We start from the raw sequence: 57,671 nt of genomic DNA on the forward strand, positions 1-57,671 counted from the left end.
GTGCTGCTCGATGCCGGGGAGAGCATCAAAGGCCCTTGCTGAGTACCTCGGGCACTCGGACCCCGGCTTCACGCTCCGCACGTACACACACCTGATGCCGAACAGCCAGGACCGTGCGCGCAAGGCCATCGACGCCGCGTTCGGCACGGCCCCAGAGGGCGACGACGGGGACGAGGGCGGGGCTCGGATCGCAGCCTGAACGTCGACCACGAACAAGGCCGTCGGCCGTGCCTTCCGAGAGCGGAAGAACACGGCCGACGGCCCAGAGACGGCCCAGGAAAGCGGAAAACCCCTCTGACCTGCGGCGTTCTTAAATGTCGAAGTACAGCTCCGAAACACTCCTCACCTGGGGGTACGGAGTCGGTCGCTCATTATCGGTGCACGACGGGTGCACCTACGACAGATGGTGGGGTTGGATCGCTCCCTGCCACTTTCGGCAGCATGGCGCCGTCTTCCATGTCACCCCGGCAATAGAGAGAAGTTCTGAGGAGTTGTCAGTATCTGCGGCCCAATGCCTCGCGCAGATCGTTCGTGAACGATTGCCAGGACGCGAGCTGCTTGACTGGACCTTCGCGGTCCAGCATCTGCACGAGCCGCGCACGGTTCGCCGAGAAGCGAGTCTGGAGTTTCTGCAGACCGCGCCCCCTTTCCTCGCTGGCCGTGGCGATCGCTTTTTTGAGTAGCGCCTTGGGATCCGCCACCGATTCCGCTCTAGCTGGCTTCGGGAGGCCGAGCGCCATCTTGCCGTTGGGGTTGCCTGCCACTTCGCGGATCGCTGCTTGGTCGAGCAACAGCCATGCCTCCAGCATCCGCACAGGGATCACGGGCACGTGCGCGAGCCCGGGAGTTACTGCGGCCACCGCTTCCGCGATTTCTCTGCGGCGATGGTCCGGGAGTTCGCGATCCGAGTCTCGGTGGATGACGACGAGGTCGTATGTGTGCCCACCATCGCTGAGCTGCTGAGCGGCGCGCAGCTTGCTCTCGACCGAGTGACCGGGCTTGTTCGGTAGCCGGTTCAGGTCGGGGACCGTCACAAGGATTTGCCTGCCCATGGTTCCTGCGATCCCCTCGATGTGAAAGCGCAGGCCCGTGTCACTGGATCCCTCACAAAGGTAGAGAGCACGAATGGTCACGACGAGTTCTCCTCGAGAGCCAGCCGAGCCTCAGGTGGGGCCGTTAGGTACGCAAGGATGTCGGCCTTCGTGCCGTAGCCCTTTCCGGCGCCGCTGGCGCGCCACGTATCGGCCAGAGGGCGCAGCCGCAGACCGCGCGCGACCTTGCGGTCAGCCCCCGGGACAGTGGTGGTGTCCGCGATCAGCAGGTCAGCTGGATCGACGAGCTGCACGACGCCCGGCGAGTGCGTGTTGATCAGGACTTGCCGGAAAGGGTTGTCCTTGTCCACTGGCAGGGAGGGGTCTACCGCCAGGTCGCGCACCAGGGCCACCATCGCGGAGAGGTTGGCCGGGTGGATGCCGTTCTCCGGCTCTTCCATGCAGAGCAGTCCATGCACCTCTGGGTCTTCCAGCAGGACGCACAGGGCGAGGAAGCGCAGCGTTCCCTCTGACAGGCTGCGGGCCGGCAACATCATGCCGTCGATCTCGTGGAGCTTGATGGTCAACAGCTCACGCGTGTCGTCGGCCTCCACATGCAGCGTCTTGACATGCAGTCCGGACAGGTCGGATAGACGCCCTGCAACTCGCGAGTAGACCCGCGCAGGATCATTCGGAGACTTCTCTCGCGCGATCCGGTCCAGACTCCGTGGCAGATGAAGGCCGTCGGGCTGCATCTCACTAGGGTCGGTAAAGCGGTCGGAGGTACGCAGCGCGGAGGGTTCCAGGGCCAGCCGGCGCCAGGACTGCATCTCCCGCCTGGCAGCGAGGATGGTCGGGTCGTCGTTCCGGTTGATGGTGGAAAGCATGGTCTGCGGGGCCCGGCTTGCGGGTGCTGGACGGGGCTGGCCCCTGCGGCTGCCGTCGGCATGGATGCTGACGACGGCGTCGCCCGTCTCGAGAGACGTGGAGATGTAGGGGGCGTTCGAGCGGCGAGCGCGGACGACGGCCTTGCGGAAGTCCGCGGCGCGGTGCGGAAAGCGCAGATGCGACGGAGCCTCGCTGGGTCTGATCCGGCTGAGATCCTCGTAGCGCAATGTCAGCCTGCCGCCCCGCTCTCCGAGCTGCGGTGGTTGGTATCCAAGATGGAGCTCATAGCGGAGAAACGTGGACGTCGGTTCGGCCAGCCTGCCGAAGTCGTCTTCCACCTCGCCAGGGACGATCATCTCCGCAGCGAACGTCATCTCGTGCTCGCCGTCCGTGTAACCGTTCCAGAACAGGTCCCGCGCGTCACCGTGCAACGTGCCATGGGTCCCGCGTACGGTCTGTGCCGCTTCGATCATGGAGAGGTCGGCGAGCAGGCTCAGGAACTGGATGGCATCGAAGACATTCGACTTTCCCGTGCCGTTCTCTCCCGCGATGCAGGTGAAGGGACCGAGCTCGACCCTGAGATCCAGAAGGTTCTTGAATCCACTGACTTCGAGTCGCGTCAGCATGTGCCCCCTCGTTGGTCCGGCCTCGACTCGCCCTTGCAGCGTGTGGTGTCCGGCTGTATCCAGGCCGGTGCACACAGGAATGATAGAGCGTCAGACTTTGGCCGAGTGCATGCATTCGGCGGTGACCGTTCCGGGGAGACGGGGCGGCCGCCCGAGAGCTGGCAGGATGTATCGAACGAGACAGTGGAACGTGGATGTCGACGACGTACGGAGGAGAGGTCGCCGCTGTGCCTCCGACTGACGGAACTGACACGGGGACATCCTTGCTGAACAGGGCCGCGCTCGTCACGGGCGTACGCAAACAGGTCAAGGCATTGGAGGCGGACCTCCGCGAGCGCAGTGAGAACGTCGATAGGTACCGCGACACGCTTCGGAGCACGTACGAACGCGCGTGGGCATCCGGTCGCACAGCCGCCACGTATGGTTCCTGGCGGGACGAGCGCGTCACCCAGGCCGCGGTTGCATGGGTGCTTGGCACGGTGTTCGTACGCTTCTGTGAGGACAACGGCCTCGTTGACCGACCGTTCATCGCAGGGCTTGGGCTGGAAGTGACGGAGGCGGAGGAGCGGCAGTCCGTCTACTGCGCCGAGCATCCTGGGACCAACGACCAGGACTGGCTGGTGGAGGCGTTCACACACTTGGCACTGTCCCACGTAGCGATGGCCCAGATCTTCGACAGGGCGCGAAACTCTCTGTGGGAACTGACCCCGTCTCCGCAAGTCTCAGCCGATCTGATCGCGTTCTGGAGGCGGCGGGGTGAAGACGGGTCCCTTCGGCTCAACTTTACTGATCCGGAACTCGATACCGACTTCCTCGGGGACCTTTATGAAGACGTCAGCGAGACATCACGCAAATCCTATGCGCTGGTCCGGACGCCTGATTTCATCGTGGAATTTCTCCTGGGGCTCACCGTAGACCCGGCCATCACGGAATTCGGCCCCCGGGGTTTCCGTGGGATCGATCCCGCTTGCGGATCGGGAACGTTTCCGTTGGGTCTCTTCGCGCGGCTTTTGGATGCCTGGCGGGCGATGGAGCCCGGAACCTCGGATGACAAGCTGATTCGCCGGACCCTGGACTCCGTTCATGGCTGTGACGTCAACCCCTTCGCCGTGGACATCACACGGTTCAGGCTACTGATGGCCGTCGCGCGGGCAACCGGCTGCAGCGCGCTGCGCGAGCTGCCGGGACACGCGATCAACGTGGCTGTGGGCGACGCTCTGCTGGACGGGCGTGGTGCGCCTGGCGGGGCGTCGTTGTGGCTTTTCCCAGGGGAGGAAGATTCCGCTGTTGGAATGGTCGAGGACGTCAACGAGTTCTCTGGGGTGGATCTCCTAGGTCGAAACTCTTACCATGCGGTGATTTCGGAGCCGCCCTTCACTTCCGTGCGTGATAGGGTGAAAAGCTCGACATACCGGAACGCCTATGAAGTTGCTTCCGGAATGGCCCCGCTCTCGGTTCTCTTCACGGAGCGCATGTTTCAGCTGGCAGTGAGGAAGGGTGATAGATCGCCTGGAGGCTACGTAGGTCAGTACACGTCCAGTTCCTTCACGAAGCGGGAATTCGGAAAAAAGCTGATCGATAACTTCTTTCCAGGAATTGCGCTGACCCACGTCATCGACACCTCTGGCGTCTACGTACCGGGCCACGGGACCCCAACTCTGATCCTGGTCGGCCGGAACGACCCGACCATGCGTGACACCCCTGTCCGGTCGGTCCTCGGTGAGCGTGGTGAGCCAGCGCATCCGGCGCATCCGGCGCTGGGGATCGTATGGAAGTCGATCCTCGACCAGATCGACCGGCCCGGCAGCACCTCGGAGTGGGTGAGCGTCCAGGATGAACCTCGGCAGCGGTTTTTGCGCTTCCCGTGGACGATGACGGGGGGCGGGGGTGCGGGCGTCATGGACCTTCTCTCGGAGGCCCCTCGGAGGTTGGCCGACCTCCTCGCCGGCAGGGTGGGCGTTGACTCGAATCTGGGACAGCGGGATGTCTTTGCCCTGGGGCGACCTTGGTTCCTTCGCCACCCGGACTCGGCCCGGCTGGCGCGGGGCATGGTCACCGGCGAGACGGTGGGTGACTGGCGTGCGGGCGTATCGACGGAAGTATTGGCCCCCTATGACGAGGACGACAAACTGCTCCCCTTGGACCTCAGTAGTTCGTGGGGACGGCACCTCTGGACGATGCGACAGGTTCTTCGGGCGGCGCCTGGCGCACAAGAATCATCCGGGACCGGGACCTGGTGGGCGTGGAGGCACTGGTCTCGCGGTGCACATGGGCAGCCAGCGCTCACGTTTGCGTCCGTGGCCACGCACAATCGCTTCGCCCTGGAGCGTGGCGGACGGGTGCTCAACAGGTCCGCGCCCGTACTTCGACTGCCGCCTGACGCAGACGAGGACGATTACCTTGCGTTGCTAGGGTTGCTCAATTCGTCAACGGCTGGCTTCTGGCTCAAGCAAACTGGCTCCGTCATCGGGGCCGGCGGACCTGGTGTTTCTCCGCCTGGCGAAGACTGGGCACGGGTCTACCGCTTTTCCCCGGCCGCCCTCTCGCGGCTCCCGCTGCCGACGGGTGCTCCGCTCGTCCGCGCGCGGAACCTGCAGGCCTTGGCCGAGCAGCTTGACGCCCACGAGCCGAGCACCGTCTGTGCGCAGGAACATCCGCCCGCCCAGAACTCCTTGGATGCGGCCAGGGTCACCCAAGAAGAGACACACCGCCAGATGATTGCCCTTCAGGAGGAACTGGATTGGGAGGTCTACGGCGCCTACGGGCTGCTGTCCGGTGATGAGCAGGCACGCCTGACCACCCCCCGCGACGTTATGCCACCTCCGCTGCGGCTGGGCGAGCGTGCCTTTGAAATCGTGCTGGCACGTAAGATCGCCGTCGGCGAGGCTTCGGAGTCGTGGTTCGTGAGGCATAGGACGACACCGATCACCGAGATTCCACAGCATTGGCCGACTCCTTACAAGGAGGTCGTGCAGGCCAGAATCGACGCGCTTGAGTCTTACAGCGCGATCGCCATCGTCGAGAGTCCGGAGTATAAGCGGGGATGGCTGTCGGAGCCATGGGAGCAGCGGGAGGAGCAAGCGCTGCGCACCTGGTTGCTCGACCGCTGCGAAGACGAAAGCCTCTGGTTTGAGCGCAAGATGGGGTTCAGGCACCCGCGTCCCCGGACCATTGACCAACTTGCACAGGATCTAGGTGCCGATGCCGCGGTCTGTTCCGTTACCGCGCTTTATGCGTCGCGCCACCTCAATATGCAGGACGCATCCCTTCGGCATGTGCTGACGGCGATTCTGCGCGATGAGCATGTGCCGTACGTGTCGGCGCTGAGGTACAAGGAGTCGGGGCTGCGCAAACGTGCTCAGTGGGAACAGGTGTGGCAACTGCAACGCAGTGAGGACAGGACAGGAGAAGCGCTGGGTATCCCCGTCCCGCCAAAATTCAGCGCTGCCGATTTCCGGCAAACCTCGTACTGGTCGCTCCGAGGCAATCTGGACATTCCCCGAGAACGCTTTGTCTCCTACCCAGATCCCGCTGCCGAGGGGGGCAGCCTCCTGATCGGTTGGTCTGGTTGGAGTGACACAGACCGTGTTCTCGTACTTCTGGATCTGCTTGGCGCGCTCCAGCGGCAGCCGCAGCCAAATGTGTATCAGGTCGCCCCCTTGCTCGCTGGCGTCCAAGAACTGATCCCTTGGATTCGCCAATGGGAGGCGCTGGCAGAGTCAGGACAGGGCTTCGGCCACGCTGACGCTCATCAACGCGAGCTCGACCACCTACGCACGGCATTTGGGCTCAGCCCCAATGACTTGAGCTCTTGGCGCCTGAGGAAAGTCACGTCGAGAAGGGATTGATCAGTACCCAGCAGTGTTCAGGTGCACCACGGCTCGGCCTGCTAGTGGAAGAGGCCGTAGGGCGAGCCAACCCTGTACGCCCACCTACGCGCCACATCAACGGCATCGGCGTGCTCGACCAGATCGATTTGTGCCAGATCGACGGGGACCTGCACCTCGATGTCCGGAGCCGGGCGGCTCGCTGGAGAGACCAAAACGAGCGTTCGCCCCCCTGCGTCGGGGTGGAGGGAACGCTCGTTGTAGCCCGCCTTGGCCTATCGAGTTCGAGCTGTACTTCCTAGATGTCGAAGTACAGCTGGACGAACCTTCTGACCTGGGTATACGGCTTTAGCCGGACGGTTCGGTGCACAACGGGTGCACGAGGGGGCCATCCTGTCAGAAGGGTCGGCCGGGGCGGCGAGGGCTGTAGCCGAGCTTCGCAGCCGGGCCGCCGTCATTTGAGGATAGTGCAGAGGATCAACGCAGCTCCGAGTGCAACGGCACTTACAAATCGTTCAGGTGGCAGCACGTTTGATTCCTAGATCTTGCTAGGACGGCGTTTACGGATCCCGGTGATGCGATCCTTCGCTACGCAACCTTTGAGTAGGCGAATCTTCCTTTTATCATGCGCGCGAAGTAACGACCGTGACTAGAGGCGGTCATGAGACCCTCGTAGATTTTTTCTGGGACGGAAGAGTATCTATATACGCCTGACTTAAATTCGATTTCCAGCAGCAGATTGTCAGGGTCGTACCCAACTGACCTGAGATTAGAGGATACGACAGTTCTTCTTTCCATCACTGCCCTTCCCTGGCCATCAGTTTTACATTCTCGATGATCTGCTTAATCACAACAGGCGCTTCTCCCGCTGCTTCAAATGAAGCCCTGGCGTACGTTTGCGAATTCTTTTCGCTGTACCCCAAGTCAGATTCAATCAATGCCTGTACTTTTTCACCCCACTCCGGCCATTCGTCGCGTAGAGTCTCTTCGAGACGATCTGCGAAGACCGCGTAGTCGCTCTCTGCGTGGGTGTGGGGCAGATCTGGCACAGCTCGACGGCCTAGGTACATGAAAAGCCTATGATTCTCCGCGCGCTCCTTTAGTTCTGCGTCGCGAATGTCTTTATCTTTTTTCCCTTTCTGTTCCATCCTGAAGCCAACGCCTGCGTCGGCATCGAAGACGACAAAGCAGGGAATGCCGAGTAGGGTCAGGATGGCGTGGCTCAAGTAGATTGCTGTTTTATTTCCAGCTTCTGCGACGTGAATGCCCTCCACGGCCAATGGTGAACCATCACGTGTAGCGCAGCCTTCGAGAACGGCCTTGTCGGTGTCTCCTTCTACGAGCACGACGGCCGAAGCGAAGAGAGCTTCGGCCAGACGGTGCAAGATTGCTGCCCCGATCTGCTTTTTCACCCTATCTTCGGGCACGAAACCTGAAAGTGATTCGATCACGTCAGCTACACCTACATGAGCGATCGAAATGCCTCTTCGGCTATTTCCGTTACTGATTCGACTGATTCGACGGACTTCATGGAAGTGATGAGGGTCCACGAAAATGGGATTGTGCGTAGCGTAAGCCACTTGAGCCATCTGGCCAGGGTCTTCTGCAATTGTTCGCAGGACTTGTGCGAAGGCGCGAGCTTGTACAGGGTGTTGGTAGAGCTCGGGCTCCTCAATGGCCAGACACAAAGCATTAGAACGCGATCCGTCACCGCTGCGATCCGACAGCAGTTTCAATGCCGCAATGATCATCGCGCGTTGAAAGCCATGCCCTTGCCGCTCAACGCTGGTTTCCACTGGACCGTCGACGATGCTTACCTTGAAAGATGCCTTGACTGGCTTGTAAGGGGCATCGATAGGGGATACTGCAACATTTCTACCGGCCGAGAATACTTCAACAGCTTTCGTAAGCTCTTTTGAGATGAGCTCCAATTGTGGTGCAAAGTTCTTTGTTGAGATGCGAGCCCGTTCCACATTGAGCCGAGCGTCGAGATCAGCTAGTTCAGAGTCCGCTACTTTTCTATCAACTGCACGTTCGATGATCCGCCCAAAAATTGCCGACCGTGTGTCGGTCGACTCCTCAAGCGCCCTCAAGTCTGCACTGACCAAAATGAACTCGAAGAGACTTGCCAGTTTTCCTTTTCCGGCAAACCCGAAGAAGTTAGTAGCCTGCATATCTGACTCTACGAGCTTTTCCGGATGATTCCTTTCCCAGACGGTCATCGCCGTCTCCACTGCGGCCTCGCTGCCGGCGGATGGAAGTTCGAGTGCGGGTTGTGCCTCGCGAAGAGAATTGTATGCGCGCCGCTTGTTGGTTGCGGTCGACTGGCTACGCACCTCCTCGAAGGGAGGAAAGGTCTTTCCCTTGCCGGTGATCTTGTCATCACCGTTCTCCCAAGTCCGCCAGATGGTCACGGTGTCTACGCCCGCGGGTGCGTAGTGACCTAGTTCCTCTCGATCGGTCGGACTGAGTGAGTCAAACTCCACTTCGACCCGGATTTTGCCCGACGTCGCGTCGACACACAGATCGTCGGTACTGAGGGACGTTGCCTTTTCGCCATTGAAGAACCAGTCGAGAGCGCGGAGAATAGTAGACTTTCCAACCCCATTAGGGCCGATGATCGAAGTCACATCATTAAAGTGCACTTCGGCCGACTGTAGGCAGCGGAAATTTTCGATCCGCGCACGGAGCATCCTCATGCCTCATGATGAGCGGTCCCCCTGAGCACAGACAACCCGTTTCTGCTTATAGGTAGCTTTGGTAAGTTTAATCCGATTCTCCACCTCAGTTCTATCAAACATCAGTTCCAACAGGGGTGTCGGAAAGTCACTCGTTCCAGAGGTAGCGCCTCTCCCGGTGAAGCCCCTGCCGAGGGGTGAAGATGGCACTCCTCGGCTGTCGGTCCCTGGGTCTGTCGGGCGTACGTGCGAGACGGACGGGGATGCCGGCGGCTATGCGGTTCGTTGCGATGCTGGCAAGGGGCAGGCGAGCGCCAGGCATCGACTAGATCTAGCCGTCGTGTGCGGTCTGCCGGTTGCCTGAATGGGGCCTCTGCCACACTCCACAGCTGATGTACCAGGCAACGAATCGGGGGGTATGCACACCATGGCGCAGACGAGGAAGGGCTACTACCGGGCAGCGCACTACGTGAAGCCGTCGACGGTATCCAGAAGAGCCAAGAAGCCAGCGTTCTGGGTCGTGGTGGTGGGTGTGCTCTTGCTGATCGCTGCTTGGAATTCCCTCTTCGGCGACGACGGCGACAAGCCGAAGCCGGAACCTCAGAGGACGGTCCAGTCAGTCACGGAGTCGCCGTCGCGTTAGCTGTCGGAGAGCCCGTCCCCAAGCGGTTGGGGTGCGGGTGTCCTGGCTCCGGGTCCCCTTCTCCTCGGAATCAGGGGCCGCTGTAGTCGGGGGAGCGGATCGCAGCTGCTCCCAGCGCAGTTGCCAATCATTCAGCTGCTCGTCCGGCATCCCGCAGGCGGCCAGATAGACGCTGGTTGTGCGCCATGTTCTGGGCAGATCCTTGCGGTTGAGGAGGGTACTGACCGTTCCGGTCGAGATCTGGCCGCCGGAACGGTGGCTGATTGCTGAGTGGGTGAGGCCACTGGTGACGCGTACTTGCCCCAATGCGTTGATGAACCCTTCAACGCTGTGGATGGCTGCCGGATCTGGCCATGCGCGGAGGTCGGCGGAGCCCGCTCGGTGGCTGGTGGACACTGGTGCTCGGCTGAAGGCAGGGTTCCAGCCCAGTGCGAGCTGGCCGTTGCTGTTACGTTCTCGTCCTTGAGGGACGGGATGCCCCTTCGAAGAGAGGGATTTCCTCAGCTGCAAGAAGACAGTGTCCAGGTCGAGCTGTTCGGGGCCTCCGGCAATACCAGCGGTGAGGATCGTGAGAAGCTCACCGGTGAATGCGGTGTGGGGCTCCCCGGGCGGGGCGAGTGCCTGACGGGTCTCCGAGGCTGCGGCGAGGAGGTAGGTCCCCTCGACATCGGCTTGGGCGGCCAGATCCGAGGGCCCCATTGTTCCCAGGGCCAGGCCCGCGTAGCAGCAGTCGAGTATGACGACAGTCCGCTCCGCTCTTCCCTCCAACAACGCGCCCCGCAACCAGCTGTATTGAAGCCCCGTCTCCACCCGCTGCTGCCTGGATTGGGGTAGTCCCAGATAGAGCTCGCCCTCTGGTGTGACCAGCCCATGCCCCGCGTAGTACACCAGCAGCGTGTCCCTGGCTGCATCTCCAGCGTCACGCAGGGCGTTCATCACGGCAATCGCATTCGTCGGCTCGGAGAGCACGTGGCAGTCGTCTCGGCTGAGATTCCAGGACGTGGGCCCAGTGAGTACCTCGGCCAAGGAGTTGAGGTTGTTGGAGACGGCCGGCAGGTCTTCGAGGAAGGTGTATGTGCTCGTCCCGACCAGGACCGCCTTTGTAGCGCCAGCGTCCGGAAACACGCTCAACTCGCCGAGCCTCTCTGATCGTCTCCCCGGTCCTCCCGAAGTAGCTGGGTGATCCGCTCGATCTGTTCATCGCTGCAGTCCGTCAAGGCGTCGATGAGATCGTTATGCCGGACCGTGACGCGCGAGGCTCGCGGCCGTGTCTGCTTCCAAGCAGCAAGCGCCAGAGTGAAGTTCGCGGCGTTCCACCCGTTCTCGGTGATCAACTGCAGAACGTCGGCGACTGCCCCCATCTCGCCCTCGCGCGGGGGCTGCTCGCGCATCTCCAGGGTCGCGGTCCGACGGATGTCAGGATCCTGACGAAGCCAGGCGAGCAGCGAACGGAGTTCGTCGTTCGACGGCTCGACGCGAACCTCAACGCGCATGTGATCTCCCTGTTGCTGTTCTCCGGTTCTTGGCGGCCTTAACCATGGTCGGGGATGAGCAGGCGCTGGGGGGCTGTCTTCGCCGAACCTCCCTGAGGGAATGTGAATGAGACGCAGATGGGACTACGCAGCGACTCGATATCGTCGGCCGATCGCCTTGCGGGCCTTCTCGACCGCACCCGTTACGCGATGGACGTAGCGACGGAGGGTGAACGCAGGATCCTCGTGGCCGAGGAGGTCGGCGAGGGTATAGACGTCAACGCCCTCGTTGATCGCCTCCGAGGCGAAGAGATGCCGCAGGGCATGCATCATCTTGTCGCGGCACTCCTCCCACTTGCGGCCCTTGCCAACGGGCTTGTCGTTGAGGGCCGTTATCGCGCCGATCGCCTCCAGAGCGCCCTTCCAGAGGTAGTTGAAGTAGTTCTTGTTCAGCGGCTTGCGCTCCCGTGTCGTGAACACCAGGCGCACGGTGACCGGCTCACCGTCCTTGGTCATCCACGGCAGGGTGACCTCTACCGGCGGGTGCTTGCGCATGTGTTCGCTGAGCAGCAAGGCCAGCGGATCGCCGACCGGCACGAAGCGGTCCTTGGGGTCCTCGTCCGTGCCGCCCTTCGGTGGGGCGAAGACCAGCGTGCCGCGGTCGTGGGTGATCTGGCGGCGGATGTGGACGACCTTGTCCTTCTGCAGCCAGTTGACGTCCTCGGGACTGAACCCGAAGATCTCGCCCTGGCGCATGCCCAGCCCCCGGCCGCAGTCGACCGTGGCCTGGTAGCGCTCGGGCAGGTGGGGCCGCAGGGCATCTGTCTGCTCCCACGACAGGGGTACGTCCTTCGCCGCCTTCTTTGATCGCCGAGGCTTCACGCGCTTTACCGACCCCGTCTCGCAAGGGTTCTTGGCGATCAGGTCGTCGTCCACGGCCATGGCCAGGATCGACGACAGGTGCGTGAAGACCAGCCCGACCGTCGTCTCGTCCAGCACCTGCAGCCGCCGCTTGATCCAGGTCTGCACGGTGGACGCCTTGATCTGGCGCAGCTTGAGCGAGCCCATCGGCCCGACGATGTGGTTGCGGACGCGGGACTCGTACTGAGCGTAGGTCCGAGGGTTGTCGAAGGTCTGGTTCGCCAGCCACTGCTCGGCCACCGCCTTGAGCTGGGCCTCGCCCTTCCTTGGGTCGATGTAGGTGCCGTCGTCGACGCTGCCCTGCATCTTGGTGAGGTGCTGCCGGGCGTCCTCGTGCCGGTCGAAGCTCTCGCTCTGCTGCTGCCCCTCGGGATCCCGCCAGCGAGCCATACAGCGTTTGCCGCGACCGTGTTCGCCCGAGGGGACCTTGTTGTGGGCCGTGCACTTCTCCTCGCCGACCTGCGGCCGCTTCTTGTGCCAGCGGTCGTACGGCTCAGCCACGCGGTGCCGCCTCGGAGGTCGTGAGCAGAGAGATCGGGGAGACGCCGAGTGCGGAGGCGATGGCGACGAGGTCGTCGACATCGCAGTGGCGTCGAGCGCGTTCGGTGCGGCTGAGGGCGATGTTGGTCATGGGGCGGCCGAGAGCAGTGCAGCGCTCAGCGAGGCCGCGCTGGGAGAGGCCACGCAGCAGACGCAAGCGCTCGATATTGCGCGCGGCCTGGATTCCGGCGGGACCTATTTCTATGGATCGTGTTGCCATGACAGATAGCTGTAACTCGCATTCGGCAGCCATGGCAAGGGGTTACTCAAGAAGTCGTGAAAGCTCGGTGGCGTCAAGAATTCGGTCAGTTCGGTGAAGCTGGATTCTCGTGCTATGGTCCCGCGCCGCTGTTCCTGCGAGCGCTCAGCGTGCTCGCTGACCTGCGGAAGCGTTGGTCGCGGAATGGTGATTCGGCTGGAATCGGGTGAGATGGGTGGTCCGGCGGAAAGCGGGCAGATCGCTTGGTTCGCGGGGTGATTTCGGCAACCGGGGATTCGGGTCTACCGTTTTGTTCTCACTCGGTGAAGCGCCGTTTGGGGCGGCCGTGGAATTTCCGCACAATGCCGCTGGACGCCGCTGGTAAACCTGTGGCTGTCTTGTCCATCCGCCACTTCTCTGAAGGAGCCCGTATGCCCCGAACCCCTCGCCATGAAGCCGCCGGTGGCGCCGGTCCGATCCCGCTGGCCACGCCGGAGGAGGTCGCGGTCTACCTCGGCGTGCCGGTGAAGACGCTCTACCAGTGGCGTCATCGCCGTATCGGCCCGACCGTGCACAAGGTCGGTCGGCATCTGCGTTACCGGTGGCGGGAGGTGGACGCGTGGCTGGACGCGCAGACCTCGTACGACCTCACCGTCTGACCCCGCACCTGACGGGGACAACGAAGCGGCCCCCGGCGAGCCACCGCCGAGGGCCGAGGATTCCCCAACTGATCGCCCATACCTGAAGGAACGAGCTGATGAGGGTGGGTCTTGCCGGACCTGTCCTCACCGGAGAGGAACGTCTATGGAGGACTCTACGTCCCCCACTACCGCGAACACATCCCCCAAGGCTGTCTGGCCCGAGGTCGCCGTCCCCGGCGGGGGAATCCCCGGGGCCCGTGGGGACCAAGGGGACGCACGGACTGGGGACGCCGTCCCCGGACAAATGGCCATTGCGGTCAGTGGGGACCAGCACGGTCCCCAAAGCGAAACCGGCGTGCGGGGACCGGAACTTGGGGACGGGACGTCCGCAGGGCCGTTTGGGGACCGGTCCCCAAACGCTGACCGGATATCGGCATTCGCCGCTGACCTGCAGGTCAGCGCGTTGGGGATCGAAGCCGGGGACGGTGTTGGGGATGCATCACAGCGTCTTGGGGACCGGATTTCCGGTCCCCAACGGTCACTGGGGACCGACGAGAAGGTGGGGACGGGCAGCCGATTGGGGACCGAGCCGGGCGGCGCTTTGGGGACCGGGGACGACGGAGTGGTGGTGACCGGTGAGGGAGCGCTGCTGCTGGACGAGTTGCGGTCAGCGATCGGCAAGTACGTGGTGCTGCCCGATGAGGAGGCGCTGACCGCGGTCACCCTGTGGGTGGCGGCCACGCATATCCAGACCGCTCTGCAGCACGCGCCCCGCTTGGCGGTGATGAGCCCGACCAAGGGCTGCGGCAAGTCCCGTGTGCTGGACGTGCTCTATGAGACCGTCCACGACCCGATGATGACGGTGAACACCTCTCCGGCGGTCATCTTCCGCACCATAGGCAAGATCCCGCCCACCTTGCTGGTCGACGAGGCCGACACCATCTTCAGCCCCAAGGCAGCAGGGGACAGCGAGATCCTGCGCGGCCTGCTGAACGCTGGACACCAGCGCAACCGGCCGGCCTGGCGGATCTCGGGACCGGAACACAAGCCCACCCCGTTCCCGACCTTCGCGATGGCCGCCATCGCGGGGATCGGTGACCTGCCGGACACGATCACCGACCGGTCGGTCGTCCTGCGGATGCAGAAGCGCAAGCCCGGCGAGAAGGTCGCCCCGTTCCGGACGCGATACGCAGCGCCTGAACTCAACGCTCTGCGTGACCGGTTGGCATCTTGGCTTGGGCCGCTACGCGGCACGGCTGCCCGCATGGTTCCGGCGATGCCGGTGGAGGACCGGGCAGCGGACACTTGGGAGCCGCTGGTCATCATCGCCGACCTGGCCGGCGGTCACTGGTCGGCCCAGGCCCGCGCCGCCTGCCTGGCCATGACCCGGCACGAGGCGGTGCAGGACGAACAGACCAGTCTGAAGACGCGACTGCTACGAGACATCCACCGCATCTTCGAGCGGGCGAAGAACCCCGAGGCCCTGCCCACCCTGGACCTGGTGGCCGCTCTGATCCAGGACGCGGACGCTCCGTGGGCGGATCACGGCGCGAAGGGGCTGAACGCCTACCACCTGGGCAATCTGCTGCGGGACTTCGGCATCGGCCCGGTCAACTACCGCTTCGACCAAGGCAAGCAGGCCAAGGCGTATCTGCGTAACCGGTTCCTGGACGCCTGGGCTCGCCACTGCCCCGACCTGACCCAGGCGGAGACTCCGCCCGAGCCCGCATACGGCACTTCCCCTGACCGCCCGACGCAACGCAAGCCGTCTACCGCACCGGCGGGTTCGCTTCCTGTCGGCCTGCCCGGAGGCACTGCCGGGCCGAAGCGGATGCCCTGACCGCACCGGGTCCGTATCACTGCGTCGCATCCGTCCCCGCGCAGGTCAGCGCGGGGACGGACTCTCTCACCGGGACGGACGTATCCGTACCTGGCCAGCCGTCCGTACCTGTGCTGACCAGGCACGCGACGCATGCAACGGATGCGACACCGTCCCGCCTCTGCCACTGGAGCACCACGATGTCCAACACCGAAAACCACCGCACTCCTCGCCGTCGGGGATGGCTCGGCCTCGGCCCACGAACAGCAGCAAGCTGGAGCGTTCGAGCCCCCAAAGGGGCTTCGTCCGCGCTTGCCCCCGCCCCTGGGGTGGCGGGGGAGGAGGCCGGGCGCCAGCGGGCACCCGAGCCGGGGGAGCAGGTGGCCGAGCTCCGCGCCACGCCTGTCGCCGACGCCCCCATCGTCCACGATGAGTCGCCTGCCGACCCCGCTGCTCCGCCGCCCGAGCCAACCACTATCTCCCCGCTGTCCGTTGAACTTCCCTCGTGGCGCGAGCCCGACGCCCCGTCGCTGCCCGCGCGCATGAACCGCAAGCGCACCACCGAGAAGCGCGACCAGGAGAAAAAGATCCGCTTCACCCCGACCGCGGTCCGCATCATCGACGAGGCGGCCAAGGCACGCCATCAGAGGTTCGCCGGATTCGTCGGCGACGCCGCCCTCGCGGTAGCGCTCGGCAAGACGACCATGGCCGGAAGCCCGGAGGACGATCCGGTCCGCCCACTGGTGGAGGCCGTCGAGGCCCACACCAAGGCGCTGAGCCGGATCGGCAGGAATCTCAACCAGATCACCAGGGCCATCCACAGCGGTACCGTCCCCGACCAGGCAGAGGACGTACTCGACCGTGTCGGCCAGGCCGCCGACCGCAGCTACCAGCTGATGGACGAGCTCGTGGCAGGAGGCCGCAGCCATGGTGCCTGACGTCTCCACCGGCTCCGACACCCAAGGGCTGATCAACTACCTCTTCGGGAAGGGCCGTCGCGACGAGCACACCGACCCGCACATCGTGGCCGCATGGGACATGGCCGGAGTCCCCGACCCCGGCCGTGACCCCACCGCCACCTACAGCCAGCTGGCCAAGCGCCTCGACCACCACGTTGACCTGCGCACCCGCGAGCTGGGTGGGAAGAAGCCGCCGAAACACGTGTGGCACTGCCCGGTACGCACCGCGCCGGGCGACCGCTACCTGACCGATGCCGAGTGGGCCGAGGTCGCCCGCCGCGTCGTCGCCGTCACCGGCATCGCCCCCGAAGGCGACGAGAAGGCGTGCCGCTGGATCGCGGTGCGCCACGCCGACGACCACATCCACATCCTCGCTACCACCGTCCGGGCCGACGGCCGGCGCCCGCGCACGAACCGCGACGGCTGGCGAGCGCAGCAGGAGTGCCGGAGGATCGAGGCCGAGTTCGGGCTGCGCCGGCTCAAGTCCGGTGACCTGACCGCACCGAAGACACCCACCGGGGCGGAACGTGCCAAGGCCGAGCGACTGGGCCAGGACGTGACCGCAAGGGAGTGGCTGCGTGAGAGTGCCTACGCGGTCGCGGCCTCCGTACGCAGTGTCGACGACTACTTCACCGTGCTCTCGTCGTTGGGTATCCAGGTCAAGTCGCGTGTGAGCACGAAGACCGGTGAGGTGGACGGCTACAGCCTGGCTGCCCCCGGCGACACCGTCTTCTTCGGCGGCTCCAAGCTCGCCCCCGACCTGTCCTTCAACCGGTTGCTCGAACGCCTCCCCACCCAAGAGGTGGCCGACCGCCCGCAGCCGGTGACCGACCCCGCCGAGCCATGGCGGCGTACCGAATCCGCAGCGCGCACGGCGCTCGCCGAACTCGATTCAGTCGCCGACGCCACCGGGCAGGGCCACATTGACGTCTTCGCCGATGCCCTGCACAACCTCGCCCGCGCCACTCCGGGCCCGCATCAGGTCGAACTCCGAGCAGCAGCCCAGGCGTTCAACCGGGCACGACGCTCGGCAATCCGGGCAGACCGCCAAGCCGCCACTGAGCTGCAGCAGGCTGCCCGAGAGCTCAACCACGCCGCCAACATTCCGGGCGGCCTCGTCATCGCTCTCATCTTCACCGCTCTGCACTTGGCTCGAGCCGCCGCCAAATGGCACGAGCAGCGAGGTCACGAACAGCAGGCGGTAGCCGCAGAAGAAGCCGTTCGCCACCTCCAGGCGAGCTACCGCCAAACCGCCGAGCCCGCCCTTGCGGAGCTCGCCCGGCGCGCTCCTCGCCCCCAAACCGTCCAGCGCTTCGAAGTCGCTGTCCGACATGCTGTCCCCGAGCACGCCGATCGCATCCTGACCGACCCCGCCTGGCCAGCCTTGGCCACCACCCTCGCCCGCGCGGAATCCGCCGGTAACAACACCCGGCGCCTCCTTGCCGAGGTGGCCGCCAGCCGCGAGCTCGACTCCGCCGAGCGCCCTGCCGAGGTCCTCAACTGGCGCATCACCGCCGAGCCGAACAGGCGCGCGCAGGCGGCACGCAGGCCGAGCACGATGCACGTCGCATCTGCAGCGCAGCAGGAGCAGATCCCAGCGGTGAGGCGTGGGACCGCCGCGGAACAGGGCCGCCGACGCTGACGACGGAAGTGTCGACTCTGGACATCGGCGGTCTCCACCGCACTATTTGGGCTGGTGGGGCTCTAAGCGGCCCGTTCCGCCGAATGCGGGTCCGCTGCCCAGCCCCGCACTGCCGCCAGATGCTCGGGCAGCAGGCCGACGTACGGGCCGGGCTGAACCAGCAGGGTGGGGAACCCGCGAGCGGCGCGTGCGGCCGCCCAGGCGTGGTCGAGACCGGTGAAGTCGTCGTCGATCCAGGCAGCCGGTGCGTCGCCGAGCCACGCGTCGACGTGGTCGCGTTTCCAGAGGTAGCCGTTGGGGTGGCTGGTGGTGATGTTCGGTCGGGGCAGATCGACGTACGGGAAGGTGGGCAGACCGAGCAGGGGACCGATCAGCGTGATGGCGTCGTGGCGCCAGCTGGTGCACCACATCGGGGCGAACAGCCTCGTGCGGATGAGGTCGGTGAGCATCGGTCCGTGCGCCGGGTTCAGCCACACCGGAACGGGAGTGTCTGGCGGGCGACCGGCAGGTACGACGTCGTAGCGGACGTGACTGGGCGGAGTGGCCCCGTCCGCGTGCGGAAACGGTATGAGGACACCGTCGATGTCGATCAAGAGGTAGGGCGGGCGCATCGGTTCCTCCGGCTCGGGCGAGGGGCGGGTCAGAGCTTGCGCGCGGTAATCAAGAGAGTGGTCGGCCACGGGCCGTGGCGAGCATCGTGGAAGTCCTGCGCTGAGGTGAGCCAGAGGCCGGCGCGGGCGAGGTGCTGTTCCCACCGCTGAGTGTCGAACTCCCACCGCACCAGTGGGAGCCGGGTGCGGTCGGGGAGAGTGACGTGGTCGCGGCGAGGACGATCGTCAATGGCGGGGCGCCGACCGCCGCGCTGGGGATGGGGGACGGTGAAGGCGAGGGTGCGGCCCGGTTTGAGGCGGTCGGCGACGGCAGGCAGGAGGAGGTTCGGCGGGACGAGGCCGACTGCGCCGAAGACCGAATAGATCGCGTCGAAGTGCTCGTTGGTCGCCTGGAGGTAATGAAGGGCGTGACCGGCGGCGAAGGTGAGGCCAGAGAGGCGGCCGTAGTGGGTGCGGGCTCGGCGGATCTGGATGCCGACGAGGTCGACGCCGGTGACGCGGGCGCCGCGGCGGGTGGCGAGGTGGGCGGCGTTGTGGCCGGGGCCGCAGCCGAGTTCGAGGATGCGACGGTGGGCGAGGTCGGTGCCGAGGATCTCCGCGCCGGGGCCGAGACCCGGGCGGGTGGTCCACTCCATCCGGGCGGGGACGGGGAGAGGTTCGGCGGGCGCGGTTGCGGTGCGTTGCAGGGCGTGGGCGTGCCAGGGAGAGGGCGCTGGTGCCGTGGGCATCTATACCTCCAGCAGGCGGAGGACGTCAGTGAGATGGCGGCGTACGACCTTGATGTACGCCGGGTCGGCGGCGGGGTCGTTGATCCAACGGATCGACTGCTCCATGAACCACTCCACGCTCCAGATGCGTTGCCACCCCAACGCCCATTGCTCAGCAGGGAGTTCACCGCGCCGAGCGAGAGCGTCGGGCGAGCCACCCGCAGCCACGTACTGCTCGATGAAGACGCGCAATCGGACGGGATCGGGGTTCTCGACGGTGCCGTGCCAACTGGCCAGGTCGAGCAGGCCGGGCCCGGTGAAGGCGCGGGCGAAGTCGAGCAGGCGCCAGGTGTTCCCGTTGCCGATGTGGAGGCTGGTGGGGTGAAACTCGGAGTGCACCCAGCCGAACGGGGCGAGAGTGGCGCCGGTCGCGCGGTGCGGTGCGGCTCGGGCGAGGAGGTCGAGGGCCTGCTCGATGTCATCGGTGTCCTCGGCTGCCCATCGGTCGGCTTTCCGCAGGGCGTGTAGGTGGTCGAGGGCGCGGGCCGGAAGGGTACGGAGCCGCTCTTCGTCGGTGAGAGAGAGCGCCGGTGCGGTGCGGGCGCCGTGCACGACGACCGCTGCCGCGGCACCGTCGAGGTCGTCGGCCTCGCGAGTCACGGGGCCGAGGTCTTCGAGGAGCATGCCGAGCCGGCCGTCGCGTACGGCGGAGGCGTACACCTTGGGCACGGGGATGCCGAGGGTGTGGGCGAGGCGCAGGGCCTGGTCCTCGCTGTCGAACGGGCGCTTGGCGTACTTGAAGATCGCGGTGGTGCGGTCGGGGAAGGTGACGCGTTCGACGCCGGACATAGACCACACCCGCACTGCTTCGCGAGTGGGGAGAGGCCGTCCTGTGGCGGTGCACAGGTTGTGGAGGAGTTCGGCGGTGAGGGACTCGTCCATGGGGAGTGCTCCTGGATTTCCTGTACGGGGATGAAGGCGTCCGGGGCGGGAGGAGTGCTGCGGTGGCATCCCGCCCCGGAGCCTCGTCGAAGGGCTACGCGGCCGGGTTACCGGTCACGCGGTGGGAGTAGACCTGCTCGATCCACCCAGCCTTGAACTGGGCAAGGTCATCACGGAAGTTGCCCATCGACGCACCGTAGGGCGCAACGACGCCGCCGGACTGGTCCGGCACGGACTGGCAGCCGTGGACCAGGCGCCCGCCGAGAGCGGCGTGGGCCTTGATGGACTCGATGCGGCGGTGCTCGTTGAACCAACCGCCGTGGTAGACCTCGTCGAGCAGGCCGCCCATGTCGACGTCCAGGTCGAAGACGACGGAGGTGGTGGCGGGGAAGAACCAACACGGGCCGACGTTGGAGATGTGTCCGTCCAGCTCGACCTTGTTCAGGGCCATGAGCGTGGCTGCCTCGCGCAGCATCCGCAGATGCTCGGCGGTGATCTGCGGCAGACCGAGCGAGGCAAGGTGCTCCTCGCGGAACAGGTAGGCGTACACCTCGTACGCCGTGGCCAAGACGGGTGCGGCGTCCGAGGTTGGGCGCGCGTGCTCCTTGATGAAGTCGAGCGCGAGCTGCTCGACCGCACTCTCGGTCGTCTCGTCCACGCCCAGCAGCTGCTCCTTGACCAGCTCCCAGTCGGCGACGAGCCAGGTGTTGGACTCGAAGCGGAAGAAGTACTCGGCCGGGTCGATGGTGATGCGCCAGCCGTCGACCTGGACGCCGGGCAGGCGGCTCCAGCGCTCGTCGAACGCCTCGGGCAGCACGACCGTGATGGCCGCGGTATCGATGGTGGTCACGGTGTCTCCGTCTCTCATCGGTTGGGTTCGGGCACAGGAATGCCCGAACCCGAAGCGGTCGTACGGAACTTGAGGCCGCCCGGACCAGGAAGGGGGAGCCTGGATCACGGTCGATCGGAACTTGGAACCGTTCCGGGCGGCTGATGATTAGTGAACCGGTCGTCACGCACAGTGGGTACGGTGTGAGGCGGCGGAAGCGGTATACGCGGTTTACAGCTCCTGATCGGGGGAGGTCGTGCCAACGCCCACCCAGCCCAACTCACACCTACGCGATGTAATCTCTGCCAGCGGCTGCACCTTCGACGTCTTGGCGAAGGACGTGCGCCGGATCGCCGCCGAGAACGGCGAGATCCTCCAGACCAACAAGTCCGCGATCTCCCACTGGGTTAACGGTGCCCGTGAGCCGAGCGGCCGCATGGGCCAGTACCTGGCCGAAGCCCTGTCCCGTCGTCTGGCACGCACAGTCACACCCACGGAGATCGGCCTGCGCGGCCAGACGGAGACGCCGACCGCCACCGCGAACCCTGATCCAGTCGTCGCCGCAACGGAGCTGGGCCGCGCCGACGTAGACCGCCGGCGCTTCCTGGCGATCGCGGCCTTCACCACCGCCGGGGTGGCGATGCCGCTCGCCTACGACCACGAGGCGACCTCCCGCATGCTCCGCGCCCGTACCGGGGGAGTCCTGGTCGGCGCCGAGGACGTCGACGTCGTACGCCAGATCACCACCGCGTTCAGCTCCGCTGACGAACGCCTAGGTGGCGGCCACGGCCTGACCACCGTCACCGCCTACCTCGCCGACACCGCAGCCCCCATGCTCCGAGCCCGCTTCCCGAACGAAGCCTTACGCCAAGCAGCCTTCGGCGCGGTCGCTGAACTCGCCTACCTGGCTGGCTGGAAGCACCACGATCTCGGCCAGGAAGGCGCCGCCCAGCGCTACTACCAGGTCGGCTACCAACTCGCCTGCGAGGCCGACCCACACGGCCACGCCGCCTGGATGATGCGCGCCCTCGCCCACCAGGCCCTCAGCCTCAAGCAGCCCCACCACTGCGTCGACCTCGTCGAAGGCGCGCTCACCCGCGGCCTCGGTCGTGTAGACGGCCAGACCGAAGCCCTCCTCCACATCACCCACGCCCGCGCATACGCCGCCATCGGCGAGAAGCCATCCGCCGCCCGCGCCCTCCTCGCTGCCGAGGACGCACTGCTCCGCGAGGATGACCCGCAGCCCAGCTACTCCCGCGTCAGCGGCCCAGCCGCCGGCACTGTGGCCAGCCACACGGCGCGCACCCTTACCGACCTCGCCGACCACCCTGGCACGGAGGTCCAACACAGAGCTGCACTCACCCGCTGGGACCCGGTCGAGTACAAGCGCGTCCACGCCCTGACCTACGCCGACCTGGGCGACAGCCTTGCTGCCCAGGCCCGTGCCGACGAGGCAATCGCCGCATGGTCGCAGTCCCTGACCCTGATGGAGGGCATGAGGTCGGACCGCACTCGCAAGGCCATCTCGTCCTTGCGCTCGCCCCTCGCGATCTACCAGCGCCGCAAGGTGCCAGGCGCGGTCCAGCTTGCCCACCGAGCCCGCGAGGCACTCGCCTAACATGCCCACCAACCAGGCCGACGAAGGGAACCCCGTGGCTGAGCCGACGACCGACGCCCGCCCTCAAGCCCTCAAGCCCGCACTTGACTCGATGACCCTGCTGGTCGCGGCCGTCATCGTCCACGACAAGGTCACCAACCGTGTCGTGCTGCTGCAGCGCAGCGAGAACGCGAAGTTCGCGCGCGGCATGTGGGATTTGCCCGTAGGTAAGAGCGAACCTGGCGAGCCGATCACCGAAACCGCAGTGCGTGAGCTCTATGAGGAGACCGGTCTGATGGTGAAGACCGAGTCCCTCAAGGTCGCCCACATCATCCATGGAGCATGGGGAGTTGAGGCCCCCAACGGCTTCCTTACCGTCGTCTTCGTAGCCCATGAATGGTCAGGCGAGCCTGAGAACCGCGAGCCGCGCAAACACGCTCGGGTTCGCTGGGTTGATGCCGACGCCATTCCCGAGGAGTTCGTGGACACCACCGCCAGTGCGCTCCACCGCTACCTGGATGGAGGCCCAGAGGTATCGCTGGACGGCTGGTCTGTGAAGAGGAACTAACTTCACCAGCTGCGGTGGCTACCGGCTTTTCACAGGTGAGCCAGGCTTTCACAACGCAAGGATGGCAGCTCGCCGACGACAGTTGATCTACCGATCAGCTGTGATGAGTCACCCTGGCAGACAGTCTTGACGTCCTGCGGGAGACGGGCAAGGAAAGCCGGCAGAGTCGAACCGACACCCACCTACTTTCGGCCATCTTGACGACAGTGTGGCGGAACCGCGTCTTCTGTCGCGCAGTAGGTAAATCTGCTTTTAACATGGGCGTCACTCTGCGGAGTCACCTTGGGGAGGGGACGCTCAGGATGAAGGTGCTGCGGCCAACGAAGCCGACGAGCGAGCAGCTCACGGTGATAACCAACTACAAACCCGGTGTATTTGTGGTGCGGGGTGCTGCGGGCAGCGGAAAGACCACAACGGCGTTGTACCGGTTGAAATTTACGGTGGGCTTTTGGAAGCGCCGCCACCAGACCGGATTCATCGACGGCCCCGTACGCGTCCTGGTTCTCACCTACAACCGGACCTTGCGCGGCTATATCGAGGCACTGACCGAGGAGCAGATCTCGGGCAACGACGTTCTGCTGACTACGTCGACTTTCGCCAAGTGGGCGTCTGACCGCGTCGCGCACGACGAAATTCTCAACGAGCGCGTTCGCAATGCCAAGGTGGGCGCCTTCGCAAGGGACCTCCCGCTGGCTAGCGACTTCGTGCGCTCCGAGGTCGACTACGTGCTCGGACGGTTCCAGCCGGACCAGTTGGATGCGTACATTGATTGCGACCGGCAAGGGCGTGGTCGCAGTCCCCGCATGCCTGCCTCGTTGCGCCGAAGACTGCTCGACGAGGTGATACGGCCTCTGCAGGAGTGGAAGAAGGAGCACCAGGTCTGGGATTGGGCAGATTTGGCCGCTGCCATGGCTGTACGCAGGGCCGACGATCCGTACCACGTCGTGGTGGTCGATGAAGCGCAGGACTTCTCTGCCAACCAGGTGCGGGCCATCTTGAATCACCTTACAGACGAGCACACCCTCACCTTCGTACTCGATGCCGCTCAGCGCATCTACCCCCAGCGGTTCACCTGGTCGGAGGTCGGTCTGTCGGTCGGGCCGCACAACAGCAAGCACCTGTCGAAGAACTTCCGTAACACTCGGCAGATTGCCGCTTTTGCCGCACCGCTGTTGCAGGAAGTGGAAACGACGGATGATTCGGCGATTCCTGACTTGTCTTCCTGTGAGGCGGAAGGCCCGAAGCCGCTGCTGGTTGAGGGCACCTTCACCCAGCAGATGGACTACGTCATCGGCTTCATCGACAGCTTGGGCCCGGACAACGACGAGTCCGTGGCCATCCTGCATGCCAAGGGCTGGTTCGGAGAAGTCAAGAACCGCCTGAACTCGGCGGGGCTGGCGTGGGTGGAACTCACCCGTAATGCGGACTGGCCCACGGGGCCGGTCAACGTGGCGCTGTCTACCATGCATTCCGTCAAGGGGCTGGAGTTCGACCATGTCGTCATCGTCGGCCTGAACAGCGAAGTCATGCCCCATGCTGCGGAGCCTGGCGACAGCGAGCGAGATGCCCACCTGCGCCTGCTTGCTATGTCCGCCGGTCGCGCCCGCAAGACGCTCACAGTCACGTACAAGCCCTCCGAAGTCAGCGACCTCATCGCCTGTATGGACCCTGACACCTACGAGGTGAAGACCGCATGACGGGCACCATTCCTCCCGTTAAGCACGAGGAGGAAGACTCGGAGGCGATAGGGACCCTCATCCACGATCGGAAGATCGTCGAATTGGTGCATTTCACCACTAACCGCGGTCTACTCGGCATCCTCGTGGAACAGCTGTGCAAGGCTCGGGCTCTGCTCGATCAGGACAAATACCTGGAGAGCATCTACCACGCCAACACTCGGCTCCGGTGGGAAGACGCGAGGTACCAGCGCTGCGTCAACCTCAGCATCAGCGAACCCAACCACCGGTTCCTGCGTAAGAGCAGCGATGACTGGTGGGCCAATGAGGATCTCTTCTGGGCTGTCCTCAGCTTTGATCCCGTCATCATGACCCACCCTGGCGTACTCTTCGCGCCCAGCAACATGGCCTACCAGGGGATCGTGCCGGTCGAAGGCGCACGTGCAGCTGAAGCACTCTTTGCTTCTAGCGTCCCCTATGGCTTCGGCAAAACGATGCAGCGCCGACAGAAACAGCCTCACCAACCCACCAACCCCCAGGCCGAGGTGCTCTACCCCGAAGCAGTCCCCACCCGCTACCTGCAACGGATCTACGTCGTCACCGAGGACGATGCGGCCAAAGCCAATGCCATTGTCAGTGCCAGCGCACATGATGAGGTCGACATCATCGTCGACCCAGCTTCGTTCGGCAGGTAAAGGACTACGGTGAACGCCATGCAATGGCAGGCAGTACGCGCCTCCGCACAGTGGGCGGCGTATGGAGACGCGCTCGGCTTCATCTCTGAACTCACCGACATTGACGGGGTGCGGCGCCGTATCGGACACGAGACGGTATCAACCACTGTGCCCTGGAAACGGCGCGTGGGAGGTCGCTTCGGCCGCGACATGCCGCTGCCAGCTGGTGCCTACTCCGATGACACCCAGCTGCGCTTGGCCACCTCCCGGGCGATTCGCGGCAACGGTGAATTCGACGTTGACGCCTTCGCCAAGGTCGAACTAGTCGCATGGCAGGCATACGCCCTCGGCGCCGGGCGCGGCACCAAGGCGGCAGCCACCGGTCTGATGCGGGTCGACGCCAAGTGGTCGCAGAACATCTTCGCGACCAAAGCCGCTCGTTACACCGACATCGGCGGTAACGGGGCCGCCATGCGTATCCAGCCCCACGTGTGGTCCGCCCGCGATCTTACCGACTGGGACCGCATCACCCGCGACGTTGTTCGCAACGCCGTCAGCACCCACGGGCATCCCCGCGGCATCCTCGGTGCCGTACTGCACGCTTTGCTCCTTGCCCATGCTCTAGAGACCAACTCGATCCCCGGTCCCGATCACTGGCGAACCACGATCGACTGGCTGGAGCACGTTCCCGACATCATCGACAAGGACGACGAACTTGCTTATCTCTGGCTGCCCTCATGGGCTCAGGCTGCCGGCGGCGATTTCCGTGCGGCCGCCGTCACAGTCGCCGCAGAATGCCGCGCCGGCCTAGAGGCATTTGACCCGGCTTCGCCGCTAGCCCCCGACAGCTACAGTCACCTTGTAGAGCGTCTTGGAGGCTTTCATAGCGAAACCAGAGGGTCAGGCACGATCACTACCCTGCTTGCCGCCATGCTTGCCTTCGGCCGCCAAGACAGTCCCGAGGAAGGCATTCGGCTCGCCGCAAATACCCTCGGTTCTGACACCGACACCATCGCCACCATGGCTGGTGCCCTTTTGGGTGCCGTCACCGGTACGCCCGCTCCTGGCGTCGTGCAAGACGACCAGTACATCGATCGCGAGTCCAGGCGCTTGTGGGAGATCTCCCAGGGTGGTGAAGCAGCTACCTTCGCCTATCCTGATCTGCTTCTTTGGAGCCCCCCCAAAGCCGCTCTCGACCTGGTCGGCCGTACCGACGCAGGGCCCGCTTTGGCAGGGCTAGGACTTCTCAAGGCTGGTGCGCCGGCGCACAGTAGCCAGGCCACGTACGTCTGGGGAACCCTGCCTTTCGGGCAAAGCGTCTTGGTCCGAGCCCGAGAAGAGCTTCGGCCATTCAATGCGAGTCTGCTTCCTCCGGAGAGGCGACAGCGCGCCCGACGAGCGGAGGACGTCGTGCGAGAGCAACCAGCACTCTTCGATACTGCCGAACCGCGCTCAGGGGCATCTTCTGCCCCGCGATCACGCGTCGAGGGTGCGTTGGCTGATGAACACCCCCGTCCCGCACCACCCCTTGACGAACTAGTCCAGGACTTGGCCCGCAGGGGATACCCCCCTGAGGAAGTGGGCCGCGTATTGCTCAATCTCGCTAAGAGCGGCCGATACGGCGTAGAACGTGCTGCAGTCTTCGCAGGCTTGCTGGCGCGCACCTATCAGGAGTAGGTCACGGTGATGGCTAGGGGTGATGCAGGCGACGCAGGAATCTCATGCGTGAGTGGACTGCGTACCACCCGTTGGAACGAGTGGCACGCTTTGACGTGATACGAGTTCCTGACCAGGGAAAGCGGGCCGTTGTGAACTAGGAACACCGCCCGACTGACCTTGCTGGCTCTAGCAATGCGTAGGTCTCGGTGGAGCCACCCAAGTACGAATGAGGCCACCACTCCATCCGGTGTGGTGGCCTCACTGTTGCTGACGCTACGTCAGGAGATCGGTCCGGCGGTGCACACGCGGTGCACAAGAGGGCGGAAACCAAGCAGCAACAGCGAGCACTGCCGAGCAGTGTTTTCGCAGGTCACCACATGTTCCCCGAAAGCCTCCCAGGTCACCCGGACCCGATCTTTAGATGTCGAAGTAAAGCTCGAACTCATGCGGGTGCGGCCGCAGCTGAATGGGAGCGATCTCGTTCGTGCGCTTGTAGTCGATCCACGTCTCGATCAGGTCGGACGTGAAGACGCCGCCCGCCTGGAGGTACTCGTTGTCCGCCTCCAGGGCGTCGAGGACCGCGGGGAGGGAGGTCGGGACCTGGGCGACGCCCGCGTGCTCCTCGGGGGCCAGCTCGTAGAGGTCCTTGTCGATCGGCTCCGGCGGCTCGATCTTGTTCTTGACGCCGTCGAGGCCCGCGAGGAGCAGCGCCGAGAAGGCCAGGTACGGGTTCGAGGACGGGTCCGGCGCGCGGAACTCGACGCGCTTGGCCTTCGGGTTCGAGCCCGTGATCGGGATGCGCATGGCCGCCGAGCGGTTGCGCTGCGAGTAGACCATGTTGACCGGGGCCTCGAAGCCGGGGACCAGGCGGTGGTAGGAGTTCACGGTGGGGTTCGTGAACGCCAGGAGCGAGGGGGCGTGCTTGAGGATGCCGCCGATGTAGTAGCGCGCCATGTCCGAGAGGCCCGCGTAGCCCTGCTCGTCGTAGAAGAGCGGGTCGCCGCCGGCCCAGAGGGACTGGTGGACGTGCATGCCCGAGCCGTTGTCGCCGAAGATCGGCTTCGGCATGAAGGTCGCGGTCTTCTCGTTGCGCCAGGCGACGTTCTTCACGATGTACTTGAAGAGCATCAGGTCGTCGGCCGCGGCGAGCAGCGTGTTGAACTTGTAGTTGATCTCCGCCTGGCCGGCCGTGCCGACCTCGTGGTGCTGGCGCTCGACCTGGAGGCCGTTCTTGTCCAGTTCGAGGGAGATCTCGGCGCGGAGGTCGGCGAAGTGGTCGACCGGCGGGGCCGGGAAGTAACCGCCCTTGTAGCGGACCTTGTAGCCGCGGTTGTTCTCGACCGCACCGGTGTTCCAGGCGCCGGCCTCGGAGTCGATGTGGTAGAAGCTCTCGTTCGCCGACGTCTGGAAGCGGACGTTGTCGAAGACGTAGAACTCCGCCTCCGGGCCGAAGTAGGCCGTGTCGGCGATGCCGGTGGAGGCCAGGTACGCCTCCGCCTTCTTCGCCACGTTGCGCGGGTCACGGCTGTACTGCTCGCCCGTGATCGGGTCGTGGATGAAGAAGTTGATGTTGACGGTCTTGTCGCGGCGGAACGGGTCGACCCGGGCCGTCGACAGGTCCGCGCGCAGCGCCATGTCGGACTCGTGGATGGCCTGGAAGCCACGGATCGACGAACCGTCGAAGGCCAGCTCCTCGTCCGGGTCGAACGCCGCCGCCGGAATCGTGAAGTGCTGCATGACACCGGGCAGGTCGCAGAATCGGACGTCGATGAACTTGACGTCCTCGTCCGCGATGTACTTCTTCGCGTCGTCGGCGTTCTGGAACAACATCCAACTCCTCCTACTCCCGTCCGGGGCGGGACGGGGTCACGGCTCTTGGTGCGGCCAGTGCGGTGGCACACGCTGGGACCCGACCATAAGGACGGGGGATTTCTCAAGCATGACCCATTTGTTTCGCCGAAGTTAACCGACCCGCGTCGCTGCGGCACGTCACGGCGCGGTGGTGGCCCTGTGACGTACGCCGCGCCGCGAGCCCGCCGTGCCCCCGCTGCGAACCCACCGCGCCCCCCGCTGCGAAGCCGCCGCGAACCCGCCACGACCCCGCCCGTCCCCGTACGAAAACGGGCGCAGTACCGTGGACGGGTGGACAACAGGCAAGCAATCGGATCGTGGCTGTCAGGCCCGCGCGCGGCCGCGGAGGACGCCGGTGTCGACTTCGGGTACCGGGGCGAGCAACTCGGCCTGCCGGAGGAGGGGCCGGGCTCGATCGCCCGTCCCGGCCGCCGCATCGGCGCCATCGCCGTGGACTGGGGCCTGTGCATGGTCATCTCGTACGGCCTGTTCGCCCGCGGCGACCAGCAGGCGATGGGCAACTGGGCCCTCGGCATCTTCTTCGTGATGAGCGTGCTCACCGTCGGCACGATCGGCGCGACGCCCGGCAAGGCGCTCTTCCGGCTGCGCGTCGTCGCCGAGGGCGGCGACCGGCTCGGCTTCGGCCGCGTCCTGCTCCGCAGCGTGCTGCTGTGCGTCGCCGTCCCGGCCCTCATCTGGGACCGCGACGGCCGCGGCCTGCACGACCGCCTCGCCCGCGCCGTCCAGATCCGGATCTGAGCGTCGGAGAGCGGCGAGCGGCCAACCACGTACGACGAGGCCGCATACGACGAGGGCCCCGGAACCGATCGGTTCCGGGGCCCTCGTCGTACGTGGTCAGGAAGCTGGGAAGACGTGGACGGCGACTACTTCATCTTCGGGCCGCCGCGCGGCATCCGAGCGCCCTTGGGCATCGGGCCCTTCGGGAGCGGCATGTTCGACATGAGGTCGCCCATCGCGCGCAGCCGGTCGTTGGTCGCGGTGACCTGCGGGCCGGTGAGCACGCGGGGGAGCTTCAGGAGCGTGGTGCGCAGCTTCTTCAGCGAGACCGTGTCGTCCGTGGTGCCGACGATGACGTCGTGCACCGGGACGTCCGCGACGATGCGCGCCATCTTCTTCTTCTCGGCGGCCAGCAGGCCCTTGACCCGGTTCGGGTTGCCCTCGGCCACCAGCACGATGCCCGCCTTGCCGACGGTGCGGTGCACCACGTCCTGGCTGCGGTTCATCGCGATCGCCGGGGTCGTCGTCCAGCCGCGGCCGATCTTGTCGAGCACCGCGGCCGCCGCGCCGGGCTGGCCCTCCATCTGCCCGAAGGCGGCCCGCTCGGCCCTGCGTCCGAAGACGATCGCCATCGCGAGGAAGGCGAGCAGGAAGCCGAGAATGCCCAGGTAGATCGGGTGACCGAGCCAGAAGCCGATCGCGAGGAAGACACCAAAGGTGACGATTCCCACAGCCGCGATGATGAGGCCGATCTTCGAGTCGGCCCGCCGGGTCATCTTGTAGGTGAGGGCAATCTGCTTGAGTCGCCCTGGTTCCGCGGCCGAAGCCGCCGCGGTGGTTTCCTTCCTCGCCATGCTGTGAGTCTACGTGCCCCCGGTACCGACTACGACGTGCGGGTTGTCACGGCCTCTTCAAGCACGCGCTGCGCCTCGACCCGGTCCTTGGCGCGGCGCCGGTCCTCGAGCACGGAAGTCCAGGCGTTGCGGCGTGCGGTGCGCTGGCCGCCGCTCATGAGCAGCGACTCGACGGCGCGCAGGGCGTCGGTGACGGACGGGATGGCGGTGGCGCGTACGGGCGCGGCCTGCATGATGGGCCCTCCTGGGGAGCGGCTCGGGTGGGGGGAGCGGCTATGGGTAAGGCTGTACGTGCGGTAGTACCAGGGTCACTGATTGGTGTTACCAGGGCGTGACCGACCGGTCAAACACCGATGAAACCTTGACGCGACGGCCCAAAACACTGACGCGGCCCGTACGGTCCCGTTCACCTGCGGGGATCGTACGGGCCGCGTCATTACGGCCACTACTGGTTGGTAGGTGCTTGTGCGCCGATTCACACAGTGGGTGTCCGCCCGGCATGTGCCAGGCGGATGCCTCCGTCGGACGGCCTGTGTGACGCGGACGGCTCGTGAAGCTCAGACCGCCTGCGAGGCGACGTACGCACCGCGCTTCTCGATCGCCATCTGGTAGAGACGGCCCGCGCGGTACGAGGAGCGGACCAGCGGCCCGGACATCACGCCGGAGAAGCCGATCTGCTCGGCCTCGTCCTTCAGCTCCACGAACTCGGCGGGCTTCACCCAGCGCTCCACGGGGTGGTGGCGCGGCGTGGGCCGCAGGTACTGGGTGATGGTGATGAGCTCCGTGCCCGCCTCGTGCAGCTGGCGCAGCGCCTCGCTGACCTCTTCGCGGGTCTCGCCCATGCCGAGGATCAGGTTGGACTTGGTGACCAGGCCGGCCTCGCGGGCCTTGGTGATGACCTCGAGCGAGCGCTCGTAGCGGAAGCCGGGGCGGATCCGCTTGAAGATCCGCGGCACCGTCTCCACGTTGTGCCCGAGGACCTCGGGGCGGGACGAGAAGACCTCGGCCAGCTGGTCGGGGTCCGCGTTGAAGTCGGGGATGAGCAGCTCGACCTTGGTGTAGCCCTCGGCGCGCTCCGCCGTCATGGCGTGGATCTGGCGCACGGTCTCCGCGTACAGCCAGGCGCCGCCGTCCTCCAGGTCGTCGCGGGCGACGCCGGTGATCGTGGCGTAGTTCAGGTCCATCGTGACGACGGACTCGCCGACGCGGCGCGGCTCGTCGCGGTCGAGGGCCTGCGGCTTGCCGGTGTCGATCTGGCAGAAGTCACAGCGCCGCGTGCACTGGTCGCCGCCGATGAGGAACGTGGCCTCGCGGTCTTCCCAGCACTCGTAGATGTTCGGACAGCCCGCCTCCTGGCAGACCGTGTGCAGACCCTCGCTCTTCACGAGCTTCTGCAGGGCGTTGTACTCGGGGCCCATTTTCGCCCGGGTCTTGATCCACTCGGGCTTGCGCTCGATGGGGGTCTGGGCGTTCCGGACCTCCAGGCGCAGCATCTTGCGTCCGTCGGGTGCGACTGCGGACACATCGGCTCCCTATTAGCTGGCGTATCTTCGATTCTGCGGCGCACACCAGGGTACGCCCGTGATGTCGTTGGCCTTACTTGTGGCCAACCTCTGGCCAAGGGGGTGCATTCCCCCGGGCCCGGCCCCGCCCTAGACGGTGGCCTTCTCGACCGGGCGCGGCTTGAGCTCCGCGTTCTCCAGTACGTCCCGCAGGTGCCGCTCGGCGACGGGCAGCACGTCCGCGATGGTGATCTCCCGGTCCAGCTCGTACGAGAGGGAGGTCACGCCCGCGTCGCGGATGCCGCACGGGATGATCCGGTCGAACCAGGTGTTGTCCGGATTCACGTTGAACGCGAAGCCGTGCATCGTGACGCCCTTGGCGACGCGGATGCCGATCGCGGCGATCTTGCGGTCCTCGCGGCGCTGGCCCGCGTTGGACGGGGCGTACTCGGGACCGTTGAACCGGGCGTCGAACTCGTCGTCCTGGAGGCGCGGGTCGAAGTCCAGGGACAGGCCGCCGAGGGCCGGACGCCGCTCCACCGGGTCACCGAGCACCCAGACGCCGCTGCGGCCCTCGACGCGCGAGGTCTCCAGGCCGAACTCCGCACACGTACGGATAAGTGCCTCCTCCAGGCGGCGCACATGTGCTACGACGTCCACCGGACGCGGCAGCTTCTGGATCGGATAGCCGACCAGCTGACCCGGGCCGTGCCAGGTGATCTTGCCGCCGCGGTCCACGTCGACGACGGGCGTGCCGTCCAGCGGGCGCTCGCTGTCCTCGGTGCGGCGGCCCGCCGTGTAGACCGGCGGGTGCTCCAGGAGCAGGCAGGTGTCGGGGACCTCGTCGGCGAAGCGGGCGGCGTGCACGCGGCGCTGCTCGTCCCACGCCTCTTGGTACTCGACGGCGTCCGGGCCGAAGCCCAGCCGGACGAACCGAAACTCACTCACGGCAGGTGCCTCCCTGAACGTTCACCGTGCACACATCGCGCCTCTGCCACTGTACGGGCCCCCTCCGGCGGCAACTCAGGCCCGGGTTCCTCACACGATCGGATGAATGGTGCGCGAAGGGCCCGGAGAGGGCCCCGATGGCCGCTACATTCGCGCCGTTCACGAGGCCATAAGGGCTGCTCAAGGCAGGCCCGGAAGGCAGGAGACCGCACAGCCGATGACGGAACGACCCCCGCAGCGAACCCCCAACCGCCAGCTAGCCGCGCTCATCTCGGAAGCCGGGTTCTCCAATGCGGGCCTCGCGCGCCGCGTCGACCAGCTCGGGCTCGAGCACGGCCTCGACCTGCGCTACGACAAGACGTCCGTGACCCGATGGCTGCGCGGTCAGCAACCAAGAGGCACCACGCCCGCGCTGATCGCCGAGGTCTTCACACGGCGGCTCGGGCGACGCCTGTCCGCACAGGACCTCGGCCTCGACGCGTGCGCCCCGGTCTACGCGGGCCTGGAGTTCGCGGCGTCCCCCGAGGAGGCGGTCGACATCGTCGGCGGCCTCTGGCGCAAGGACTCCGGCAGCCACGCGGAACTCCGGAAGATCGCGTTCACCCCGGCCGGCCTCGTCGTGCCGAGCAGAGACTGGCTGATCGGCAGGGCCGACGAGCGCGTGGGACGCGGCGAGGGCGACTCGCGCGTGCCGGTCCAGGGGCGCCCCGTCGTACCCCGCCAGCGGCAGGGGCCCGAGCGCGGTCCCGGGCAGCGGGTCACCAGCGGTGACATCGCGGCGCTGCGGGCCGTCGGGGAACTCTTCCGCGCCCTCGACCACGCCTACGGCGGCGGGCACGCCCGGCAGGCCCTGGTGCGCTATCTGGAGCACGAGGCCGAGCCGATGCTGCGCGGCACCTACGGCGAGCAGGCCGGGCGGCGGCTCTTCGCGGCCGCCGCCGATCTGACCCGGCTCGCGGGCTGGACCTCGTACGACATCGTGGCGCACGGCCTCGCCCAGCGGTACTACGTCCAGGCGCTGCGCCTCTCGCAGGCCGCGGGCGACCGTGCGTACGGCTCGTACGTCCTGGTCACCATGAGCCGCCAGGCCGTCTATCTCGGGCACGGGCGCGAGGCCGTCCAGCTGGCCCGCGTCGCCCAGCAGGGCGTCGGCTCGTCGGCGCCGCCCGTCGTCCAGGCCCTGCTGTACGCGGCGGAGGCGCGCGGGCACGGGGTGCTCGGGGAGGTGCGGGCCTGCACGGCGTCCCTGGTGCGGGCCGAGCGCTCGCTCGAAGCGGCGCGGCCCGGCGACGAAGTGCCGCACTGGGCGCGGTTCTTCGACGAGGCCCAGCTCGCGGACGAGTTCGGGCACAGCTACCGCGATCTCCAGCAGTACCGCGCGGCCGCCCAGTACGCCGAGCGCTCGCTCCAGCTGCGCGCGCCCGCCTTCGCGCGCAGCCGGCTGTTCTGCCGGGTGGTGCTCGCCAGCGCGCGGCTCGGGCTCGGCGAGCTGGAGCAGGCCTGCCAGCTGGGCGCCGAGGCGGCGCAGGCCGCGGGCGAGATGCGGTCGGCGCGGGCCCACGAGTACGTGCGGGACTTCGAGCGGCGTCTGGAGCCGTACCGGGACGCGGCGCCCGTGCGGGGTTACCGCGACCGGGTCGCGGCCTTCGGATAGGCCCGCGCCGGACGCCGTCGCGGCGGGACTCTCCGCCCGCCGCGACGGAGGCCCTCACCTCAGGCGCCGGACCTCCCCGGGGGACAGCGCCTCGTCCCACGTGACGAGGTCGTCCACGTCGCCCCGCAGGCTCGCCTTCTCCGTGCCGATGGAGCGCAGGGGGAGCGGGATCGAGGCGTCGATCGCGCCGATCCGCTCGCCGTCGGCGTACAGGACCGTGTGTCCCGGCGTCGCCACCCAGGTCAGCCGCGTCCAGCGGTCGAGCGGCAGCGTGTGCTCGAAGCTGTGGTCGGCCGCGCCGTAGCGCGTGAAGCCGACCTTGCCGGTGCCGTGCTGCATCAGCTTCAGGGCGCCTGCTTTGGAGCTGAGCAGCACCTGGTCGGGGGTGCGCGCCGAGGCGCGGACCCGCACCGAGACCGTCCAGGGCTCGGCGACGTCCAGGCCCCCGAAGCCCACGCCGTCCCGGTCGGAGTCGAACCGCCAGGCCCGGCCGTGCACGCCGGGCACGGGCGTGGGGTTGTCGATGATGTACGACGTGCCGGACAGGCCGCCCGCCACGTCCTTCGCGAGGAGGGTGTTGCCGGGGCTGCCCGCGTACGTCCAGCCGCTCGGGTACGAGGCGTCGGCGAAGGTCCAGTGGTGGCTGGGGCGGCCCTGGACGCGGGGCGGCACGGGCGCGGGTGTCGTCCCCGGGGGGTCGCCGACGCGGGCGGCGCGGGCCCGGAAGTCGGCGAGCGTGTCCGGGGTCGCGGACCTGTTCCAGGCGCGGTCGGCGAGGATCGCGCGGGCGCCCGCCATGTGCTGCTCGAAGTAGCCGTCGTCGGCCCAGAAGTTGTAGTCGGCCCAGTTGGTGACGCCCGCGCCGAGCATGTCGGGCGCGGTGCTCGGCGCCCAACCGTCGTACATCCAGGGCTCGTCCGGGTACGTGTGGTGGTAGTTGTTCGGGGTGTCGTAGAACGGGCCGATGGCGATCTCGTCGTGGCCGGGGACGGCGGGTTCGGCGCCGGTGCCCTCCCAGGCGAGGAAGACGACGGGGAAGTGCACCTGCTGCTGGGGCGCGTCCAGGTGCTCGGAGCCGTTGTAGACGGCGGTGCGCTTGCCGTGCGAAGTGACCACGTCGTCCAGGGTGTTGATGTAGCGGTTGAGCAGATCGCCGAGCGTGCTGACGTCCGGGGACGCGGCCAGGTGGTCCTGCACGCGCGGGCACTGGGCGAGCTGTCCCGGCACCTCCTCCGCGCCGATCGAGAACAGCGGCGCGTCGAACCAGCCCGCGAACTCGTCGACGATCTCCTTCGACTTCTCGACCGCCCGCTCGCTGGTCATGTCGATGATCCAGTCGGGCGTGAGGTGGGAGTGGGTGTGCGCGCCCGTACAGGGGTTCTCGCCGGAGCCGAAGCCGATGCCGAAGGCCTCGCTGATCACGGTGGCGTGGCCGGGGAGTTCCAGGCCGGGCATCAGCTGGACGTGGTGGCGGGCGGCGAAGGCCTTCAGGTGCTCGATGTCGGCGCGGCTGTAGCTGTGCTCCGGGTCGGCGAGGCCGGGGAACCTCGGGCTGTCCAGGCGGAAGCCCTCGGACTCGGAGAGGTGCAGGAGCAGCGTGTTGAGCTTCTGGTCGCCCATCCTGCGGATCAGGTTCTCCAGGTACGGGATCCGCCAGTACTTGCGGCCCGCGTCGAGGTGGACCATGCGGATCCGCTGCGCGGGGCGGTCCGTCGCCGTGGCGCGCGGCACCTCACGGTGGTCGTCGGCGGTGGCGCGCAGGAGCTGGAGCAGGGTGCGGGTGCCGTAGTAGAGGCCGTGCGTGGAGGCGGCCTCGATACGGACGGGGCCGCGGCTGTCGAAGCGGTAGCCCTCGGCGCCGAGGGGGCCCTCGCCGTCGGGGGCGCCCTGGTCGGTGAGGGTCAGGACGATGTCGCCCGCCGCCGGGCGGCCGCCGCTCGTGAGGCGTGGCGTGACGCCGGTGACCTGCCCGATCTCCGTACGCAGCCGGGTGGCGAGCTGCCGTACCGACTGCCGTGCCGGGCCCGGGAGTTCGGCGCGTCCGGCGGGCAGGGCGGTGGCGGACGCGGTGCGCGGGTCGATGAGGACGCGGGTGCGGCGGGTGAGCGAGGTGTTCCCGTCGAGCGCGTGCCACTCGGTGGGGCGGGGGATGACGGACGGCGGGGCGGACGGTTCCGCCGCCCCCGCGGGTCCCTCGCGGGGGCCGTCGGCGTGGGCGGTGGGCAAGGCTAGAGCTCCCATGAATAGGCCGAGGATGAGCGATACCACCGGCAAGGTGCGACGCACGTCGGTCCTCCCGCTGCTTGGCGATTCCGGGGGACGGTAACCGTGTACTACCCATGTGGCAAGGGAAGTTGCAGAGGTGGGCGGGGTCCGTGGGGACCGGTGTGCGGTGGCCGGGGCAAGGGGAAAGCCCCCGCGTGGGGGGCGCGGGGGCTTCCGGGGGAGCGGGACAGAGGTCGGATGGATCAGGCGGCCGCGGGCAGCGACTCAGGGGCGTACGCCGTGGTGATGCCGAAGTCCGTGAGCGCGGCGTGCGCGGCGCGGCGGCCCGAGTGCAGTGCGCCCTGCACCGTGCTGGTGTCCCGGTGGTCGCCGCACACGTAGAGCCCAGCGAGCAGCCGCACGGGACGGCGGACGTCGTGCGGGGGCGGCATCGCGGGCACGGCCTCGCGGGTGTGGTGCACGGCGAGCAGTTCCCAGCGGTCGGTCGGGGTGCCGTACAGATCGGCGAGGTGGGTGAGGACGGCGCGCTGGTCGGGCGGCGGGCCGAGCACCGTCGAGGAGATGAGCACGCGGTCGGCGGGGGCGCGCGAGGGGTCGACCTGGCTGACCACCGCCGTGTGGGCGACCGGGCCCGCGCGGTCCGCGTCCAGGAGCAGCCCGGCTCCTTCGAGGGGCGGCTCGGGCGCGGTGTGGTGCACCACGGTCACCTCGTGGAAGGGCGGTACGCGCAGGCCGGGCAGGAGTTCGGCGGCGGCGCGGGCGTCGGTGGCGAGCAGGACGGCGCGGCAGCCGATCTCGCCGTGCGCCGCGGTGGTCACGGAGGACGTGGAGACGGAGGTGACGCGGACGCCGGTGCGGACCGTGCCGGGTGGCAGGGCGGCGGCGAGCAGCTCGGGCAGCACCTCGGCGCCGCCCTCGGGCAGGCAGAGGCGGCCGCGCGCGAACGCGTGCAGCGCGAGGTCCGCGCAGCGGCTCGACGTGCTCAGGCCGGGGTCGCAGAGCAGCGCGGAGAGCAGGGGGCGCAGGAATCCCTGGATGGTGCGGGCGGGCAGGCCGCGGGCGGACAGGGCGTCTCCGGCGGGGAGTTCGGGGCGGGACAGGAGGCGTTCCACGGGGGTCGCGGCGAGGCGGGCGAGGGCGGCGGCCAGGCGGGCCTGGTCGAGGGGGCCACCCAGGGGGGTGGGGCGGGACGGGGGGCGCAGCGCTGTGCGGGGTGCCAGGCGCGGTGCCAGGCGGGGGGCTGCGCGCGGGCCGGCCGTGCGGGGGCCGCGGGGGCCGCGGGGGGCGCTCGCGAGGGCGCGCGCTGTGCTGAGTGCGCCCCTTGCGCTCCGGGCCGGAAGGGGCTCCGCCGCGCGGTGGTGGCGGCCGTCGCTGTGCACGAGGAGGCCGGGGGAGAAGGGGCGCAGGACGAGTGAGTCGAGGCCCGGGGTGCGGCGGAGTTCCGGATACGAGGTGGTGAGCAGTTGCCCGATCCTGTCGAGCCGGAAGCCGTCCAGCTTCTCGGTCGACATGCGGCCGCCGACGCAGGGAGCGGCCTCCAGGACGACGGTCGTGACACCGGCGCTGGTCAGCCGGTGTGCGGCCGAGAGCCCCGCGGCCCCGGCCCCCACGATGACGACATCAGCATGGTGCGCAGGCTCTAGCACGTGCCCCTCCAGAGGTCGCGCGGGCTTGTGGGGGCCTGATGCCCCCAACTGGGCTCCGGAATCCACGAGTTCGGGTCGAGGGTAGGAGCGGGGGCGGTCGGGGGCAGTCGCGCATGGACCGGGCACGGTCGCACGGTGGTCGCACGGTGCCTGTGCAGGCGGCTGGGGCGGGGTTCGCTCTGGTCGTCCGTGGGGCGGGGCCGCGGGGGTATGTCCGTCCTCGCTATCCCGGTGAGCCGTCGTGGTCATGCACCTCGGCTCGTGGCTGCTTGTGCTCCGGGCGGACATACCGCCGCGTCCCCTCGGGTCTCGCTCACGGCTGCGGGCCGGTGGGGCCTGTCGCGCCTCGGGTGCGTCGTGGGGCGGGGCCGCGGCGGTATGTCCGTCCTCGCTATCCCGGTGAGCCGTCGTGGTCATGCACCTCGGTACGCGGCCACTTGTGCTCCGGGCAGACATACCGCCACGTCCCCTCGGGCCGTCTCGCGGCTGCGGGCCGGGCGCGGGTTCCGTCGCCGTGCCGCCCCGTGCAGCAGGGCACGCTCGCGGCTGCGGCCCGGCACCGCCATCCCTGTCACCTGCGCCGCTGAACCGAATGAAGAAGCCCGCCGCCTCCCCCACCCCAACGCGCCGTCGCGCCGGACGCAGGGTGTTCCCGCCGTGGGCAATCGTGCCGCTGGGGCGGCACGGGTGGGCACGGCACCACGGTGCCGAGGGGAGGGGACAGCGGCACAAGTACGGGGGCGGTCGGTGGGGTCAGCGGAGGGCCGCTCGGAGGGTTTCCTCGATGGTGGGGAAAGCGAAGGAGAAGCCCGACTCCAGGAGGCGGGACGGCAGTACGCGTTGGCTGCCGAGCACGTCGTCCGCCATTTCTCCGAGCACCACGCGCAGCACCGGCGCCGGTGCCGTGAAGAGCGTGGGCCTGTGCAGCACCCGGCCCATCGCCGCCGTCACCTCACGATTGGTGAGCGGGTCGGGGGCCGTCAGGTTCACCGGGCCCGACAGTGAGGGACTGTCGATGAGGTGCCGGAGCGCGGCCACCTCGTCGTGCAGGGAGATGTAGCTCCAGTACTGCCTGCCGTCCCCGAGGCGCCCGCCAAGGCCCGCCTTGAAGAGCGGGAAGAGCCGGCCCCAGGCCCCGCCGCCCCGGCCCACCACCAGACCGTTGCGCGCCACCACGGTCCGTACGCCCGCCTCCCGCGCCGCACCCGTGGCCTCCTCCCACTCCACGCACAGCGACGGCAGGAAGCCGTCACCGGCGGGGGCGCTCTCGTCGACCGCGCGGTCCCCGGTGTCCCCGTAGTAGCCGATCGCGCTCGCGTTCACGAACACCTCGGGCCGTTCGTCCTCGTCGAGCGAGGCGAGCGCCGAGGCGAGCGCCGTCGTGCCGAGCACCCTGCTGTCGCGCAGCTCCCGCTTGTACGCGTCCGTCCAGCGGCGGTCACCGATGCCCGCGCCCGCGAGATTGACGACCGCGGTGCACCCGGCGAGCCCGGCCGTGTCCACCCGCCCCTGCTTGGGGGCCCAGCGCACCTCGTCCTTCGCGCGGGGCGCCCTGCGCACGAGGCGCACCACCTCGTGTCCGTCCTCGGCCAGGGAGCGGGTCAGCGCCGTACCGATGAGCCCGGAGGCGCCGGCCACGGCGACGCGGGACCGTGTGGTTTCCATGGGCCCATCCTGCCCGCAAAAACGGCCGTGAGGCGTGCGGTGGCCGCCGTACAGTGGCGCCATGCCGGACATGCACATACGCACCGCCCTGCCCGAGGACGACGACGCCCTCGCCCGCCTCGACCGCGCCACCTGGTCCACGCTGCACGCGGTCCAGCCGCGCCCCCAGCCGCCGTACGACCCCTTCTTCAACGACCGTTTCGGCCCGCGCGACCACCTGGTCGCCGAGGTGGCGGGGCGGATCGTCGGCTATGTGAAGCTCGGCTATCCGACGCCGCTGCTGGTCAACGCGCACGTCCGGCAGATCCAGGGCTTCGTCGTCGCGGAGGAGCTGCGCGGCCGGGGCATCGGCAAGCGGCTCATCAGGGCGGCCATGGACGAGGCCCGCAGACAGGGCGCGCTCCGCATCACGCTGCGCGTCCTCGGGCACAACACCCCGGCCCGTGCGCTCTACGAAGCGGAGGGTTTCGTGACCGAGGGCGTCCTGCCCGGCGAGTTCCTGCTCGACGGCGCGTACGTCGACGACGTCCTCATGGGCCGCCCCCTCTGACCGGGGGGGGGCACCGCACCCGACGGACCGGCCCGGGGTGCGGTGTGCCGCCCGCCGTAGGAGCGTGAAGAGATGATCAGGGCTGCGGCCAGACGGCGCGAGGCGGACCAGCGCGACTGGCTGTTGCGCGGTACCCCGCCGCCGCCCTGGGTGCGCTGGCCCCCGCCGCTGCTCCTCCTGGCGATCGTCCTCATCCAGCTGGTCACCCCGAAGACGGTGGACCTGAGCTTCCTGGTCGCCGCCGTGCCGCCGCTGGCCGCCCTGTCGTACGGCCCCGCCGCCACCGCGATCCTCAGCGGCTTCGTGGTCATACTGCTCTCGCTGCCGGGCTTCGGCCTCGGCCACCCCGGCACCAGCGACGAGCTGACGATCAGCTTCATCGCGCTGCTCAGTGTGGTCTTCGCCTGGGTGCGCAGCCGCCGCGAGGCCCAGCTCGTCACGGTCCGCACGGTCGCGGAGGCGGCCCAGTTCGCGGTCCTGCCACCGCTGCCGGAGCGGGTCGGCAGGGTGGGCTGCGCGGGTCTGTACGAGGCGGCGCAGCACGAGTCGCTCGTCGGCGGCGACTTCTTCGACGTCCGCAGGGGGCCCACCGGGGTGCGGGCGGTGGTCGGCGACGTGCAGGGGCACGGGCTCGCCGCGGTCGGCACGGTCGCCGCGCTGCTCGGCGCGTTCCGCGAGGCGGTCCTCGACAAGCACGACCTGGAGGGCGTCGCCGCCCGCCTCGACCGCAGGCTCGTGGTGGACTCGGCGGCCGACGAGCACGCCGAGCTGTTCGCGACGGCGGTGCTCCTGGAATTCCCCGACGACGCCTCCGTCGTACGGGTCGTCTCCTGCGGTCACCCGCCCCCGCTGCTGCTGCGCGGCTCCGAGGTCACCGAGCTCGCGCTGCCCGCGGGCACCCCGCTGGGCCTCGGCCTCGCGGGCCTCGCGCCGCCCGAACAGCTCACCGTGCCGCTGCTCACCGGCGATCTGCTGCTGGCCCCGACCGACGGCGTGAGCGAGGCGCGGGACGCGACCGGCACGTTCTATCCGCTGCCCGACCGCCTCGCCTCGATGCTCAAGGCGGACGCCGCGCTCCTGGACGACCCGCAGGCCCTCACGGAGCGGGTCTGGTCGGACGTGGTGGGCTACGCGGGCAGCGTGCGGGACGACGTGACGATGATGGTGTTCGCGCCGGATCCGGTGCCGGAGCCCGGCGTCGCGGGCGGTGGCGCCACCGCGGTGCCGGGGGATTCCTAGTAGGCGGAGGGTCCCTGTCAGGCGGAGGTCTCCGGGCCGGGCCGTGCCGCCGAGCCCTTCGCCCGCGTCAACAGCCGCATCCCGCCCATCAGTTCCCGCAGGCACCGCACCGCGAGGTCCGCGGGGGAGCCGGGCCCCGTGACGTCCGCGTCCGACTCCGCCCAGGTCTCCAGGGCGATCCGGATCGCGTCCGTCGCCGCTGCCGCCGCCAGGCGGATCTCCAGGGCGGGCGCTCCGGGGCCCGCGACGGCGGCCACCACGGGGCGCAGCCGCTCCTCGGACTCCTGGTTCACGCGGTACCAGACCGCCCGCAGCGCCGGGTCGTCCTGCGCGGCGCGCAGCAGGCCGCGGGCCTGGCGCAGGCCGTCCGCCGCGGCCGGGTCCCGGGCGGCGAGCGCCTCCGCGATCGCCGCCTCCAGGGCCTTCGGCAGCCCGGCGCCCGGCTCGCTCGCGGCGAGCAGCGCGCGCCACCGCTCCCCGCCGACGGCGAGCAGCGGACCCACCGCGTCCTGCTTGGTGCGGAAGTACCGGTAGAAGGTGCGCAGCGCGACCCCGGCCCGGTGCGCGATCGCCTCGGCCGTCGTGCCGTCGGTGCCGTGCTCGGTGAAGAGCGCGGCCGCGGCGTGCGCGATCTCCAGCTGGGTGGCCAGCTTGCGGCGCTCGGTGAGGGAGAGGGGCGGGGCCGGCGACTGGGTGCTCACCCGTCGAAGAGTACGCCGCCCGAGCCAGATGGGCATGTCTAGCCGTAGTGGCACATTGTGCCACCCAGGCGTACCGTGTAACCGAAGGCAAGATCGCGAGAGTGGAGAACGCCATGAGCGCCATGCAGACCCTGAACCGCTACGAAGGCCGCCGCGCCCTGGTCACCGGCGGCGGCTCCGGCATCGGGCAGGCCACCGTGCTGCGGATGCTGGCCGAGGGCGGCGGCGTCGTCGCCGCCGACGTCAGCGAGGACGGTCTGAAGGACACCGCCGCCAAGGCCGGTGCCGACGCGGCGCGCCTGACCACCGTCGTCGTGAACATCGCCGACGAGGCCTCGGTCCGCGCGGGCGTCGCCGCCGCCGTCGAGGCCCTCGGCGGCCTGGACGTCCTGGTGAACGCCGCCGGCATCCTGCGCTCCTCGCACACCCACGAGACCACCCTCGACGCCTTCAACCAGGTCATCGGGGTCAACCTCACCGGCACCTTCCTGATGATCCGCGAGTCCCTCCCCGCACTCCTTGCGGGCAACGGCTCGGCGGTGGTCAACTTCAGCTCCACCTCGGCGATGTTCGCCCACCCGTACATGGCGGCCTACGCGGCGAGCAAGGGCGGCATCCAGTCCATGACGCACGCGCTGGCCAGTGAGTACGGCAAGCAGGGCGTCCGCTTCACCGCCGTGCAGCCCGGATCCATCTCCTCCGGCATGACCGACGGCTCCGGCGCCAGCAGGCAGAGCGTGGGCCCCGGCCTGCCCGAGGACGCCGACATGAGCCTGTTCGTGAAGCTCGCGCCCGCGCTCGGCCAGGGCTTCGCGGGCCCGGAGACCGTCGCCTCCGTCGTCGCCATGCTCGCCTCGGACGACGGCCGCTTCATCACCGGCACCGAGGTCCGCGTCGACGGCGGCACCCACTTCTGAGCCTCGGAGGCCACGCGATCATGAGCAGCGCAGCAGAGACAGCGGCAGAGACAGCGGCAGCGGCCGCGGCGGAGACCGCCGCGGAGACCTTCGGCGGCAAGGTCGCCGTCATCACCGGGGCGTCCGCGGGGATCGGCGCCGGGTTCGCCCGGCACGCCGCGTCCCTCGGCATGCGACTCGTCCTCGCCGACATCGCGGCCGAGCGCCTGACGGCGTTCGCGGGCGAGCTCGCGGGCGCGGGCGCCGAGGCCGAGGCCGTCGTCACGGACGTCGCCGACCCGGCCTCCGTCGAGGCGCTCGCGGACCGTGCGTACGAGCGGTTCGGCGCGGTCGACCTGCTCGTCAACAACGCCGGGATCATGGCGATGGGCTACTCCTGGGAGATCCCGGCCGAGCGCTGGGACGCCGCCCTGCGCGTCAACGTCGGCGGGTACGTCAACGGCATCCGCTCCTTCGTGCCGCGCCTCCTGGAGCGCGGTACCAAGGCGTGGATCGTCAACGTCTCCTCCGTCGGCGGCCTCTTCCCGAGCCCGCTGATGGCGCCGTACAGCGTCACCAAGTTCGGCACGCTCGCGCTCACCGAGTCGCTCGCGTACGAACTGCGGATGAAGGGGGCCGACATCCAGGTCTCCGTCGTCCTGCCCGACTCGGTGCGCAGCGAGATCTTCCGGGCCGCGGTACCCGGCGACGGCACCCCGCCCGAGATCGCGGGCTTCAACGCCTCGCTCCAGGCGCGCGCCGACACCCAGGGCATCACCGCGGACGAGCACGCCCGCCGCTGCTTCGAGCAGATCGCCGAGGGCCGCTACTGGGTCACGCCGCAGCCGGAGATGATCGACGCGGGCCTGCCGGGGCGCACGGAGATGATCCTCGGCCGTACGAACCCGGAGCTGAACCTCGGCGGGGTCTAGGGTCTTTCTGGTGGATCTCCGCGTCAATCCGCCATGAACCGGTTCCACAGCCGCGGATACCGCTGTGCCAGCACCGCGTCGTCCTCGAAGTCCAGGGCCGTGCCCACCGGCTCCGGGGGCGCGGGCGGAATGCCGAGGTCCGGGGCGACGACGCCGGTCAGCTGCTCGTACGCCTCGTCCGCGGCGTAGCCGAGCTCCTCGCCGTCGCCGTCGAGCTCCTCGTCGAAGTCGTCGAGGAGCTCGGCGAGCGCGTCGGGGTCGTGCACCGCACCCTCGAAGACCTCCCTGCCCTGGCCGATCAGCCAGCAGCGGAAGAAGTCGAAGGCGTCGTCGCTCGCGCCGCCGAGCAGCACAGACGCGGCGCCCCACAGGTCCCAGCGGTAGGCGCGGTTGTAGCGCGCCTCGAAGTGACGGGCGAAGTCGAGGACCGAGTCCGGATCGGACTGGATCAGTCTCTCGACGAGCAGCTCGGCGTGGTCCTCGGGGTCGCCGCCGGCGGCCTCGCGAGTACCGTCCACGATCTCCCAGAACTCCGTCTCGTCCATCACGGGTCAAGCATCGGTCCTGGAGAGTGGGGGCGCACGCGGAGTGCGCCGGAATGCGGCTGTCTCGTTATGCGTGCACATGCCCATGGAAAAACCGACAGGGGTTGTCGGCTTTCGGTGGAAGCCTCAAGAACATGGAGACCACGCAGACACTGACCGGAAAGATCGCCCTCGTCGCGGGGGCCACGCGCGGCGCGGGCCGCGCCATGGCCGTGGAGCTCGGCCGCGCGGGCGCCACCGTCTACGTGACGGGACGCACCACCCGCGAGCACACCAGCGAGATCGGCCGCGCCACCGAGACCATCGAGGAGACGGCGGAGCTGGTGGAGGCGGCGGGAGGCCGGGGCATCGCCGTGCCCACCGACCACCTGGAGCCCGAGCAGGTCGAGGCCCTCGTCGAGCGCGTCGACCGGGAACAGGGCCGCCTCGACATCCTCGTCAACGACATCTGGGGCGGTGACATCCACGTCGAGTGGGACAAGAAGATGTGGGAGCACGACCTCGACAAGGGGCTGCGCCTGCTGCGCCTCGGCATGGAGACCCACATCGTCACCAGCAGGTACGCGCTGCCGCTCCTGATCAGGAACCCCGGCGGCCTGGTCGTCGAGGTCACCGACGGCACCGAGGAGTACAACCGCGCCAACTACCGCAAACCCTTCTACTACGACCTCGCCAAGGCGGCCCCGCTGCGGATGGCGCACGACCTCGCACAGGAGGTCGAGGAGTACGGCTGTACGGCGCTCTGTCTCACCCCCGGCTGGCTGCGCTCGGAGTTCATGCTCGACACGGCCTTCAAGGTGACCGAGGAGAACTGGCTCGACGGCACCGAGCAGAACCCGCACTTCGCGATCTCCGAGACGCCGACGTTCGTGGGCCGCGCCCTCGTCGCGCTCGCCGCCGACCCCGACGTGAAGCGCTGGAACGGCGCGTCGCTCTCCAGCGGGGGACTGGCCAAGGAGTACGGCTTCACGGACGTGGACGGCTCGGCGCCGGACGCCTGGCGCTACATCGCGGAGGTCGAGCAGACGGGCAAGGAGGCGGACGTCACCGGCTACCGCTGACCGGTCACGGGAACGGGGCCGCGGTGACAGGTCACGGACACAGGTCCGCGATGACAGGTCACGGGCCCTGGTCCCGGTAGAGCCCCGCCGCCCGCGCCGCCGCCTCGGCGAACCGGGCGCGCAGCGCGGCGGGCTCCACCACCTCCGCCTCCGGGCCGAGCGCCATGAGCTGGGTGTACGCCACGTCCTCGTTCTCGACGCGCAGCGTGACCGTCACCCGGCCCGCCGCGTCGGGCTCGCCCGCGGTCTCCATCGCCTCGCGCGCGACCGCGGCGTCGGTGGCGTACGGCAGTGCCCGCACGCCCGCCGTGGTGAGCCGCAGCACCACCTCGGCCCGCAGGATCCCGCGCGCGAACTGCGCGGCCCGCTCGTCCCAGAAGCCGGGCAGGTCGAACTCCTCGTCGCGTGCGAAGCGTTCCCCGCCCGCGGCGACGGCCGTGAACCGGTCGATGCGGTACACCCGGTGCGCACCGGAGTCGGTCACCCGCGCGCACAGGTACCAGACGCCCGCCTTGAGCACGAGGCCGTAGGGCTCCAACTCCCGCTCCACCTCGGAGTCCTGGCGCCGGTAGCGGGCGGTGATCAGCCGGTCGTCCCACACCGCGTCGGCGACGGCGGGCAGCAGCTCGGGCGCGGGCGTCTCCTTGAACCAGCCGGGGGCGTCCAGATGGAAGCGCTGCGCCGCGTTCTGCGAGGCGTCGCGCAGGGACGGCATCAGCGCCGCGGACACCTTCAGACGGGCCGCCGACGCCGCGTCGTCAAGGCCCATCTCGCGCAGCGCGCCCGGCACCCCGGACAGGAAGAGCGCCTCGGCCTCGCTGCGGCCGAGCCCGGTGAGACGGGTGCGGTAGCCGCCGACGAGCCGGTAGCCGCCGGTCCGCCCCCGGTCGGCGTAGACCGGGACCCCCGCCTCCGACAGCGCCTGGGCGTCGCGCGTGATGGTCCGCTCGGACACCTCCAGCTCGGCCGCGAGCTCGGCGGCGGTCATGGCGGGCCGCGCCTGGAGCAGGAGCACCATCTTGATGAGGCGGGCAGCGCGCATGGCCCTCATGATGCCGTGCCCCAAAGGGGCGCGGGGAACTGCGCGACCAGCCCCCACCGGCCCGCGGGTAGCGATACAACAGATGCGGGCCCCCACCCCAAGGGCAGAGGACCCGCACCCGCATCAAGCCGAAGGCTTACAGCCCGTACTTGGCCCGCGCTTCCTTCACCGCGGCCGCAGGCACCTCACCGCGACGGGCGAGCTGCGCGAGCGACGCGACGACGATCGACTCCGCGTCGATGCCGAAGTGGCGACGGGCGGCGTCGCGCGTGTCGGAGAGGCCGAAGCCGTCCGCGCCGAGCGAGGAGTAGTCCTGCTCGACCCACTGCGCGATCTGGTCGGGGACCTGGCGCATGTAGTCGGAGACGGCGAGCACCGGGCCCTGGGCACCCTCAAGTGCCGTACGGATGAAGGGAGTCCGCTCCTCGCCGCGCAGGATGGCCTCGTCGGCCTCCAGCGCGTCGCGGCGCAGCTCGGTCCAGGACGTCGCGGACCACACGTCGGCGGCCACGCCCCACTCCTCGGCGAGCAGCCGCTGCGCCTTGAGCGTCCAGTGGATCGCGGTGCCCGAGCCGAGCAGCTGGATCCGCGCGGCGTTGGCGGCGGGCGAGAGCCCGGCCGTCTCGGCCGTGTTGAAGCGGTACAGGCCCTTGACGATGCCCTCGTCGACACCCGCGGGCTTCGCGGGCTGCGGCATCGGCTCGTTGTAGACGGTGAGGTAGTAGAAGACGTCCTGGTCTTCACCCTCGTGGGCCTCGCCGTACATGCGGCGCAGACCCTCCTTGACGATCGCGGCGACCTCGTAGGCGAACGCCGGGTCGTACGAGAGGGCGGCCGGGTTGGTCGCGGCGATCACCGGCGAGTGGCCGTCCGCGTGCTGCAGACCCTCACCCGTCAGCGTCGTACGACCCGCCGTGGCACCCACCAGGAAGCCGCGGCCCAGCTGGTCGCCGAGCTGCCACATCTGGTCGGCGGTGCGCTGCCAGCCGAACATCGAGTAGAAGATGTAGAAGGGGATCATCGGCTCGCCGTGCGTCGCGTACGACGACGAAGCGGCGATGAAGTCCGCCATGGAACCGGCCTCGGTGATCCCCTCGTTGAGGATCTGGCCGTCCTTGGCCTCCTTGTAGTACATCAGCTGGTCGCGGTCGACCGGCTCGTACGTCTGGCCCTTGGGCGAGTAGATGCCGAGCGAGGGGAAGAGCGACTCCATGCCGAAGGTGCGCGCCTCGTCGGGGACGATCGGCACCCAGCGCTTGCCGGACTCCTTGTCACGCACGAGGTCCTTGACCAGGCGTACGAAGGCCATGGTCGTGGCCACCGACTGCGAGCCGGAGCCCTTGTCGAAGGAGGCGAACGCCTTCTCGGCGGGGGCGGGCAGCGGCGCGAGCGGCTGCGTGCGGCGGGCCGGGGCGGGACCGCCGAGGGCCGCGCGGCGCTCCTGGAGGTAGCGGACCTCGGGCGAATCGGCGCCGGGGTGGCCGTAGGGCACCTGGCCGTCGACGAAGTCGCTGTCCGGGATCGGCAGTTCGAGCAGGTCGCGCATGTCCTTGAACTCGTCCACCGAGAGCTTCTTCATCTGGTGGTTGGCGTTCTTGGACTCGAAGCCCTTGCCGAGGGTGAAGCCCTTGACCGTCTGCGCGAGGATCACGGTCGGCGCGCCCGTGTGGGTGAGCGCCGCACGGTAGGCCGCGTAGACCTTGCGGGCCTCGTGGCCGCCGCGCGAGAGGTGGAAGCACTCGCTGATCTTGTCGTCCGTGAGCAGCTTGCCCAGCTCGACGAGCGCGGGCTCGGCGCCGAAGAAGTGCTCGCGGATGTACGCGGCGTCGCGCGTGGCGTACGTCTGGAACTGCGCGTCCGGCACCTCGCGCAGGCGGCGGACCAGGGCGCCGGTGGTGTCGAGCTGGAACAGCTCGTCCCAGGCGTTGCCCCACAGGACCTTGATGACGTTCCAGCCGGCGCCGCGGAACTGGGCCTCCAGCTCCTGCACCACGCGGAAGTTGGCGCGGACCGGGCCGTCGAGGCGCTGCAGGTTGCAGTTGATGACGTACGTGAGGTTGTCCAGACCCTCACGCGCGGCCAGTGCGAGGGCAGCGGTCGACTCGGGCTCGTCCATCTCGCCGTCACCGAGGAACGCCCACACGTGCGAGGCGGAGACGTCCTTGATGCCGCGGTTGGTGAGGTACCGGTTGAAGCGCGCCTGGTAGATCGCGGAGAGCGGGCCCAGACCCATGGAGACGGTCGGGAACTCCCACAGCCAGGGCAGGCGGCGCGGGTGCGGGTAGGAGGGCAGGCCGTTGCCGCCCGCCTCCTGGCGGAAGTTGTCGAGCTGCGCCTCGTTCAGACGGCCGTCGAGGAAGGCGCGGGCGTAGATGCCGGGGGAGGCGTGGCCCTGGATGTACAGCTGGTCGCCGGACCCGTCCCCCTCCTTGCCCTTGAAGAAGTGGTTGAAGCCGGTCTCGTACAGCCAGGCCGCGGACGCGAAGGTCGCGATGTGGCCGCCGACGCCGTGCTTGGAGCCGCGGGTGACCATCGCGGCCGCGTTCCAGCGGTTCCACGCGGTGATCTTCCGCTCCATCTCCTCGTCACCGTCGACGGACGGCTCGGCGGAGGTGGGGATGGTGTTGACGTAGTCGGTCTCGAGGAGCTTGGGCAGCGCCAGGCCCGCGCCCTCGGCGCGCTCCAGCGTGCGGCGCATCAAGTACGCGGCACGGTGCGGCCCGGCCGCCTGGGTGACGGCGTCCAGGGAGGCCTGCCATTCGGCGGTCTCCTCGGGGTCGCGGTCCGGGAGCTGGTCGAGCTCGCTCGGCTGGATTGCGGAGGGGTCGGTCATGTCGCCGCCTTCCTGAGTCGGAGGGGGTCCCCTGTTCGGTAAGGGGTGGGGGTGCCCGGTTCTTGGCAGGACAGGGCGTGAAGCTCTGGTGAGAGCCCGTCGGAGACTGTAACTCCGTGATCGATGATCGATCAAAGGGTTGAAGGGAAAACTCCTCCATATCGAGAAAGTCGGCATCCGGTGCCAGCAATGCGGGCACGCGGTGCCTTCGATTTGAAGGATTCTCGCAGGTGGGAGCACGTATGAGCGGGACGGCCACGGATGAGCGCGGACTCCCGCGAAAGCTCCTGGAAAGCTCAGGAGAGCCCCTGGAAAGCGCTGCGGAGCGGCTCAGGCGCGCGGCGCGCAGCCGAGGACGTGGGACTTCACCAGGTCGGCGATGGCCGGATCGCGTCGCCGGAACGCCGAGACGAGGGCCTCGTGCTCCTCGGCGTACGACTGCTGGACCGTGCCGAGCCAGCGGATGGAGAGCGCGGTGAAGACCTCGATGCCCAGGCCCTCCCAGGTGTGCAGGAGCACGGAGTTGTCCGCGGCCCGCACCAGCTCCCGGTGGAAGCCGACGGTGTGCCGCACCTGCCCGGTGCCGTCCGCGGCCCTGTCCGCCTCGTAGAGGGCCGCGACGTGGGGCTCCAGGGCCGAGCAGTCCTCGGCGAGCCGCTCCGCCGCCAGCTCCGCCGCGATGGCTTCGAGCCCCGCGCGCACCGGGTAGCTCTCCTCCAGGTCGGCCGCGGTCAGATTCCGTACCCGCACGCCCTTGTTGGGCGCCGATTCGATGAGCCGCAGCGTCTCCAGTTCGCGCAGCGCCTCGCGGACCGGTGTCTGGGAAACCTCCAGCTCCACCGCGATCCGGCGCTCCACGATGCGCTCGCCCGGCTTCCAGCGCCCGCTGACGATCCCCTCCACGATGTGCTCGCGGATCTGTTCGCGCAGCGAGTGAACGACGGGCGCGGTCATGTGGGCTCCTCCGGCAGGGGCTCTGGACCCCAAGGGCGTTTGACCCCTAGACAATACGGCGACGCCCCCGTCCGGAAACCTCTGGACGGGGGCGTACGCGCTGATGAGACGAGTCTTACAGCGTCTCCGGGTGACCTACAGGCCGAGCTCGACCTCGAACTCGCCGGCCTCCAGGATCGCCTTGACCGCGGTCAGGTAACGGGCGGCGTCCGCGCCGTCCACCAGACGGTGGTCGTAGGAGAGCGACAGGTACGTCATGTCACGGACCGCGATGGTCTCGCCGAGGTCCGGGTGGTTGATGACGACGGGACGCTTGACCGTGGCACCGATGCCGAGGATGGCGGCCTGGTTCGGCGGCACGATGACCGTGTCGAACAGGGCGCCGCGCGAACCGGTGTTGGAGATCGTGAAGGTGGCGCCGGACATGTCGTCCGGGGTGAGGCCACCGCCACGGGCCTTGCCGGCCAGCTCCGCGGTCTTCTTCGAGATGCCGGCGATGTTCAGGTCGCCCGCACCCTTGATGACCGGCGTCATCAGACCCTTCTCGGCGTCCACGGCGATGCCGATGTTCTCCGAGTCGAAGTACGTGATGGTGCCTTCGTCGTCGTTGATCCGGGCGTTGACGACCGGGTGGGCCTTCAGCGCCTGGGCGGCGGCCTTGACGAAGAACGGCATCGGGGAGAGCTTGACGCCCTCACGAGCCGCGAACGAGTCCTTCGCCTTGGCGCGCAGCTTCATCAGCTTGGTGATGTCGACCTCGACGACCGAGGTCAGCTGGGCCTGCGAGTGCAGCGCCTTCATCATGTTGTCGCCGATGACCTTGCGCATGCGGGTCATCTTGACGGTCTGGCCGCGGAGCGGAGAGGCCTCCAGGGCCGGGGCCTTCGAGGCGGCCGGGGCGGCGGCGGCCGGAGCCGGAGCCGACTTCTTGGCCTCGGCGGCCGCGAGCACGTCCTGCTTGCGGATGCGGCCACCGACGCCGGTGCCCTTGACCTCGGAGAGGTTCACACCGTTCTCGGACGCGAGCTTACGGACCAGCGGGGTCACGTAGGCGCCGTCGTCGGCCGGGGTGGCCTGCGCCGGGGTGGCCTGCGCCGGGGCGGCGGGGGCGGGGGCGGCGGGCTGCGCCGGAGCGGCGGGCGCCGGAGCCGGGGCCGGAGCCGCGGGCTGGGCCGGAGCCGGAGCGGCGGCGGCGGGCGCGGCCGGGGCGGCGGGCGCCGGGGCCGGAGCCGCGGGGGCGGCCGGAGCCGGAGCGGCGGCGGCCGGAGCCGGAGCGGCGGCCGGGGCGGAACCGGCGACACCGACGACGGCGAGCTTGGCGCCGACCTCGGCGGTCTCGTCCTCACCGACGACGATCTCGAGCAGCACGCCCGCGACCGGCGAGGGGATCTCGGTGTCGACCTTGTCCGTCGAGACCTCCAGGAGGGGCTCGTCGGCCGCGACCTCCTCGCCGACCTCCTTCAGCCAACGGGTGACGGTGCCCTCGGTGACGGACTCGCCGAGCGCGGGCAGCGTGATGTCGGTGCCCTCGGCGGAACCGCCGGACGGGGCGGGGGCGGCGGGTGCCTCGGCCTGGGCCGGGGCGGCCTGCTGCTGCGGGGCCTCCTGCTGCGCGGGGGCGGCCGGGGCCTCCTCCTGCGCCGGGGCGGCCGAACCGCCCGCGTCGCCCGAGCCGTCGTCGATGACGGCCAGCTCGGCGCCGACCTCGACCGTCTCGTCCTCGGCGACCTTGATGGAGGCCAGGATGCCGGCGGCCGGCGACGGGATCTCGGTGTCGACCTTGTCGGTCGACACCTCGAGCAGCGGCTCGTCGGCCTCGACGCGCTCGCCTTCGGCCTTCAGCCAACGGGTGACAGTGCCCTCGGTGACGCTCTCGCCGAGCGCCGGAAGGGATACGGAAACCGCCATGGTTTCAGTTGCTCCTTACGAAATTGCGGAAGTCTGGTCGTCGCGCCCGAATGACTGAATCAGTCGTGGGAGTGCAGCGGCTTGCCCGCCAGGGCGAGGTGGGCCTCGCCCAGCGCCTCGTTCTGCGTCGGGTGGGCGTGGATGAGCTGGGCGACCTCGGCCGGCAGCGCTTCCCAGTTGTAGATCAGCTGGGCTTCGCCGACCTGCTCGCCCATGCGGTCGCCGACCATGTGGACGCCGACCACGGCACCGTCCTTGACCTGGACGAGCTTGATCTCGCCCGCGGTCTTGAGGATCTTGCTCTTGCCGTTGCCCGCGAGGTTGTACTTGAGGGCGACGACCTTGTCCGCGCCGTAGATCTCCTTGGCCTTGGCCTCGGTGATGCCCACGGAGGCGACCTCGGGGTGGCAGTACGTCACCTTCGGCACGCCGTCGTAGTCGACAGGAACGGTCTTGAGACCGGCCAGGCGCTCCGCCACCAGCATGCCCTCGGCGAAGCCGACGTGCGCGAGCTGGAGGGTCGGCACCAGGTCACCCACGGCCGAGACGGTCGGCACGTTGGTCTGCATGTACTCGTCGACCAGGACGTAACCGCGGTCCATCGCGATGCCCTGCTCCTCGTAGCCGAGACCGGCCGAGACCGGGCCGCGGCCGATGGCGACCAGGAGGACCTCGGCCTCGAAGGTCTTGCCGTCGGCGAGGGTGACGCGCACACCGTTCTCGGTGTACTCGGCCTTCTCGAAGAAGGTGCCGAGGTTGAACTTGATGCCGCGCTTGCGGAACGCGCGCTCAAGAAGCTTGGAGCTGTTCTCGTCCTCGACGGGCACGAGGTGCTTGAGGCCCTCGATGACCGTGATGTCGGTCCCGAAGGACTTCCAGGCCGAGGCGAACTCGACGCCGATGACGCCGCCGCCCAGGATGATCGCGGACTCCGGGACGCGGTCCAGGGTCAGCGCGTGGTCCGAGGAGATGATCCGGTTGCCGTCGATCTCCAGGCCGGGCAGCGACTTCGGCACGGAGCCGGTCGCGAGGAGCACGTGGCGGCCCTGGACGCGCTGGCCGTTCACGTCCACGGAGGTCGGGGACGAGAGCTTGCCCTCGCCCTCGATGTACGTCACCTTGCGGGAGGCGACGAGACCCTGGAGGCCCTTGTACAGGCCGGAGATCACGTCGTCCTTGTACTTGTGGACGGCCGCGATGTCGATGCCCTCGAAGGTGGCCTTCACGCCGAACTGGTCGGCCTCGCGCGCCTGGTCGGCGATCTCGCCGGCGTGCAGCAGCGCCTTCGTGGGGATGCAGCCGTTGTGCAGGCAGGTGCCGCCGAGCTTGTTCTTCTCGATCAGTGCGACGTCCAGGCCCAGCTGCGCTCCGCGCAGGGCCGCGGCGTAACCGCCGCTACCGCCGCCGAGGATCACTAGGTCGAAAACGGTGCTGGCGTCGTTCGCCACGTCACGTCCTCCATGCATGTGCGCCGTACGCCGGACCCCGTTGCGCGGGGGACGACCGGTCGGTCGGCTGGTATTCGGCCGCTCTTGTTTCGGCCCTTTGGTGGGGGCCCTGTCCTGCCGAGAACCCATCTTCGCACTTGTCGGCGGGAGACGGGACGCCGGGCCGGGGTGTGAGACGTCTGATCGACTGTCTCCAGGGCCTACTGCTGCCCGTGGACGTACGGATTTCGTCGAGGGCGAAATCGCCCAGGGCTCCGGACGGGGAACGTCCGGAGCCCTGGACCGTCGTACGGAGAATCAGCCGAGGTCGCCCGCGGCGGTGTGCTCGGCGAGGCCGACCAGGGTGCGGACCGCGGTGCCGGTGCCGCCCTTGGGCGTGTAGCCGAAGGTGCCGCCCTCGTTGAAGGCCGGACCCGCGATGTCCAGGTGCGCCCAGGTGATGCCCTCGCCCACGAACTCCTGGAGGAAGAGGCCGGCCACCAGGCCGCCGCCCATGCGCTCGCCGATGTTGGCGATGTCGGCGGTGGGGGACTCCATGCCCTTGCGCAGGTGGCCGGGGAGCGGCATCGGCCAGGACGGCTCGCCGACCTCCTCGGCGATCTCGTGGACCGAGGTGCGGAAGGCGTCGTCGTTGGCGACGATGCCGAACGTGCGGCTGCCGAGGGCCACCATCATGGCGCCGGTCAGGGTCGCCACGTCGACGATCGCGTCGGGCTTGTCCTCGGAGGCCTTGGCGATCGCGTCGGCGAGCACGAGCCGGCCCTCGGCATCGGTGTTCAGGACCTCGACGGTCTTGCCGCTGTACATCCGCAGGACGTCGCCGGGGCGGGTCGCGGAGCCGGAGGGCATGTTCTCGGCGAGCGCCAGCCAGCCGGTGACGTTCACCTCGAGGCCCAGGCGGGCGGCGGCCACGACGGCGGCGAAGACGGCGGCGGCGCCGGCCATGTCGCACTTCATGGTCTCGTTGTGACCCGCGGGCTTGAGCGAGATGCCGCCCGAGTCGTACGTGATGCCCTTGCCGACGAAGGCGAGGTGCTTCTTCGCCTTGGAGCTCGTGTACGAGAGCTTCACCAGGCGCGGCGGGGAGTCGGAGCCGACGCCGACGCCGAGGATGCCGCCGAAGCCGCCCTTGGTGAGCGCCTTCTCGTCGAGCACCTGGATCTTGATGCCGTGCTCCTTGGCGGCCGCGGTGGCGACCGCCGCGAAGGCCTCGGGGTTGAGGTCGTTCGGCGGGGTGTTGATGAGGTCGCGGGCGCGGTTCATCTCCTCGGCGACGGCGACGGCGCGCTCGAGCGCGGCCTTGTACGCCTTGTCGCGGGGCTTGCCGCCGAGCAGGGCGACCTCGGCGAGCGGGGCCTTGGCGTCCTTGCCCTTCTTCGCCTTGGCGTCGCCCTGGTCCTTGTAGGCGTCGAAGGCGTACGCGCCGAGCAGCGCGCCCTCGGCGATGGCGCCGATGTCGCCCGCCTCGTCGACGGGCAGCGCGAACCCGGCCTTCTTCACGCCGGTCAGGGCGCGGGCGGCGGCACCGGCGGCGCGGCGCAGCGCGTCCGAGCCGTACGTCTCGTCCTTCTCCGGGACCTCGCCGAGGCCGACCGCGACGACGACCGGAGCCTTGAAGCCGGAGGGCGCCGGAAGCTTCGTCACCTCGCCCTCGCCGCCGGAGGCGCCGAGGGTCTCCAGGACGGACGCGAGCTTGCCGTCGTACGCCTTGTCCACGGCCTCGGCGCCGAGCGCGACGACCAGGCCCCCCTTGGATCCAGCGCCCTTGGCGACACCGACGACGATCGCGTCGGCACGCAGGCCGGACGCGGCGGCGGTGCTGAGAGTCAGAGCAGTCACGGTGGTGAGGTCCTCTTTCAGTGAGTTGCGACGGGCTTGTGGGGTGGTGAGCCCGTCGCGAGCCTACGCCCGTGAGCGCTGCGGTGCGCCTCACTGTGCGTGTTCATCGTGGTGTCGCGTGCGCCGGTCGTCGCGTACGGAGTGGATCTCGACCCCGATCCCGCCCCTGATCGCGGCCGTGATCCCGCGCCTGCTCCCAGCCGCTCTCAGCCGAGCGCGAGCACGATCAGGGCCGCCGTCGCCGCGGTCTCCGCGAGGCCGCCGAAGACGTCTCCCGTGACGCCGCCGAAGCGCCGTACACAGTGCCTGAGCAGCAGTTCGGCGGCGCAGCAGGCCAGCACGACCGCGGCCGCGCAGCGCACCGCGCCGGTCACGGAGAGCAGCGCCCCCGCGGCGCCGGCCGCGGCCACCACGATGGCCGCGACGAGCAGCGCGCGCCCGCGCGGGACGACGCCCGCCACCGCGGCGCCCAGGCCCTCGGGGCGGGCCGGTGGCACTCCGTCGCGGGCGGCGAGGGTGAGCGCGAGCCGGGCCGCCGCGGCCGGGACGACCGCGCCGACGGCGCCCTCCGCCCACGACCTGTCGTACAGCTCGAAGAGCACCGCGACCTGCGCGAGCAGCACGAAGAGCAGCGTGATGACGCCGAACGGGCCGATGTCGGACTGCTTCATGACGCGCAGCGCGTCCTCGGCGGGCTTGGCGCTGCCGAGGCCGTCGGCGGTGTCGGCGAGGCCGTCGAGGTGCAGACCGCGGGTGAGCGCTGCGGGGACCGCGGCGGTCACGACGGCGGCGAGGAGGGGGCCCGCGCCGAGCAGGGTCAGGGCGCCGCCGAACGCCGCGGCGCAGAGGCCGACGGTGAGTCCGGCCAGGGGCGCCCACTGCATGCCCGCGCGGGCCGCCTCGCGGTCCCAGCGGGTGACGCGGACGGGGAGCGCGGTGAGGGTGCCGAAGGCGAAACGTATGCCGTCGGCGGGGGAGGTTCTGGACACCGCGGCAGGCTACCCCGGGGAACGCCCCGCCCTGCGGAACGCTCTTCGGGGACGGAGGATGAGCGCATGGGTGACTGGTGGTACCGGAACATCGTCGAGCCGGGGAAGCTGCCGCTGCTGCTCGCCCTGCTCTCGTTCGTGGGCTCGTTCCTGGTCACCAGGACCATCACGCGGCTGATCCGCGCGGGCAAGGGGCCGTTCAGGAACATCAGCTCGGGCGACGTGCACGTCCACCACGTGGTGCCGGGGATCTTCCTGATGCTGGTCGGCGGGTTCTGGGCGGTGGCGGCGGGGCGGCACGGCGCGGGGCCGCTCTACGCCGCGGTGATCTTCGGGGTGGGCGCGGGTCTCGTGCTCGACGAGTTCGCGCTGATCCTCCACCTCGACGACGTCTACTGGAGCGAGCAGGGCCGCAAGAGCGTGGAGGTCGTGATGCTCACGGCCGCGCTGGTGGTGCTCGTGCTCACCGGCTTCACGCCGTTCGGGGTCAACGACCTGTCG

General features: G+C 68.5%; 46 protein-coding genes and 2 pseudogenes (2 of these 48 running past the window's edge). 19 read left to right on the plus strand and 29 right to left on the minus strand.

Going from position 1 to position 57,671, the window contains the following annotated elements; all coding sequences use genetic code 11:
- A pseudogene (locus tag ACIO9J_RS19430) lies at positions 1 to 199 on the plus strand (tyrosine-type recombinase/integrase); its annotated part reaches 165 nt to the left of the window's first position; the annotation flags it as partial.
- 295 nt (positions 200 to 494) lie between these two features.
- Here the strand turns inward: ACIO9J_RS19430 and ACIO9J_RS19435 are convergent.
- On the minus strand, positions 495 to 1,133 hold the full coding sequence (locus ACIO9J_RS19435; protein WP_402000520.1) for a hypothetical protein: 639 nt from the start codon (positions 1,131 to 1,133) through the stop codon (positions 495 to 497).
- Positions 1,130 to 2,545, minus strand: coding sequence for an AAA family ATPase (locus ACIO9J_RS19440; protein ID WP_402000522.1), 1,416 nt, complete (start codon positions 2,543 to 2,545; stop codon positions 1,130 to 1,132). Before ACIO9J_RS19440 ends, ACIO9J_RS19435 begins: the two co-directional genes overlap by 4 nt.
- Before the next feature lie 263 nt (positions 2,546 to 2,808).
- Here ACIO9J_RS19440 and pglX point away from each other — a divergent pair, with 263 nt between their 5' ends.
- Positions 2,809 to 6,393 carry a BREX-2 system adenine-specific DNA-methyltransferase PglX gene (gene pglX, locus ACIO9J_RS19445; RefSeq protein WP_402000525.1) on the plus strand — a complete coding sequence of 1,195 codons (3,585 nt, stop codon included), beginning with the start codon at positions 2,809 to 2,811 and terminating at the stop codon, positions 6,391 to 6,393.
- Between the two features lie 567 nt (positions 6,394 to 6,960).
- On the opposite strand, the gene ACIO9J_RS19450 is transcribed toward pglX, so the two are convergent.
- The 6 genes from ACIO9J_RS19450 to ACIO9J_RS19475 all read right to left on the minus strand — a co-directional run bounded on the left by ACIO9J_RS19450 (position 6,961) and on the right by ACIO9J_RS19475 (position 12,783).
- Positions 6,961 to 7,170 carry a KTSC domain-containing protein gene (locus ACIO9J_RS19450; RefSeq protein WP_402000528.1) on the minus strand — a complete coding sequence of 70 codons (210 nt, stop codon included), beginning with the start codon at positions 7,168 to 7,170 and terminating at the stop codon, positions 6,961 to 6,963.
- Positions 7,170 to 9,071, minus strand: a complete 1,902-nt coding sequence (locus ACIO9J_RS19455) for an ATP-dependent nuclease (protein WP_402000530.1) — start codon at positions 9,069 to 9,071, stop codon at positions 7,170 to 7,172. Before ACIO9J_RS19455 ends, ACIO9J_RS19450 begins: the two co-directional genes overlap by 1 nt.
- A gap of 595 nt (positions 9,072 to 9,666) precedes the next feature.
- Positions 9,667 to 10,818, minus strand: coding sequence for a caspase domain-containing protein (locus tag ACIO9J_RS19460; protein WP_402001130.1), 1,152 nt, complete (start codon positions 10,816 to 10,818; stop codon positions 9,667 to 9,669).
- Positions 10,819 to 10,820: 2 nt separating this feature from the next.
- The gene (locus tag ACIO9J_RS19465; RefSeq protein ID WP_402000533.1) at positions 10,821 to 11,186 is read right to left on the minus strand and encodes a hypothetical protein; all 366 of its coding nucleotides are present in this window, start codon (positions 11,184 to 11,186) and stop codon (positions 10,821 to 10,823) included.
- A gap of 123 nt (positions 11,187 to 11,309) precedes the next feature.
- Positions 11,310 to 12,587 carry a tyrosine-type recombinase/integrase gene (locus tag ACIO9J_RS19470; RefSeq protein ID WP_402000536.1) on the minus strand — a complete coding sequence of 426 codons (1,278 nt, stop codon included), beginning with the start codon at positions 12,585 to 12,587 and terminating at the stop codon, positions 11,310 to 11,312.
- Entirely contained in the window at positions 12,580 to 12,783 is a 204-nt protein-coding gene (locus ACIO9J_RS19475; RefSeq protein WP_402000538.1) for a helix-turn-helix domain-containing protein, read from the minus strand. The genes ACIO9J_RS19470 and ACIO9J_RS19475 overlap by 8 nt, the downstream gene beginning before the upstream one ends.
- Positions 12,784 to 13,256: 473 nt before the next feature.
- Here ACIO9J_RS19475 and ACIO9J_RS19480 point away from each other — a divergent pair, with 473 nt between their 5' ends.
- From ACIO9J_RS19480 to ACIO9J_RS19495, 4 genes are all read left to right on the plus strand, one after another.
- Positions 13,257 to 13,484 (plus strand): helix-turn-helix domain-containing protein, encoded by a 228-nt coding sequence (locus tag ACIO9J_RS19480; protein ID WP_176161255.1) that lies wholly within the window; start codon positions 13,257 to 13,259, stop codon positions 13,482 to 13,484.
- 604 nt (positions 13,485 to 14,088) lie between these two features.
- Positions 14,089 to 15,306 carry a DUF3631 domain-containing protein gene (locus ACIO9J_RS19485; protein ID WP_402000541.1) on the plus strand — a complete coding sequence of 406 codons (1,218 nt, stop codon included), beginning with the start codon at positions 14,089 to 14,091 and terminating at the stop codon, positions 15,304 to 15,306.
- Positions 15,307 to 15,614: 308 nt separating this feature from the next.
- Entirely contained in the window at positions 15,615 to 16,223 is a 609-nt protein-coding gene (mobC, locus tag ACIO9J_RS19490; protein WP_402000544.1) for a plasmid mobilization relaxosome protein MobC, read from the plus strand.
- A complete protein-coding gene (locus ACIO9J_RS19495) occupies positions 16,213 to 17,886 on the plus strand; it encodes a relaxase/mobilization nuclease domain-containing protein (RefSeq protein ID WP_402000547.1) in 1,674 nt (557 codons plus the stop codon). The genes mobC and ACIO9J_RS19495 overlap by 11 nt, the downstream gene beginning before the upstream one ends.
- Before the next feature lie 62 nt (positions 17,887 to 17,948).
- Here the strand turns inward: ACIO9J_RS19495 and ACIO9J_RS19500 are convergent, their stop codons facing one another.
- From ACIO9J_RS19500 to ACIO9J_RS19515, 4 genes are all read right to left on the minus strand, one after another.
- Positions 17,949 to 18,497, minus strand: coding sequence for a hypothetical protein (locus ACIO9J_RS19500; protein WP_402000550.1), 549 nt, complete (start codon positions 18,495 to 18,497; stop codon positions 17,949 to 17,951).
- Positions 18,498 to 18,526: 29 nt separating this feature from the next.
- Positions 18,527 to 19,225, minus strand: a complete 699-nt coding sequence (locus tag ACIO9J_RS19505; RefSeq protein WP_402000553.1) for a class I SAM-dependent methyltransferase — start codon at positions 19,223 to 19,225, stop codon at positions 18,527 to 18,529.
- Entirely contained in the window at positions 19,226 to 20,146 is a 921-nt protein-coding gene (locus ACIO9J_RS19510; protein WP_402000556.1) for an aminoglycoside phosphotransferase family protein, read from the minus strand.
- Between the two features lie 94 nt (positions 20,147 to 20,240).
- The gene (locus tag ACIO9J_RS19515; protein WP_402000559.1) at positions 20,241 to 20,996 is read right to left on the minus strand and encodes a hypothetical protein; all 756 of its coding nucleotides are present in this window, start codon (positions 20,994 to 20,996) and stop codon (positions 20,241 to 20,243) included.
- A 235-nt stretch (positions 20,997 to 21,231) separates the two neighbouring features.
- On the opposite strand from ACIO9J_RS19515, the gene ACIO9J_RS19520 reads away from it, so the two are divergent.
- The 5 genes from ACIO9J_RS19520 to ACIO9J_RS19540 all read left to right on the plus strand — a co-directional run bounded on the left by ACIO9J_RS19520 (position 21,232) and on the right by ACIO9J_RS19540 (position 27,167).
- Entirely contained in the window at positions 21,232 to 22,593 is a 1,362-nt protein-coding gene (locus ACIO9J_RS19520) for a tetratricopeptide repeat protein (protein WP_402000562.1), read from the plus strand.
- A gap of 1 nt (position 22,594) precedes the next feature.
- A complete protein-coding gene (locus tag ACIO9J_RS19525) occupies positions 22,595 to 23,140 on the plus strand; it encodes an NUDIX domain-containing protein (protein WP_402000564.1) in 546 nt (181 codons plus the stop codon).
- A 302-nt stretch (positions 23,141 to 23,442) separates the two neighbouring features.
- Complete coding sequence (locus ACIO9J_RS19530; RefSeq protein WP_402000567.1) at positions 23,443 to 24,837, plus strand: 3'-5' exonuclease; 1,395 nt, start codon at positions 23,443 to 23,445, stop codon at positions 24,835 to 24,837.
- Complete coding sequence (locus ACIO9J_RS19535) at positions 24,834 to 25,511, plus strand: DarT ssDNA thymidine ADP-ribosyltransferase family protein (RefSeq protein ID WP_402000570.1); 678 nt, start codon at positions 24,834 to 24,836, stop codon at positions 25,509 to 25,511. The genes ACIO9J_RS19530 and ACIO9J_RS19535 overlap by 4 nt, the downstream gene beginning before the upstream one ends.
- A gap of 18 nt (positions 25,512 to 25,529) precedes the next feature.
- Complete coding sequence (locus ACIO9J_RS19540) at positions 25,530 to 27,167, plus strand: ADP-ribosylglycohydrolase family protein (protein ID WP_402001133.1); 1,638 nt, start codon at positions 25,530 to 25,532, stop codon at positions 27,165 to 27,167.
- A 399-nt stretch (positions 27,168 to 27,566) separates the two neighbouring features.
- On the opposite strand, the gene glnA is transcribed toward ACIO9J_RS19540, so the two are convergent.
- Positions 27,567 to 28,976, minus strand: coding sequence for a type I glutamate--ammonia ligase (gene glnA, locus ACIO9J_RS19545; RefSeq protein ID WP_402001136.1), 1,410 nt, complete (start codon positions 28,974 to 28,976; stop codon positions 27,567 to 27,569).
- 315 nt (positions 28,977 to 29,291) lie between these two features.
- On the opposite strand from glnA, the gene ACIO9J_RS19550 reads away from it, so the two are divergent.
- Positions 29,292 to 29,759, plus strand: coding sequence for an RDD family protein (locus ACIO9J_RS19550; RefSeq protein ID WP_402000573.1), 468 nt, complete (start codon positions 29,292 to 29,294; stop codon positions 29,757 to 29,759).
- A 125-nt stretch (positions 29,760 to 29,884) separates the two neighbouring features.
- On the opposite strand, the gene ACIO9J_RS19555 is transcribed toward ACIO9J_RS19550, so the two are convergent.
- From ACIO9J_RS19555 to lipB, 4 genes are all read right to left on the minus strand, one after another.
- Complete coding sequence (locus ACIO9J_RS19555; protein WP_402000576.1) at positions 29,885 to 30,592, minus strand: DUF4191 domain-containing protein; 708 nt, start codon at positions 30,590 to 30,592, stop codon at positions 29,885 to 29,887.
- A 29-nt stretch (positions 30,593 to 30,621) separates the two neighbouring features.
- Complete coding sequence (locus tag ACIO9J_RS19560; RefSeq protein ID WP_055545136.1) at positions 30,622 to 30,825, minus strand: hypothetical protein; 204 nt, start codon at positions 30,823 to 30,825, stop codon at positions 30,622 to 30,624.
- A gap of 324 nt (positions 30,826 to 31,149) precedes the next feature.
- A complete protein-coding gene (locus ACIO9J_RS19565; protein ID WP_402000580.1) occupies positions 31,150 to 32,115 on the minus strand; it encodes a lipoyl synthase in 966 nt (321 codons plus the stop codon).
- A gap of 129 nt (positions 32,116 to 32,244) precedes the next feature.
- Positions 32,245 to 33,042: a lipoyl(octanoyl) transferase LipB gene (gene lipB, locus ACIO9J_RS19570; RefSeq protein WP_402000583.1), complete on the minus strand. Its 798-nt coding sequence runs from the start codon at positions 33,040 to 33,042 to the stop codon at positions 32,245 to 32,247.
- Between the two features lie 217 nt (positions 33,043 to 33,259).
- Between lipB and ACIO9J_RS19575 the strand changes: the two genes are divergently transcribed.
- On the plus strand, positions 33,260 to 34,696 hold the full coding sequence (locus ACIO9J_RS19575) for a regulator (protein ID WP_402000586.1): 1,437 nt from the start codon (positions 33,260 to 33,262) through the stop codon (positions 34,694 to 34,696).
- 54 nt (positions 34,697 to 34,750) lie between these two features.
- On the opposite strand, the gene ACIO9J_RS19580 is transcribed toward ACIO9J_RS19575, so the two are convergent.
- The 3 genes from ACIO9J_RS19580 to ACIO9J_RS19590 all read right to left on the minus strand — a co-directional run bounded on the left by ACIO9J_RS19580 (position 34,751) and on the right by ACIO9J_RS19590 (position 40,233).
- Entirely contained in the window at positions 34,751 to 36,922 is a 2,172-nt protein-coding gene (locus tag ACIO9J_RS19580) for a family 20 glycosylhydrolase (protein ID WP_402000588.1), read from the minus strand.
- Positions 36,923 to 37,164: 242 nt separating this feature from the next.
- Entirely contained in the window at positions 37,165 to 38,568 is a 1,404-nt protein-coding gene (locus tag ACIO9J_RS19585; RefSeq protein ID WP_402000591.1) for an NAD(P)/FAD-dependent oxidoreductase, read from the minus strand.
- A 753-nt stretch (positions 38,569 to 39,321) separates the two neighbouring features.
- Complete coding sequence (locus tag ACIO9J_RS19590; protein WP_402000593.1) at positions 39,322 to 40,233, minus strand: TIGR01777 family oxidoreductase; 912 nt, start codon at positions 40,231 to 40,233, stop codon at positions 39,322 to 39,324.
- Between the two features lie 61 nt (positions 40,234 to 40,294).
- Between ACIO9J_RS19590 and ACIO9J_RS19595 the strand changes: the two genes are divergently transcribed.
- Complete coding sequence (locus ACIO9J_RS19595; protein WP_402000596.1) at positions 40,295 to 40,783, plus strand: GNAT family N-acetyltransferase; 489 nt, start codon at positions 40,295 to 40,297, stop codon at positions 40,781 to 40,783.
- 72 nt (positions 40,784 to 40,855) lie between these two features.
- The gene (locus ACIO9J_RS19600; protein WP_402000599.1) at positions 40,856 to 42,022 is read left to right on the plus strand and encodes a PP2C family protein-serine/threonine phosphatase; all 1,167 of its coding nucleotides are present in this window, start codon (positions 40,856 to 40,858) and stop codon (positions 42,020 to 42,022) included.
- Positions 42,023 to 42,039: 17 nt separating this feature from the next.
- On the opposite strand, the gene ACIO9J_RS19605 is transcribed toward ACIO9J_RS19600, so the two are convergent.
- Positions 42,040 to 42,723 carry a TetR family transcriptional regulator gene (locus tag ACIO9J_RS19605; RefSeq protein ID WP_402000601.1) on the minus strand — a complete coding sequence of 228 codons (684 nt, stop codon included), beginning with the start codon at positions 42,721 to 42,723 and terminating at the stop codon, positions 42,040 to 42,042.
- A 122-nt stretch (positions 42,724 to 42,845) separates the two neighbouring features.
- Between ACIO9J_RS19605 and ACIO9J_RS19610 the strand changes: the two genes are divergently transcribed.
- Both ACIO9J_RS19610 and ACIO9J_RS19615 read left to right on the plus strand, forming a co-directional pair.
- A complete protein-coding gene (locus tag ACIO9J_RS19610; RefSeq protein ID WP_402001139.1) occupies positions 42,846 to 43,640 on the plus strand; it encodes an SDR family NAD(P)-dependent oxidoreductase in 795 nt (264 codons plus the stop codon).
- A gap of 20 nt (positions 43,641 to 43,660) precedes the next feature.
- Positions 43,661 to 44,551, plus strand: coding sequence for an SDR family NAD(P)-dependent oxidoreductase (locus ACIO9J_RS19615; protein WP_402000604.1), 891 nt, complete (start codon positions 43,661 to 43,663; stop codon positions 44,549 to 44,551).
- Between the two features lie 23 nt (positions 44,552 to 44,574).
- Here ACIO9J_RS19615 and ACIO9J_RS19620 read toward each other — a convergent pair whose 3' ends face one another.
- The gene (locus tag ACIO9J_RS19620; RefSeq protein ID WP_402001142.1) at positions 44,575 to 45,096 is read right to left on the minus strand and encodes a DUF4240 domain-containing protein; all 522 of its coding nucleotides are present in this window, start codon (positions 45,094 to 45,096) and stop codon (positions 44,575 to 44,577) included.
- 134 nt (positions 45,097 to 45,230) lie between these two features.
- On the opposite strand from ACIO9J_RS19620, the gene ACIO9J_RS19625 reads away from it, so the two are divergent.
- Positions 45,231 to 46,157 (plus strand): SDR family oxidoreductase, encoded by a 927-nt coding sequence (locus tag ACIO9J_RS19625; protein WP_402000607.1) that lies wholly within the window; start codon positions 45,231 to 45,233, stop codon positions 46,155 to 46,157.
- Positions 46,158 to 46,215: 58 nt separating this feature from the next.
- Here ACIO9J_RS19625 and ACIO9J_RS19630 read toward each other — a convergent pair whose 3' ends face one another.
- The 7 genes from ACIO9J_RS19630 to ACIO9J_RS19660 form a co-directional block, all read right to left on the minus strand.
- Positions 46,216 to 47,199: a helix-turn-helix transcriptional regulator gene (locus ACIO9J_RS19630; protein WP_402000609.1), complete on the minus strand. Its 984-nt coding sequence runs from the start codon at positions 47,197 to 47,199 to the stop codon at positions 46,216 to 46,218.
- 136 nt (positions 47,200 to 47,335) lie between these two features.
- Positions 47,336 to 50,032, minus strand: coding sequence for a pyruvate dehydrogenase (acetyl-transferring), homodimeric type (aceE, locus tag ACIO9J_RS19635; RefSeq protein ID WP_402000612.1), 2,697 nt, complete (start codon positions 50,030 to 50,032; stop codon positions 47,336 to 47,338).
- 330 nt (positions 50,033 to 50,362) lie between these two features.
- Complete coding sequence (locus ACIO9J_RS19640) at positions 50,363 to 50,986, minus strand: GntR family transcriptional regulator (protein WP_402000615.1); 624 nt, start codon at positions 50,984 to 50,986, stop codon at positions 50,363 to 50,365.
- Between the two features lie 135 nt (positions 50,987 to 51,121).
- Positions 51,122 to 52,894, minus strand: a complete 1,773-nt coding sequence (sucB, locus tag ACIO9J_RS19645; RefSeq protein ID WP_402000618.1) for a 2-oxoglutarate dehydrogenase, E2 component, dihydrolipoamide succinyltransferase — start codon at positions 52,892 to 52,894, stop codon at positions 51,122 to 51,124.
- A gap of 59 nt (positions 52,895 to 52,953) precedes the next feature.
- Complete coding sequence (lpdA, locus tag ACIO9J_RS19650; RefSeq protein WP_402000621.1) at positions 52,954 to 54,342, minus strand: dihydrolipoyl dehydrogenase; 1,389 nt, start codon at positions 54,340 to 54,342, stop codon at positions 52,954 to 52,956.
- A 297-nt stretch (positions 54,343 to 54,639) separates the two neighbouring features.
- Positions 54,640 to 56,181 carry a leucyl aminopeptidase gene (locus tag ACIO9J_RS19655; protein WP_402000624.1) on the minus strand — a complete coding sequence of 514 codons (1,542 nt, stop codon included), beginning with the start codon at positions 56,179 to 56,181 and terminating at the stop codon, positions 54,640 to 54,642.
- A gap of 206 nt (positions 56,182 to 56,387) precedes the next feature.
- On the minus strand, positions 56,388 to 57,170 hold the full coding sequence (locus ACIO9J_RS19660; RefSeq protein WP_402000627.1) for an adenosylcobinamide-GDP ribazoletransferase: 783 nt from the start codon (positions 57,168 to 57,170) through the stop codon (positions 56,388 to 56,390).
- A gap of 66 nt (positions 57,171 to 57,236) precedes the next feature.
- Here ACIO9J_RS19660 and ACIO9J_RS19665 point away from each other — a divergent pair.
- A pseudogene (locus tag ACIO9J_RS19665) lies at positions 57,237 to 57,671 on the plus strand (hypothetical protein); its annotated part runs 306 nt beyond the window's last position; the annotation flags it as partial.

This window comes from Streptomyces sp. NPDC087300, from assembly GCF_044744425.1.
Classification (GTDB): domain Bacteria; phylum Actinomycetota; class Actinomycetes; order Streptomycetales; family Streptomycetaceae; genus Streptomyces.

Excerpts from the sequence above, each read along its gene's own strand:
- ACIO9J_RS19440 (WP_402000522.1), bottom strand. The coding sequence starts at position 2,545 with ATGCTGACGCGACTCGAAGTCAGTGGATTCAAGAACCTTCTGGATCTC.
- ACIO9J_RS19450 (WP_402000528.1), bottom strand. The coding sequence starts at position 7,170 with ATGGAAAGAAGAACTGTCGTATCCTCTAATCTCAGGTCAGTTGGGTAC.
- ACIO9J_RS19455 (WP_402000530.1), bottom strand. The coding sequence starts at position 9,071 with ATGAGGATGCTCCGTGCGCGGATCGAAAATTTCCGCTGCCTACAGTCG.
- ACIO9J_RS19465 (WP_402000533.1), bottom strand. The coding sequence starts at position 11,186 with ATGCGCGTTGAGGTTCGCGTCGAGCCGTCGAACGACGAACTCCGTTCG.
- ACIO9J_RS19480 (WP_176161255.1), top strand. The coding sequence starts at position 13,257 with ATGCCCCGAACCCCTCGCCATGAAGCCGCCGGTGGCGCCGGTCCGATC.
- ACIO9J_RS19495 (WP_402000547.1), top strand. The coding sequence starts at position 16,213 with ATGGTGCCTGACGTCTCCACCGGCTCCGACACCCAAGGGCTGATCAAC.
- ACIO9J_RS19500 (WP_402000550.1), bottom strand. The coding sequence starts at position 18,497 with ATGCGCCCGCCCTACCTCTTGATCGACATCGACGGTGTCCTCATACCG.
- ACIO9J_RS19505 (WP_402000553.1), bottom strand. The coding sequence starts at position 19,225 with ATGCCCACGGCACCAGCGCCCTCTCCCTGGCACGCCCACGCCCTGCAA.
- ACIO9J_RS19510 (WP_402000556.1), bottom strand. The coding sequence starts at position 20,146 with ATGGACGAGTCCCTCACCGCCGAACTCCTCCACAACCTGTGCACCGCC.
- ACIO9J_RS19525 (WP_402000564.1), top strand. The coding sequence starts at position 22,595 with ATGCCCACCAACCAGGCCGACGAAGGGAACCCCGTGGCTGAGCCGACG.
- ACIO9J_RS19530 (WP_402000567.1), top strand. The coding sequence starts at position 23,443 with ATGAAGGTGCTGCGGCCAACGAAGCCGACGAGCGAGCAGCTCACGGTG.
- ACIO9J_RS19535 (WP_402000570.1), top strand. The coding sequence starts at position 24,834 with ATGACGGGCACCATTCCTCCCGTTAAGCACGAGGAGGAAGACTCGGAG.
- ACIO9J_RS19540 (WP_402001133.1), top strand. The coding sequence starts at position 25,530 with ATGCAATGGCAGGCAGTACGCGCCTCCGCACAGTGGGCGGCGTATGGA.
- ACIO9J_RS19555 (WP_402000576.1), bottom strand. The coding sequence starts at position 30,592 with ATGGCGAGGAAGGAAACCACCGCGGCGGCTTCGGCCGCGGAACCAGGG.
- ACIO9J_RS19560 (WP_055545136.1), bottom strand. The coding sequence starts at position 30,825 with ATGCAGGCCGCGCCCGTACGCGCCACCGCCATCCCGTCCGTCACCGAC.
- ACIO9J_RS19575 (WP_402000586.1), top strand. The coding sequence starts at position 33,260 with ATGACGGAACGACCCCCGCAGCGAACCCCCAACCGCCAGCTAGCCGCG.
- ACIO9J_RS19590 (WP_402000593.1), bottom strand. The coding sequence starts at position 40,233 with ATGGAAACCACACGGTCCCGCGTCGCCGTGGCCGGCGCCTCCGGGCTC.
- ACIO9J_RS19595 (WP_402000596.1), top strand. The coding sequence starts at position 40,295 with ATGCCGGACATGCACATACGCACCGCCCTGCCCGAGGACGACGACGCC.
- ACIO9J_RS19600 (WP_402000599.1), top strand. The coding sequence starts at position 40,856 with ATGATCAGGGCTGCGGCCAGACGGCGCGAGGCGGACCAGCGCGACTGG.
- ACIO9J_RS19610 (WP_402001139.1), top strand. The coding sequence starts at position 42,846 with ATGCAGACCCTGAACCGCTACGAAGGCCGCCGCGCCCTGGTCACCGGC.
- ACIO9J_RS19615 (WP_402000604.1), top strand. The coding sequence starts at position 43,661 with ATGAGCAGCGCAGCAGAGACAGCGGCAGAGACAGCGGCAGCGGCCGCG.
- ACIO9J_RS19620 (WP_402001142.1), bottom strand. The coding sequence starts at position 45,096 with ATGGACGAGACGGAGTTCTGGGAGATCGTGGACGGTACTCGCGAGGCC.
- ACIO9J_RS19625 (WP_402000607.1), top strand. The coding sequence starts at position 45,231 with ATGGAGACCACGCAGACACTGACCGGAAAGATCGCCCTCGTCGCGGGG.
- ACIO9J_RS19630 (WP_402000609.1), bottom strand. The coding sequence starts at position 47,199 with ATGCGCGCTGCCCGCCTCATCAAGATGGTGCTCCTGCTCCAGGCGCGG.
- aceE (WP_402000612.1), bottom strand. The coding sequence starts at position 50,032 with ATGACCGACCCCTCCGCAATCCAGCCGAGCGAGCTCGACCAGCTCCCG.
- ACIO9J_RS19640 (WP_402000615.1), bottom strand. The coding sequence starts at position 50,986 with ATGACCGCGCCCGTCGTTCACTCGCTGCGCGAACAGATCCGCGAGCAC.
- sucB (WP_402000618.1), bottom strand. The coding sequence starts at position 52,894 with ATGGCGGTTTCCGTATCCCTTCCGGCGCTCGGCGAGAGCGTCACCGAG.